This window comes from Streptomyces hundungensis, from assembly GCF_003627815.1.
GTDB lineage: Bacteria > Actinomycetota > Actinomycetes > Streptomycetales > Streptomycetaceae > Streptomyces > Streptomyces hundungensis_A.
The window spans coordinates 4914969-4972639 of record NZ_CP032698.1 but is presented as its reverse complement, the minus strand read 5'-3'; the positions used below and the strand labels follow the sequence as shown (position 1 = coordinate 4972639).

Annotated in this window: 42 protein-coding genes, 1 tRNA gene and 1 pseudogene (2 of these 44 cut by a window edge); 18 read left to right on the top strand and 26 right to left on the bottom strand. The window is 71.5% G+C overall.

Features of this window, described 5'->3' with window-relative positions; all coding sequences use genetic code 11:
- The 3 genes from pflB to DWB77_RS22120 form a co-directional block, all read right to left on the bottom strand.
- Nucleotides 1–655, bottom strand: partial view of a formate C-acetyltransferase gene (pflB, locus tag DWB77_RS22130; RefSeq protein WP_120722903.1) — the start only. 1616 nt of this gene lie to the left of the window's left edge; only the first 655 of its 2271 coding nucleotides appear in the window; its start codon is at nt 653–655; its stop codon lies off the left edge, out of view.
- A gap of 312 nt (nt 656–967) precedes the next feature.
- Nucleotides 968–2419 (bottom strand): MFS transporter, encoded by a 1452-nt coding sequence (locus tag DWB77_RS22125; protein ID WP_120722902.1) that lies wholly within the window; start codon nt 2417–2419, stop codon nt 968–970.
- A 250-nt stretch (nt 2420–2669) separates the two neighbouring features.
- Nucleotides 2670–3416, bottom strand: coding sequence for a DUF1838 family protein (locus DWB77_RS22120; RefSeq protein WP_120722901.1), 747 nt, complete (start codon nt 3414–3416; stop codon nt 2670–2672).
- 178 nt (nt 3417–3594) lie between these two features.
- Here DWB77_RS22120 and DWB77_RS22115 point away from each other — a divergent pair, with 178 nt between their 5' ends.
- From DWB77_RS22115 to DWB77_RS38980, 4 genes and pseudogenes are all read left to right on the top strand, one after another.
- Nucleotides 3595–4731, top strand: coding sequence for a low temperature requirement protein A (locus tag DWB77_RS22115; RefSeq protein WP_120722900.1), 1137 nt, complete (start codon nt 3595–3597; stop codon nt 4729–4731).
- A 534-nt stretch (nt 4732–5265) separates the two neighbouring features.
- A pseudogene (locus DWB77_RS22110) lies at nt 5266–6356 on the top strand (P1 family peptidase).
- A 112-nt stretch (nt 6357–6468) separates the two neighbouring features.
- Nucleotides 6469–7779, top strand: coding sequence for a L,D-transpeptidase (locus DWB77_RS22105; RefSeq protein ID WP_120722899.1), 1311 nt, complete (start codon nt 6469–6471; stop codon nt 7777–7779).
- Between the two features lie 152 nt (nt 7780–7931).
- Nucleotides 7932–8942, top strand: a complete 1011-nt coding sequence (locus DWB77_RS38980) for a DUF6227 family protein (RefSeq protein WP_246033604.1) — start codon at nt 7932–7934, stop codon at nt 8940–8942.
- A gap of 13 nt (nt 8943–8955) precedes the next feature.
- Here DWB77_RS38980 and DWB77_RS22095 read toward each other — a convergent pair whose 3' ends face one another.
- From DWB77_RS22095 to DWB77_RS22075, 5 genes are all read right to left on the bottom strand, one after another.
- Nucleotides 8956–9210, bottom strand: coding sequence for a hypothetical protein (locus tag DWB77_RS22095; RefSeq protein WP_120722898.1), 255 nt, complete (start codon nt 9208–9210; stop codon nt 8956–8958).
- Between the two features lie 187 nt (nt 9211–9397).
- Nucleotides 9398–11392, bottom strand: coding sequence for a PTS fructose transporter subunit IIABC (locus DWB77_RS22090; protein WP_120722897.1), 1995 nt, complete (start codon nt 11390–11392; stop codon nt 9398–9400).
- Nucleotides 11393–11435: 43 nt separating this feature from the next.
- Entirely contained in the window at nt 11436–12386 is a 951-nt protein-coding gene (gene pfkB / locus DWB77_RS22085; protein ID WP_120722896.1) for a 1-phosphofructokinase, read from the bottom strand.
- On the bottom strand, nt 12383–13144 hold the full coding sequence (locus DWB77_RS22080; RefSeq protein WP_120722895.1) for a DeoR/GlpR family DNA-binding transcription regulator: 762 nt from the start codon (nt 13142–13144) through the stop codon (nt 12383–12385). Before DWB77_RS22080 ends, pfkB begins: the two co-directional genes overlap by 4 nt.
- An 813-nt stretch (nt 13145–13957) precedes the next feature.
- Entirely contained in the window at nt 13958–15487 is a 1530-nt protein-coding gene (locus DWB77_RS22075) for an MFS transporter (protein ID WP_120722894.1), read from the bottom strand.
- A gap of 62 nt (nt 15488–15549) precedes the next feature.
- Between DWB77_RS22075 and DWB77_RS22070 the strand changes: the two genes are divergently transcribed.
- Nucleotides 15550–16533 (top strand): helix-turn-helix transcriptional regulator, encoded by a 984-nt coding sequence (locus DWB77_RS22070; RefSeq protein ID WP_120722893.1) that lies wholly within the window; start codon nt 15550–15552, stop codon nt 16531–16533.
- Nucleotides 16534–16657: 124 nt separating this feature from the next.
- On the opposite strand, the gene DWB77_RS22065 is transcribed toward DWB77_RS22070, so the two are convergent.
- Nucleotides 16658–17656 carry a sigma-70 family RNA polymerase sigma factor gene (locus tag DWB77_RS22065; protein WP_120722892.1) on the bottom strand — a complete coding sequence of 333 codons (999 nt, stop codon included), beginning with the start codon at nt 17654–17656 and terminating at the stop codon, nt 16658–16660.
- 146 nt (nt 17657–17802) lie between these two features.
- On the opposite strand from DWB77_RS22065, the gene DWB77_RS22060 reads away from it, so the two are divergent.
- Nucleotides 17803–18339, top strand: coding sequence for a GNAT family N-acetyltransferase (locus tag DWB77_RS22060; RefSeq protein ID WP_120722891.1), 537 nt, complete (start codon nt 17803–17805; stop codon nt 18337–18339).
- A 114-nt stretch (nt 18340–18453) separates the two neighbouring features.
- Here DWB77_RS22060 and DWB77_RS22055 read toward each other — a convergent pair whose 3' ends face one another.
- On the bottom strand, nt 18454–19239 hold the full coding sequence (locus DWB77_RS22055) for a dioxygenase family protein (protein WP_120722890.1): 786 nt from the start codon (nt 19237–19239) through the stop codon (nt 18454–18456).
- 133 nt (nt 19240–19372) lie between these two features.
- Between DWB77_RS22055 and DWB77_RS22050 the strand changes: the two genes are divergently transcribed.
- Nucleotides 19373–19864 (top strand): MarR family winged helix-turn-helix transcriptional regulator, encoded by a 492-nt coding sequence (locus tag DWB77_RS22050; RefSeq protein ID WP_120722889.1) that lies wholly within the window; start codon nt 19373–19375, stop codon nt 19862–19864.
- 45 nt (nt 19865–19909) lie between these two features.
- Here the strand turns inward: DWB77_RS22050 and DWB77_RS22045 are convergent, their stop codons facing one another.
- Complete coding sequence (locus tag DWB77_RS22045) at nt 19910–21454, bottom strand: MFS transporter (protein ID WP_120722888.1); 1545 nt, start codon at nt 21452–21454, stop codon at nt 19910–19912.
- 83 nt (nt 21455–21537) lie between these two features.
- Nucleotides 21538–22194 (bottom strand): TetR/AcrR family transcriptional regulator, encoded by a 657-nt coding sequence (locus tag DWB77_RS22040; protein ID WP_120722887.1) that lies wholly within the window; start codon nt 22192–22194, stop codon nt 21538–21540.
- Nucleotides 22195–22551: 357 nt separating this feature from the next.
- Here DWB77_RS22040 and DWB77_RS22035 point away from each other — a divergent pair, with 357 nt between their 5' ends.
- The gene (locus DWB77_RS22035) at nt 22552–23859 is read left to right on the top strand and encodes a M6 family metalloprotease domain-containing protein (protein ID WP_120728094.1); all 1308 of its coding nucleotides are present in this window, start codon (nt 22552–22554) and stop codon (nt 23857–23859) included.
- Nucleotides 23860–24028: 169 nt separating this feature from the next.
- On the opposite strand, the gene DWB77_RS22030 is transcribed toward DWB77_RS22035, so the two are convergent.
- Together DWB77_RS22030 and DWB77_RS22025 are read right to left on the bottom strand one after the other, a co-directional pair.
- Nucleotides 24029–25705 carry a class I adenylate-forming enzyme family protein gene (locus DWB77_RS22030; RefSeq protein ID WP_174248721.1) on the bottom strand — a complete coding sequence of 559 codons (1677 nt, stop codon included), beginning with the start codon at nt 25703–25705 and terminating at the stop codon, nt 24029–24031.
- A 355-nt stretch (nt 25706–26060) separates the two neighbouring features.
- Nucleotides 26061–27077, bottom strand: coding sequence for an LCP family protein (locus DWB77_RS22025; RefSeq protein WP_246033603.1), 1017 nt, complete (start codon nt 27075–27077; stop codon nt 26061–26063).
- Nucleotides 27078–27412: 335 nt separating this feature from the next.
- On the opposite strand from DWB77_RS22025, the gene DWB77_RS22020 reads away from it, so the two are divergent.
- Both DWB77_RS22020 and DWB77_RS22015 read left to right on the top strand, forming a co-directional pair.
- Nucleotides 27413–27488 (top strand) — tRNA-Arg (locus DWB77_RS22020).
- A gap of 168 nt (nt 27489–27656) precedes the next feature.
- Entirely contained in the window at nt 27657–28223 is a 567-nt protein-coding gene (locus tag DWB77_RS22015; RefSeq protein WP_120722885.1) for a Uma2 family endonuclease, read from the top strand.
- A 78-nt stretch (nt 28224–28301) separates the two neighbouring features.
- Here the strand turns inward: DWB77_RS22015 and DWB77_RS22010 are convergent, their stop codons facing one another.
- Together DWB77_RS22010 and DWB77_RS39315 are read right to left on the bottom strand one after the other, a co-directional pair.
- Nucleotides 28302–29978 carry an MFS transporter gene (locus tag DWB77_RS22010; RefSeq protein WP_428985136.1) on the bottom strand — a complete coding sequence of 559 codons (1677 nt, stop codon included), beginning with the start codon at nt 29976–29978 and terminating at the stop codon, nt 28302–28304.
- Nucleotides 29979–30531: 553 nt separating this feature from the next.
- Nucleotides 30532–33636, bottom strand: a complete 3105-nt coding sequence (locus DWB77_RS39315; RefSeq protein WP_281280018.1) for a serine hydrolase — start codon at nt 33634–33636, stop codon at nt 30532–30534.
- 196 nt (nt 33637–33832) lie between these two features.
- Between DWB77_RS39315 and DWB77_RS22000 the strand changes: the two genes are divergently transcribed.
- The 3 genes from DWB77_RS22000 to DWB77_RS21990 all read left to right on the top strand — a co-directional run bounded on the left by DWB77_RS22000 (nt 33833) and on the right by DWB77_RS21990 (nt 36111).
- Entirely contained in the window at nt 33833–34582 is a 750-nt protein-coding gene (locus tag DWB77_RS22000; protein ID WP_120722883.1) for a GOLPH3/VPS74 family protein, read from the top strand.
- Nucleotides 34583–34863: 281 nt separating this feature from the next.
- Nucleotides 34864–35733, top strand: a complete 870-nt coding sequence (locus DWB77_RS21995) for a helix-turn-helix domain-containing protein (RefSeq protein ID WP_120722882.1) — start codon at nt 34864–34866, stop codon at nt 35731–35733.
- 174 nt (nt 35734–35907) lie between these two features.
- Nucleotides 35908–36111: a DUF397 domain-containing protein gene (locus tag DWB77_RS21990; RefSeq protein ID WP_100574276.1), complete on the top strand. Its 204-nt coding sequence runs from the start codon at nt 35908–35910 to the stop codon at nt 36109–36111.
- A 106-nt stretch (nt 36112–36217) separates the two neighbouring features.
- Here the strand turns inward: DWB77_RS21990 and DWB77_RS21985 are convergent, their stop codons facing one another.
- Nucleotides 36218–37057, bottom strand: coding sequence for a hypothetical protein (locus DWB77_RS21985; RefSeq protein ID WP_120722881.1), 840 nt, complete (start codon nt 37055–37057; stop codon nt 36218–36220).
- A gap of 81 nt (nt 37058–37138) precedes the next feature.
- Between DWB77_RS21985 and DWB77_RS21980 the strand changes: the two genes are divergently transcribed.
- Both DWB77_RS21980 and DWB77_RS21975 read left to right on the top strand, forming a co-directional pair.
- Entirely contained in the window at nt 37139–37921 is a 783-nt protein-coding gene (locus DWB77_RS21980; RefSeq protein WP_120722880.1) for an SDR family oxidoreductase, read from the top strand.
- A gap of 398 nt (nt 37922–38319) precedes the next feature.
- Complete coding sequence (locus DWB77_RS21975; protein WP_120722879.1) at nt 38320–39894, top strand: sodium:solute symporter family protein; 1575 nt, start codon at nt 38320–38322, stop codon at nt 39892–39894.
- Between the two features lie 120 nt (nt 39895–40014).
- Here DWB77_RS21975 and DWB77_RS21970 read toward each other — a convergent pair whose 3' ends face one another.
- From DWB77_RS21970 to DWB77_RS21945, 6 genes are all read right to left on the bottom strand, one after another.
- Nucleotides 40015–40485, bottom strand: coding sequence for a hypothetical protein (locus DWB77_RS21970; protein WP_120722878.1), 471 nt, complete (start codon nt 40483–40485; stop codon nt 40015–40017).
- An 82-nt stretch (nt 40486–40567) separates the two neighbouring features.
- A complete protein-coding gene (locus tag DWB77_RS21965; RefSeq protein WP_120722877.1) occupies nt 40568–41692 on the bottom strand; it encodes an ADP-ribosylglycohydrolase family protein in 1125 nt (374 codons plus the stop codon).
- 142 nt (nt 41693–41834) lie between these two features.
- The gene (locus tag DWB77_RS38970; RefSeq protein ID WP_162952282.1) at nt 41835–41993 is read right to left on the bottom strand and encodes a hypothetical protein; all 159 of its coding nucleotides are present in this window, start codon (nt 41991–41993) and stop codon (nt 41835–41837) included.
- A gap of 98 nt (nt 41994–42091) precedes the next feature.
- Nucleotides 42092–44458 carry an N-6 DNA methylase gene (locus tag DWB77_RS21955; RefSeq protein ID WP_120722875.1) on the bottom strand — a complete coding sequence of 789 codons (2367 nt, stop codon included), beginning with the start codon at nt 44456–44458 and terminating at the stop codon, nt 42092–42094.
- A gap of 299 nt (nt 44459–44757) precedes the next feature.
- On the bottom strand, nt 44758–47226 hold the full coding sequence (locus tag DWB77_RS21950; RefSeq protein ID WP_342777988.1) for a tetratricopeptide repeat protein: 2469 nt from the start codon (nt 47224–47226) through the stop codon (nt 44758–44760).
- A 33-nt stretch (nt 47227–47259) separates the two neighbouring features.
- On the bottom strand, nt 47260–47871 hold the full coding sequence (locus tag DWB77_RS21945) for a TetR/AcrR family transcriptional regulator (RefSeq protein WP_246033602.1): 612 nt from the start codon (nt 47869–47871) through the stop codon (nt 47260–47262).
- A gap of 130 nt (nt 47872–48001) precedes the next feature.
- On the opposite strand from DWB77_RS21945, the gene DWB77_RS21940 reads away from it, so the two are divergent.
- Nucleotides 48002–48529: a cupin domain-containing protein gene (locus DWB77_RS21940; protein WP_120722872.1), complete on the top strand. Its 528-nt coding sequence runs from the start codon at nt 48002–48004 to the stop codon at nt 48527–48529.
- Here DWB77_RS21940 and DWB77_RS21935 read toward each other — a convergent pair.
- Nucleotides 48526–51165, bottom strand: coding sequence for a bifunctional FO biosynthesis protein CofGH (locus DWB77_RS21935; protein ID WP_120722871.1), 2640 nt, complete (start codon nt 51163–51165; stop codon nt 48526–48528). The genes DWB77_RS21940 and DWB77_RS21935 overlap by 4 nt on opposite strands.
- A 194-nt stretch (nt 51166–51359) precedes the next feature.
- Here DWB77_RS21935 and DWB77_RS21930 point away from each other — a divergent pair, with 194 nt between their 5' ends.
- Complete coding sequence (locus DWB77_RS21930) at nt 51360–53048, top strand: CocE/NonD family hydrolase (RefSeq protein WP_120722870.1); 1689 nt, start codon at nt 51360–51362, stop codon at nt 53046–53048.
- Nucleotides 53049–53135: 87 nt separating this feature from the next.
- Here DWB77_RS21930 and DWB77_RS21925 read toward each other — a convergent pair whose 3' ends face one another.
- The gene (locus tag DWB77_RS21925; RefSeq protein ID WP_120722869.1) at nt 53136–53966 is read right to left on the bottom strand and encodes a TIGR03619 family F420-dependent LLM class oxidoreductase; all 831 of its coding nucleotides are present in this window, start codon (nt 53964–53966) and stop codon (nt 53136–53138) included.
- A gap of 572 nt (nt 53967–54538) precedes the next feature.
- Here DWB77_RS21925 and DWB77_RS21920 point away from each other — a divergent pair.
- The gene (locus DWB77_RS21920; protein WP_120722868.1) at nt 54539–56068 is read left to right on the top strand and encodes a CehA/McbA family metallohydrolase; all 1530 of its coding nucleotides are present in this window, start codon (nt 54539–54541) and stop codon (nt 56066–56068) included.
- A 429-nt stretch (nt 56069–56497) separates the two neighbouring features.
- Here DWB77_RS21920 and DWB77_RS21915 read toward each other — a convergent pair whose 3' ends face one another.
- Nucleotides 56498–57671 carry the 3' portion of an aldehyde dehydrogenase family protein gene (locus DWB77_RS21915; protein ID WP_120722867.1) on the bottom strand. Its footprint extends 302 nt past the window's final position, so 1174 of the gene's 1476 nt are visible here — the last part of the coding sequence; its start codon lies off the right edge, out of view; the stop codon is at nt 56498–56500.

The window sequence follows — 57671 nt, the reverse complement described above, 5'->3', positions numbered from 1 at the left end:
CGTTCTCGGTGGCCCAGTCCTCGCCGAGGCGCGCCTTGTCGGCTTCCTTGGCGGCGATGAGACGGTCGACGCCGTAGAGGGCGACGCGGCGGTAGTCGCCGATGATGCGGCCGCGTCCATAGGCGTCGGGGAGGCCGGTGATGATGCCGGAGGAGCGGCAGGCGCGTATTTCGGGGGTGTACGCGTCGAAGACGCCCTCGTTGTGGGTCTTGCGGAGGTGGGTGTAGACCTCGCGGATGTCGGGGTCGGCCTCGTAGCCGTAGGCGTTGAGGGCGTTTTCGACCATGCGCCAGCCGCCGTTGGGCATGATGGAGCGCTTCAGCGGGGCATCGGTCTGGAGGCCGACGATGAGGTCGGCGTGGTCGGCCGGGGTGCCGTCGATGTAGCCCGGCTTGAAGGCGTCGATGCGAGAGGGGGTCTTCACGTCCACGTCGTGGATGCCCTGGGCGATCTCCTGGGGGAACATCGACAGGAGCTTGTTCCAGACGGCGGTGGTGCGCGGGGTGGGGCCGCTGAGGAAGTCGGCGTCGCCTTCGTAGGGGGTGTAGTTCTGCTGGACGAAGTCGCGGACGTCGATGGCGTCGCGCCACAGTCCGCCCTTGAAGCCGTCCCAGGCTCCGCTGTTCTTGGTTGCTTCTGCGGGGGTCGCGGTCATGTCCGGGCACCCTTCCGAATCGCCGTTGACGTGGTATTCCGCCGTTGAGCGGTAGCTCTTCGACTGCTTCCATTCCACTGCGCCTGATCGATCAATTGCGGCGGCAGAGGTCACCAGATCCGGGCCGAAGGCCCCCCTCTTCCGCTCCCTCATTCCTTGACAGCCCCCCTGACCTGCACGTTCCTTCGGGACTTAGGTCCATGATTTCCTTGTGAACACATTCACAAGAATTTCCCCCAGCGCACTCAGAAAACGTGGAGGGGCCCGCACGCACCGTGCGGGCCCCTCCACCGTCGACCGGAAACCTGCGGTCTAGCTGGGCGCCTCCGCGCCCTTGCGGGCGTAGAACCACCAGGCGACCGCGATGCAGCTGACGTAGAAGGCCACGAAGCCCCACATCGCGCTGGTCACGGCGAAGTTCGCGAACATCGCCGGGATGAAGAAGAAGCCGTACGCGGCGATCGCGGAGGTGAAACCGGTGACGGCGCCCGCCTCCATCTCGGCCTGCTTGAGGGCCCTGGCGTACTCGGGGGTGCCCTCGGTCAGACCCTTCAGGTGCTGGTTGCGGAAGATCACCGGGATCTGCCGGAAGGTCGAGCCGTTGCCGACGCCGGAGAAGAAGAACGCGGCGAGGAAGCAGCCGAAGAATCCGTAGAACGAGCCCGAATCCCCGCCCGCGGGAAGGAAGTTGATGACGCCGATGATCGCCAGGGCCATGCCGACGAACGAGATGATGGTGACCTTGGCGCCGCCGAGCTTGTCGGCGATCCAGCCGCCCGCCCAGCGGGCCAGCGCGCCGAGTGCCGGGCCCATCCAGGCGTAGGTGGCCACCGAGTAGGCGGGGAAGGTCGTCTTGATGAGCAGGGGCAGGGCGGCGGCGAAGCCGATGAAGGAGCCGAACGTGCCGACGTACAGCCAGGTCATCAGCCAGTTGTGCTTGCGCTGGAAGATGACCTTCTGGCGGCTGAAGGGGGTGGAGGCGACCTTCAGGTCGTTCTGGCCGAACCAGGCGATCAGCGCGAGCACGATCAGGACGGGGACCCACAGGAAGGCGGCGTTCTGGAGGTAGACCGGGGTGCCGTCCTTCTTGTGCTGGGCACTGCCGATGGCAATGGTCGAAAAGGTGATGACGATCGGTGTCAGCAGCTGGACGACGGACACACCCAGGTTGCCGAGGCCGCCGTTGATGCCGGTGGCGTTGCCCTTCTCCTTCTTGGGGAAGAAGAAGCCGATGTTGGCGAGCGAGGAGGCGAAGTTGGCGCCGCCGATGCCGCACAGCGCCGCGATGATCACCATGACGCCGTACGGGGTGGCGGTGTCCTGGATGGCGATGCCGAGCCAGATCAGCGGAACGATCAGGACCACCGTCGACAGGGCGGTGAAGCGGCGCTGGCCGATCATCGGGCCGAGGAAGGTGTAGAGGATACGGGCGGTTCCGCCGGTCAGGCCCGGGATGGCGGTGAGCCAGAACAGCTGGGAGGTGGAGAAGGAGAAGCCGACGTCCTTGAGGTTGGTCGCGGTGACGGACCACACCTGCCACACCACGAAGGCGACGAGCAGGGCGGGGACGGCGATCCACAGGTTCCGGGTGGCGACCTTCCGGCCGACCGAGCGCCAGAAGACCTCGTTCTCCGGCTCCCAGGCGGTGATGGTGCGGCCGGGCCGATAGCTCTCCGGGTCGTAGCGGACTTCGGCGTCGACGGGGACTTCTGCCTCGGCGGGGCCGGCGTTTGGCCGGGTGGACGGCTGGAGCGCGGAACTCATGGTGCTTCCCAGGGGGTTGAGACGAGTCCTGACATATCCACCCTGCGTCTCGCGCCGCACGGAAGTGAGAGGCGAACGCCACGACCCCGGGCGGCCCTAGGTCCCCGCCCGCTCCTGCCGTACGGCCCCTGGGAGCCCGGCCGCCATCAGCACCCCTGGGAGCCGACCGCCATCGGGCCCTGGGATCCCGGCCGTCGTCGGCTGCTGGGAGCCCCGCCCGCCGGTTACCGGGAGCCAGGGCCGCCACCGTCTACTGCGGCGGGTGCAGTTTGCGGAAGTAGGTCCAGCTGGTCTCGTTCGGCTCGCTCCACTTCTCGGGGGCCCGGGCGAACTCGGGGTGGTGCGCGGCGATGTAAGCGCGGGTGCGTTCGGGGACCTCGGCGTACGCGCCGAGCTTGCGGCCCCGGCAGTGGTAGGTGAGCCCGCCGGGCCGCTCGCCCCGGGCCATCCAGGGCAGCCACGGGGACATCCGCGTCCAGGACATGGTGGCGGGGACGCTGGGCGCCGGGCCTTCCAGGTCGGCGCGGTCGGCGAAGAACTGGAAGAGCTCCAGGGCCTTGTAGGTGTCGCCCGCCGAGTGCAGCGGGTACTGGGCCACGGGCAGCGGAGAGGGGTAGGCCAGAGGGATCTCCAGGCTGAAGCAGACCTGTCCGCCGAGCTCGGTCGTCGGGACCGGGAAGGGGCGCCAGCGCTGGTTGGCCGGGTCGTTCCAGATGTGCGTCACCGCGAGGCCCTGCCAGGTGTCGAGGATCTCGCGGCTGACCGGGTCTAGATAGAACGCGGCCTCGCGGGTGAGGAGTTGGAAGGCGTCCGGGCCCGCGTCGACGTCCTGGACCAGGCGGGCGACGTTGACCCCCTCGAAGCCGAAGAGGAGTTGGTACGGCTCGTCGGGCGCCCAGGAGAAGACGCTTCCGGACCACCAGTAGGTGACCTCCTCGCCGTCGAGGGAGGCGCGGGTGCGGGCGAGTGAGCGCAGGCTCTCGGCGGGTGTCGTCATGCGCTCCACTGTGCGCGCCCGGGGCGCCGCGCGCCCCCGTCCCGGGGAAATCCGCCCCTTCTTTCCGGCGCCCCCTGTGCGGGGTCGTTACGGGCCCGGGCGTGGGCGGGGGTGGCAGGGTTGGCGGGGTTGGCGTGCCGGTACTCGCCGAACGGGCAGCGTCTGATGTGCTGGGCCCATGCCCCGCATGATCGCGCGCAGCCGCCACGAGGACCATCGCGCCTCGACCCCGCTGGAACTGTTCTTCGACCTCTGTTTCGTCGTCGCCGTCGCCCAGGCGGGCGCCCGCCTCGTCCACGCCCTGGCCGAGGGGCATGTGGGGGCGGGCCTCGCGGGGTACGCCGTGGTGTTCTTCGCGATCTGGTGGGCGTGGATGAACTTCACCTGGTTCGCCTCCGCGTACGACACCGACGACCCGCTGTACCGGGTGGTGACGCTCGTCCAGATCACCGGGGTCCTGGTCCTCGCGGCGGGCGTGCCGCGCGCGTTCGACGACGGGGACTTCACGATCGCCGTCATCGGCTACATCGTGATGCGGCTCGCGCTGACCAGCCAGTGGTTGCGGGCCGCCGCGAGCAGCCGGGACGCGGCCGAGCGCCGGGTGTGTCTGCGGTACGCGGCCGGGCTCGTGGTGTGCCAACTCGGCTGGATCGCCATGCTATTCGTACCGGAGTCCAGCCACGTCTGGCTGTTCCCGCTGCTGGCGCTGGCCGAGCTGAGCGTGCCGCTGCTCGCGGAGCGCGACCACACCACCAGTTGGCATCCGCGCCACATCGCCGAGCGGTACGGCCTGTTCACGCTGATCGTGCTCGGTGAGACGGTGTCGGCGGCCACCATCGCCGTACAGGAGGCCCTCGACGAGCACGACGAGCTCGGCGATCTGCTGCCGCTCGCGGCGGGCGGTCTGCTGATCGTGTTCGCCGCGTGGTGGATCTACTTCGCGGTACCCATCCACGACCATCTGCGGTCCAACCGGCAAGCGTTCGCCTGGGGGTACGGCCATTACGTGGTGCTCGCGTCGGCGGCGGCGATCGGGGCGGGGCTCGAGGTCGCGATCGAGCAGGCCGTCGGCAAGGCCCACGTCTCCGCGGTCGCGGCGGCTGCGGCGGTGACGGTGCCGGCGGCGCTGTTCCTGCTGACGGTGTGGCTGTTGCACGCGCGGCACTTCAAGCGGGGGCCTGTGCAGCAACTGACCTTGCCGGTCTCGGCGGGGTTGATTCTGCTGTGTACGTTTGCGGGGCGGGTGGGGGTGCCGTTGGCCGGGGTGGTGGCGGGGCTGACGGTAGCCGTCGCCCTGGCCCTGTCCCGCGCGTAGCCCTTACCGGGTTGCCCATCCCGGGGCCCTGGGGCGCCTACCCAACCACCCGTACAGCGGGATCGGTGGGCTCCGCCCCGTTCGCCCACCCACCCACCCGTGACGGGGGTTGGATGGTTCCGGGCCTCCTGGGGCTCCGCCCCAGACCCCGTTCGCGCCTAAAGGGCGCTCGTCCTCAATCGCCGGACAGGCTGAAGGTGCCCCCGCACCGAGCACTTAAGGGGCGCGGGGAACTGCGCGACCAGCCACGCACGGTCCGCGGTCGACAGCAGGTTTTGGGGGCGCGGGGAACTGCGCGACCAGCCACGCACGGCCCGCAGCCGAAAACGGGTTTCAGGGGCGCGAGGAACTGCGCGAGACGCGGGCACGGTCCGCAGATTCGAGAGGGGTTAGGGGCGCGGGGAACTGCGCGACCAGCCACGCACGGTCCGCGGGCGAAAGGGGGGTTGGGGGCGCGGGGAACTGCGCAATTAGGGGGTCGGGGCTGGCCGGCATTGGGACCGTGCCCGCACCGGAGGTGGTACGCATTCGGCCATGGACAACACCCTCACCGACATCCCCGGCCTCCGCGTGGGCCACGCCACCACCCCCGGCCGACACGCCCTGAGCGGCACCACCGTCGTGCTCGCCCCGCCCGGCGGCGCGGTCGCCGCCGTCGAGGTGCGCGGGGGTGGCCCCGGCACCCGGGAGACCGACGCCCTCGACCCCAAGAACGTCGTCGAGCGGATCGACGCCATCGTCCTGACCGGCGGCAGCGCGTACGGGCTCGACGCCGCATCCGGGGTGATGGCCTGGCTGGAGGAGCAGGGGCGCGGCGTACGGGTGGGGCCCGAGCCGTATCAGGTGGTCCCGGTCGTACCCGCGGCCTGCCTGTTCGATCTGGGCCGCGGCGGCGACTGGCGGGCCAGGCCGGACGCCGCGGTGGGCCGGGCGGCCGTCGAGGCGGCCGGGACCGAGTTCGCCGAGGGCAACGCGGGGGCCGGGACGGGCGCCGTCGTCGGCGGCGTCAAGGGCGGGGTGGGCACGGCGAGCGTCCGCCTCGCGTCGGGGGTGACCGTGGCGGCGCTGGTCGTCGTCAACGCCGTCGGCTCAGCGATCGACCCGAGCAACGGGGTGCTGTACGGCGAGTACGGCCAGTATGACCAGTACGGCCAGTACGGGGAGCACAGCCCGTACGGAGGGCGCGGCGAGGGCTTCGCCGCGCCCCAACCCCCGTCTCCCGCCGTGCACTTGGCCGCCCAGGAACGCCTCGCCCGGGTCCGTGAGCGTATGGGGTTGCCGCCGCTCAACACGACGCTCGCCGTCGTCGCCACCGACGCCCGGCTCACCCGATCCCAGGCGCAGAAGCTCGCCGGCACCTCGCACGACGGGCTGGCCCGGGCGATCCGGCCCGCCCATCTGATGCACGACGGGGACACGATCTTCGCCCTGGCCACCGGCTCCCACACCCCTGCCGACTCCGACTCCTTCCCCTCCTCCCCCATGCCCCCGAGGAGTTGAACCACATCCTGGCCGCCGGGGCGGACGTCGTCGCGCGGGCGATCGTCAAGGGCGTGCGGGCCGCCGAAAGCATCGACGGGGTCGGGGGGACATTCCCCTCTTATAGGGATCTGTACGGGAGTTGAGGGCGCATCAGGACGGCATGTGATCGCCATCACAAACAGAACCCGCAACCAGGTACCCCCTCCGGGTTCTCTATGCCCGTACTGGATTTGACTCGCAGTACATCGTGCAGACATGGAGCAGCCCGTGACACCGCCGGCGTCGGACAACGCAGCGCAGCCTCAGCAGTTCAGCAGCACCCCGCGCCCCGCGCGTCCGTTGGCCCGTCGTCGCGTCCGCGTGGTCGCGGGGGTGGCCGGGCTCCTGGTCGGCGCGCTCGCGCTGACCGCGTGCGGCGGCGACGCCAAGGCCAACGACGACGGCAAGGACGGCAAGGACAGCGCGAACTCGGACGCTTCGGCCGCCAAGGACGCCTCCACGCTGAAGATCACCATCTCGGCGAAGGACGGCTCCACCAACGCCTCCATCAACGACGTCAACGTCAAGGCGGAGGGCGGCAAGCTGTCCGACGTGACGATGACCGAGGCCCAGGGCGGCAAGGCCGTACCCGGCGCGCTCGCCGCCGACGGACTCTCCTGGAAGCCGACCGGCAAGGTCGAGCGCGGCACCCAGTACAAGATCACCGCGAACGGCAAGGACGACAAGGGCCGGGCCGCGACGGAGAACGCGCAGTTCACGACCGTCTCTGCCAAGGACAGCTTCATCGGCACCTACACGCCCGACAACGGCGCCACGGTCGGCGTGGGCATGCCGGTGTCCTTCACCTTCAACAAGGCGATCACCAACAAGAAGGACGTCCTGTCCCACATCACGGTGACCAGCAGCAGCGGTCAGCAGGTCGTGGGGCACTGGTTCAACTCCACCCGGCTGGACTTCCGGCCCGAGCAGTACTGGAAGGCCGGCTCCAAGGTCACGATGAAGATCGACCTGGACAAGGTGGAGGGCGCCAAGGGCATCTACGGCGTGCAGTCGAAGGAGGTCACCTTCACCATCGGCCGCAACCAGGTCTCCACCGTCGACGTCAACACGCAGAAGATGACCGTCCAGCAGGACGGCAAGACCATCAAGACGATCCCCGTCTCGACCGGCAGCGCCGAACACCCCACCTACAACGGGCAGATGGTGATCTCGGAGAAGTTCACGCAGACCCGTATGAACGGTGACAGCGTGGGCTTCGGCGGCGAGTACGACATCAAGGACGTGCCGCACGCGATGCGTCTTTCCACCTCGGGCACCTTCATGCACGGCAACTACTGGTACAAGGGTGACCCGTTCGGCAACGACGGCACCAGCCACGGCTGCGTCGGCATGAAGGACGTCCAGGGCGCCGGTGGCGACACTCCGGCCAAGTGGATGTTCGACCACAGCCTCATCGGTGACGTCGTCGTCGTGAAGAACTCGCCGGACAAGCCCATCGCCCCCGACAACGGGCTCAACGGCTGGAACATGCCGTGGTCCCAGTGGACGGCGGCCGCCTCCTCCTGACAACTCCCCTTCCCGCCAAGGGACTTGACCGGCCGGTAACCCAAAGGTGGGTGCCGGCCGGAAAAGTTTCGGCCATGCCCGCTGCGCTATCCGCCCTCAGGGGCTACGTTGAGCACCTTCTACGTGACCAACAGCGACGGCCAGGAGAAGCCTTGGTGCTCCATGTGCCCCACCCGCTCGACGGCGAGCGCGGCCCCGGCGACGAATCGGCCCAGGATCAGCTGGCCGCCCTGCTGGGGCGGGCCCTGAACTCCTTCGACCTGCCGGACGAATTCGTCGAGCGTCTCGACCTGGCGATGGCCCACACCACCTCGCTCCACTCCTCGCTGCACACCTCGGCGGCGGGACCCGGCGGCCACCGGCTGAGCCGCGAGACGTACCGGCACTGCTACCTCCTCCTGGACGGCACCACCGTCACGCTGTGGGAGCTGGCCCACCACGACGGCCGCCAGTACGCGCACGAGGTGTACGCCGCCGAGGAAGACGTCCGCCTGGCCGCGGTCCGGCTGCGCCGCAGGGTGCTGCCGTACGACCCGGCCCACGACGCCGAAGACGAACTGGAGTCGCTGGAGCGGGAGTTGGACTCCTCCTGGATCGGCACCTACACCCCTATCCCGCACCCGGAGCAGAGCGCGCTCGGGTCCGCGGACGCACTCGGGTCCGCGGACGCGCTCGGGTCGGCGGACGCGCTCAGGCCTACGGATGCGCAGGGGCCGGCGGACGCGCGGGACCTCGCGGGCCTGCCGGGTCCGGAGGAGTGCTGGGAGGCGGGGCTCGGGCCCGACGCCGTCGTCGCGCCGGACCGCACCACCATCCCGGCCGGCCACACCCGTCCGTACGCCCCCGCCGACTCGGCGGACCACGCGCGCCGGCTGCTGCGCCGCGCCGAGAACCCGGACCGGCCCGGCCCGGACACCGCGCTGCGGCTGCGGGCGGCGGACACGCACCGGATCACCCAGGCCTTCGGCCGCCACTGCCGCACGGCGGGCCGCGAGGCGGCGTTCACGCTGTACGAGCACGCGTTCCTGCTGCTCGACGGCAGCGGGCTGAGCCTGTGGGAGGTCGAGCACACGGCGACCCCGGACGGCCGTCACATGTGCGAGGTGTACGCGACCGAGCATGCCGCGCGGACCGCCATGGAGCGCCGCGCACACGTGAGTTGAGGCCGGCGGACGGTCAGGAGCTGCGCGGATCGAGCTGGCGCATCAGGCCCGCGAAGGCGTCCTGTTCGGCCTCGGTGAGGGCCACCGCTTCCCGGGCGGGCGGACCGCTCTGGCGGCCCACCGCCCGCAGGGGACGCGTCGAGTGCCATGCCGCCCGGTCGGCGCGCTCCCGGCGCATGATGCGGACCAGTCCGACGACCCAGGCGACACTCGCCGCAGCGAGGACGGAAAGGCCTATCTGCTGAATGATCGTGATGTTCTGAGCCACGCGCCCAGTAGACAACACCGGCCGGGACTTGCGGCAGGGGCTGAAGGGACTTTGGTCCTCAAGTGGTACATGTCACGTCATGACGGCCGAAGACGCCCGGCTCCCCCAGGGGGCCGGGCGTCGTGGGTCCGACGGGGCCGGGCGTCGTGGGTCCGACGGGGCCGGGCGTCGTGCGTGCCGCGGATGCTCAGGCGGCGACCGCCACCTTCGGTTCGGCCGGGTCGCCCGGTGCGCCCTCCCGTTCGGGTCCGGCCCCGCGCAGGCCCTTGAGCAGCACCACCAGGCCGGCGCTGACCGCCGTCCCGGCCGCGATGGCCAGCAGATACAGGAAGGCGTGCCCGATCAGCGGGACCACGAAGACGCCGCCGTGCGGGGCCCGCAGCGTGCAGCCGAAGGCCATCGACAGGGCGCCGGTGACGGCGCCGCCCGCCATCGCGGAGGGGATGACCCGCAGCGGGTCGGCCGCGGCGAAGGGGATGGCGCCCTCGGTGACGAAGGACGCGCCCAGCACCCACGCCGCCTTGCCGTTCTCGCGTTCGGCGGGCGTGAACAGACGGCCCCGTACGGTCGTGGCGAGGGCCATCGCGAGCGGCGGCACCATGCCCGCGGCCATCACGGCCGCCATCACCTTGAAGCTGCCGTCGGCGCTGGTCGCGTTGTCGGAGAGGCCGCCCACCGCGAAGGCGTAGGCGACCTTGTTGAGCGGGCCGCCCAGGTCGAAGCACATCATCAGGCCGAGGATCACGCCGAGGGTGATCGCGTTCGCACCGCCGAGTCCGCCGAGCCAACTGGTCAGCGCGGACTGGAGTTTGGCGATCGGCTCGCCTATCACCAGGAACATCAGGAAGCCGACGATCGCCGAGGAGACCAGCGGGATCACCACCACCGGCATGATGCCGCGCAGCGGCGCCGGGATGCGCACCTTCTGGATCGCCATGACCACCGCGCCCGCGATCAGTCCGGCCGCGAGACCACCGAGGAAGCCCGCCTTGATGTCGAGGGCGATCGCGCCGCCCACGAAGCCGGGCACCAGACCCGGCCGGTCGGCCATTCCGTAGGCGATGTACCCGGCCAGGACCGGGACGAGGAACGCGAAAGCGATCTGGCCGACCTGGAACAGGAGCGCCGCCCAGCTCATCGAGTCCGTCCACAGGAAGTGGTTCATGACGGAGGGCGCTTCGCTGACCTTGTAGCCGCCGACGGCGAAGCCCAGCGCGATGAGCAGACCACCGGCCGCGACGAAGGGAACCATGTAACTGACGCCCGACATCAGCCACTTGCGCAGCTTGGTGCCGTATCCCTCGCCGGCTTCGCCGCCCGCCTCCACCGGGGACGGCCTGGCGCCGGCTTCGGTGATCTCGCCGCGTGCCGCCTTGTCGCGGACCTCGGCGATCAGCTCGGCCGGCCGGTTGACGCCCGCCTTGACGCCGACGTCCACGGTGGGCTTTCCCGCGAAGCGCTCCTTGTCCCGTACGGGAACGTCATGCGCGAAGATCACGCCGTCGGCGGCGGCGATGACGGCCGCGTCGAGGCGGGTGAACCCGGCCGAGCCCTGCGTCTCCACGGCGATCTCGACGCCCTCGGCCTGCCCGGCACGTGTGAGGGACTCGGCCGCCATGTAGGTGTGGGCGATCCCGGTCGGACAGGACGTCACCGCCACGATCCGCAACGGCCGGTCCGGTGTGGGGTCGGGGTGGGGGTCAGGGGCGGGGTCAGGGTCAGGGGCGGGAGCGTTCTGATCGCCCCGGATCAGGGCCGCGGCCTCGTCCGCCGTAGTGGCGGCGCGCAGGGCCGAGGTGAAGGACTCGTCCATCAGACGGCGGGCCAGGGCGGAGAGGATCGACAGGTGGGCGTCGTCGGCGCCCGCGGGGGCCGCGATGAGGAAGATCAGGTCGGCCGGGCCGTCGGGGGCGCCGAAGTCGATGCCGGTGGCGCTGCGCCCGAAGGCGAGGGTCGGCTCGGTGACATGGGCGCTGCGGCAATGCGGGATGCCGATGCCGCCGTCGAGGCCGGTCGGCATCTGGGCCTCGCGGGCGGCGACGTCGGCGAGGAAGCCGTCGAGGTCGCTGACGCGGCCGAGCGCGACCATGCGCTGGGCGAGCACCCGGGCGGCGGCTTCCTTGGAGTCGGCGGCCAGGTCGAGGGCGAGGTCGACCAGTTCCGCGCTGATCATCTGGCTCATCGCGGGCTCCTTCGCGGGCGGTGAGGGGCGGGCGGGGCGGGAATCATGACGCCGGTTCCGTCAGGGGGCGGTCCAGCGGGACGGCGTCGGTGACGGTGACCGCCGCCGGATCGAGGTCGGCGGGGGTCGGCATCACGCTGCCGGGGAGCTGGACGGCGGCGGCGCCGTGGGCGACGGCGGCGGCCAGCGCGCCGGGGCCCTCGCCGCCCGCCGCGAGGAACCCGGCGAGCGAGGCGTCGCCGGCTCCCACGTTGCTGCGTACGAGGGCGACGGGCGCGGAGGCGAAGTAGGTGCCGGATGCGCCGACCAGGAGCTGGCCGTCGGCGCCGAGGCTGGCGAGGACGGTGCCGGCCCCCAACTCCCGTACTTCTTCAGCTGCCTTGACGGCGTCGCCGATGGTGGCGAGGGGGCGGCCGACGGCCTGGGCGAGCTCCTCGGCGTTGGGTTTGACCACGTCGGGGCGTTCGCGCAGGGCGGCGATGAGGGAGGGCCCGGAGGTGTCGAGGGCGACCTTGGCTCCGGCGGCGTGGGCGCGGGCGACGAGGTCGGCGTACCACTGGGGGGTCAGACCGCGCGGGAGGCTGCCGCAGCAGGCGATCCAGTCGGCCCGCCCCGAGTGCTCGGTGACCGTGTCGAGCAGCAACTCGCTTTCGGCGGCGCTCAGTTGGGGGCCCGGCGCGTTGATCTTCGTCAAGGTGCCGTCGGGTTCGGCGACCGCGATGTTGGAGCGGGTGGGCCCGGCGACGGGCACGGGGGCGACGTCGATGCCCTGCCCGGCGAGGAGTTCGGCGACCAGCGCGCCGGGGGCGCCGCCGAGCGGCATGACGGCGACGGTGTGGTGTCCGGCGGCGGCGACGGCGCGGGAGACGTTGACGCCCTTGCCGCCGGGGTCGACGCGCTCGCCGGTGGCGCGCAGCACCTCGCCCCGGGCGAGGTCAGGGACCTCATAGGTGCGGTCCAGGCTGGGGTTGGGGGTGACGGTGAGGATGTTCATACGGTGATCACGTCCGTACCGGCGGCCTCGATGGCGGCGACGCTGTCGGGGGCGAGCCCCCGGTCGGTGATGAGGAGGTCGATGTCGGCGAGGTCTCCGAAGCGGGCGAAGTGTTCCTGGCCGTGTTTGGCGGAGTCGGCGAGCAGCACCACGCGTCGGGCGGCGCCGATCACGGCCCGCTTGACGGCGGCCTCGGCGAGGTCGGGGGTGGTGAGGCCGTGGTCGGCGCCGAAGCCGTTGGTGCCGAGGAAGGCGACGTCGGCGCGGATCTCGCCGTAGGCGCGCAGGGCCCAGGCGTCGACGGCGGCCCGGGTGCGGTGCCGGACCCGGCCGCCGACGAGGTGGAGGTCGATGGCGGGGTGGTCGGCGAGCCGGGCGGCGACGGGCAGGGCGTGGGTGACCAGGGTCAGGCCGCTTTCGAGGGGGAGCCCGGCGGCGAGGCGCGCGATGGTCGACCCGGCGTCGAGGATGACGCTGCCCTCGGCGGGCAGTTCGGCGAGGGCGGCGCGGGCGATACGGTCCTTCTCGTCGGCGGCGGTGGACTCGCGCTCGGCGAGGTCGGGTTCGAAGTCGAGCCGGCCGGCGGGGATGGCTCCGCCGTGCACGCGGCGCACCAGGCCGGCGCGGTCGAGGGCCTTCAGGTCGCGTCGTACGGTCTCGGCGGTCACCTGGAAGGTGTCGGCGAGGGACAGCACGTCGACGCGGCCGCTCTCCCGGGCGATGCGGAGGATTTCCTGTTGGCGCTCCGGTGCATACATGTCTGGTTACGTCCGTTTCGCTTGCCCGAACCTGTGGTTGCCTCGCCAGATTACGGCCGCGCCGGAGCCATGTAAACCAATTCGGGCACCCCCCAGACACAAACGGACCTAGGTCCCCCGGGCCCCGGGCCCCTTTGCCCACCCACCCGCCCGTGCAGGGGGTTGAAGGGTCCCGGCCCCCTGGGGCTCCGCCCCAGACCCCGAGGCCCCTCGCCCACCCGCCCGCCCGTAAGCGCAGGGTTGGATAGCCCGGGCCCCTGGGGCTCCGCCCCAGACCCCGCATCGCGCCTGAACGGCGCTCGTCCTCAATCGCCGGACGGGCTGAGGTTGCCCAGGCAGGCCCGCACCGAGCACTTAAGGGGCGCGAGGAACTGCGCGCCCAGCCACCCACAGCCCGCAGCCGAAAACGGGTTTTCAGGGGCGCGGGGAACGGCGCGATTAGCGACCACGATCCGCACGTGACCGAGGGTTTTGGGGGCGCGAGGAACTGCGCGACCAGCCACGCACGGTCCGCAGGGTCGAGCGGGTTCAGGGGCGCGGGGAACTGCGCAAACAGGCAACCGCCCGCACAGACCGACGGCCCCGCACCTCGAAAGGTACGGAGCCATCAGACGAACCCGGGCCGCGCCCGAACCAAGCCGGGGCTGAGCCCAAGCAGAGCCGGGGCCCAGCAGGGCCGGGGCTGAGCCCAAGCAGAGCCGGGGCCCAGCAGGGCCGGGGCTGAGCCCAAGCAGAGCCGGGGCCCAGCAGGGTCGCATCCCAGCCGGGTCGGGGTTGAGGTCAAGCAGGGCCGGCCCGGCAGGGTTGGAAAGGTTAGGCGACCGGCTGGCGTTCCCTGGGGAGGTTGCGCGGCTCGGGCTGCTCCGCCTCGGCCCGGACGACCCCCGCCGCCCGCCCGGGCAACGCGAACATCACCAGGAAGATCACCCCGAGCACCCCCGCCACGTACCAGAGCGAGTGCTGGAACCCCTCCACGAACGCCTGCCCCAGCCGCGACGGCGCAACGTCGTCGCCGATCGAGCCGAAGAAGACGACCGACACCAGGCCGAGCCCGAGCGCGTTGCCCATCTGCTGCACCGTGTTGATGAGCCCGGACGCGGAACCCGAGTGCTCCTTGGGGACCTCGGAGAGCACCGCGTCGGTGAGCGGCGCGACGATGAGGCCCATGCCGAGGCCCATCACGACGAGCGGCAGCGCCATCTGCCAGGGCGCGATGTCCAGGCCGTAGCGGCCGGCTTCCCAGATGTAGATCAGCAGCCCGGCCGCCATCGTCAGAGCGCCGCTCTGGAGGACCTTGCGTCCGAAGCGCGGGACGAGCTTCTGCACGGACAGGCCCGCCGCCACCGAGACCGCGATGGAGAACGGCACCCCGGTGAGGCCCGCGCGCAGGGCGCTCCAGCCGAGGCCCAGCTGCATGTAGAGCGTCCACACGAGGAAGAAGATGCCGAGGCCGACACCGAAGGTGGCCTGCACGGCGATGCCCGCGGCGAAGCTCTTGACCTTGAACAGCGACAGTTCGATCAGCGGGGAGCCGTCCCGGGCCGCCTTCATCCGCTCGTACGCGATGAGCCCTCCGAAGACCAGGACGCTGCCGGCCATCGAGAGGTAGCCCCACAGCGGCCAGCCGAGCTCACGGCCACGGGTCAGCGGGTAGAGCAGCATGAGCAGGCCGAGCGTCACCAGGACCACGCCGACGAGGTCGAGCTTGAGGGCCTTGGGCGCCTTGGACTCGGTGATGAACTTGGTGCCGAGGATCAGGCCCACGATCCCGACCGGCAGGTTGATCAGGAAGATCGGGCGCCATTCCAGGCCGAACAGGTTCCACTCGGTGAGCAGCGCGCCGAGCAGGGGTCCCGAGACCGCGCCGAGTCCGACGACCGCGCCGAACAGGCCGAAGACCTTGCCGCGTTCGTGGGCGGGGAAGGTGGCGTGCACGATGGACAGGACCTGCGGCACCATCATGGCGGCCATCGCGCCTTGCAGGATGCGGGAGGCGACCAGCATCTCGGGGTTGGCGGCGAATCCGCACAGCGCGGAGGCCAGGGTGAAGCCGGCGATGCCGATGAGGAAGAGCTTCTTGCGGCCGTGGATGTCGCCGAGGCGGCCGCCGGTGATCAGACCCGCGGCGAACGCGAGCGCGTAGCCGGCGGTTATCCACTGGATCGAGGAGAAGCTCGCCCCGGTGTCCTGCTGGATCGACGGGATGGCGATGTTGACGATCGTGACATCGACCAGGTCCATGAAGGCCGCGGTCATGACGATGGCGAGGGCGAACCACCGGCGGCGGTCTGCTGCGGCCGGCGCCGCGGACTCTGGGGTGCTGCTGGTCGTGGTGGAGGTCATGGGAAGAAAGTAGACCCCCTATAGGTCAGCCTGTGTCCTCATTGCACGGGCATCCTGGAGGCATGACCGACACCCCGGCACGGCTGCTGCACCTGCTCTCCCTGCTCCAGACCCCGCGCGAGTGGCCAGGCGGCGAGCTCGCCGGGCGCCTCGGGGTCTCCCGGCGTACGGTGCGGCGCGACATCGACCGGCTGCGCGAACTCGGCTATCCCGTCCAGGCGGCGCGGGGCGCGGAGGGCGGCTACCGCCTCGTGGCGGGCAAGGCGATGCCGCCGCTGGTCCTGGACGACGAGGAGGCGGTGGCGATCGCGGTGGGGCTGCGGGCGGGCGCGGGCCATGCCGTGGACGGCGTGGACGAGGCGTCGGTGCGGGCCCTGGCCAAACTGGAACAGGTGCTGCCCTCCCGGCTGCGCCACCGCGTCGCGAGCCTCCAGGCGGCGACGATGCCGCTGGCCGGACCCTGGCGCGGGGACGGCGCGACGGTCGACCCGCACACCTTGACCACGCTCGCCTCGGCCGTCACCGGCGAGGAGCGGCTGCGGTTCGGCTATGTCTCCGGCGACGGCACGGCCACCAAGCGCCTGGTCGAGCCGTACCGGCTGGTGTCGACGGGACGCCGGTGGTACCTGGTGGCGTACGACGTGGAGCGCGGCGACTGGCGTACGTTCCGGGTCGACCGGGTCGCCGATCCGCTGGCGACCGGGGCGCGCTTCGCGCCGAGGGAGCTGCCCGAGGCCAACGCCGCAGAGTTCGTGCGCACCTCGATGAACCGGCTCCAGCCCGTCCTGGACATCGACGTCACCTTCGAGGCGCCGGCCGACTTCGTGACCGCCCGCCTGCCCGGCTCGCTCGGTGCACCCGAGCCGCTGGGGGCGGGGCGCTGCCGGTTGCGCGCCTCGTGCACCGACTCCCTGGAGTGGGTGGCGCTGCGGCTGGCCCTGGTGGACTGCGAGTTCACCGTCCACGAGCCGCCGTCGATGACCGCCTATCTGCACGAGCTGGGCGAGCGGCTGACCCGGGCGACCGCGCGCCGGCGGGATGAGTGAGGGTGAGGGAGCCCGGAGGGAGAGAAAAAGAGAGGGGCCCCGACACCAGGGGGGGAAGGTGCCGGGGCCGGGAGCCCCAGCACCAGGGGGGGGAGGGTGCCGGAGCTCGTCTTGGGGGCGGGGCCTAGGCCGCCGCGTCGAAGCCCGTGTCGCGGGCCATCTTCTTCAGTTCGAGCAAGGCGTGCTTCTCGATCTGACGGATCCGCTCGCGGGTCAGACCGTGTTCCTTGCCCACCTCTGTCAGCGTACGCTCCCTGCCGTCGTCAATGCCGTAACGCATCTTGATGATCGAGGCGGTTCGCTGGTCGAGCTTGCCGATCAGGTCGTCGAGCTCCTCGCTGCGCAGCAGTGTGAGCACGGACTGTTCGGGTGAGACGGCGGAGGTGTCTTCGAGCAGGTCGCCGAATTGGGTCTCGCCCTGGTCGTCGACCGGCATGTTCAAGGAGACCGGGTCACGCGCCCAGTCCAGCACGTCACCGACGCGCTCGGGCGTGGAGCCCAGCTCGGCGGCGATCTCCGTGTGCTCGGGATCGCGGCCGTTCTCCCGGTTGAATTCGCGCTGGACCCGGCGGATGCGGCCGAGCTCCTCCACCAGGTGGACGGGCAGGCGGATGGTGCGGGACTGGTCGGCGATGGAGCGGGTGATGGCCTGGCGGATCCACCAGGTGGCGTACGTGGAGAACTTGAAGCCCTTGGCGTAGTCGAACTTCTCGACGGCGCGCACCAGGCCGGCGTTGCCCTCCTGGATGAGGTCGAGCAGGGGCAGGCCGGCCCTCGGGTAACGGCGGGCGACGGCTACGACCAGGCGGAGGTTGGAGCGGATGAAGAGGTCCTTGGCGCGCTCGCCCGCGGCGTACAGCGCTTCGAGCTCCTCGGGCGTGGCGCCCCCTGCTTCGCTCTCCACCTCTCCGTCGAGGATCTGGCGTGCGTATACACCGGCTTCGATGGTCTGCGAGAGCTCGACCTCCTTGGCGGCGTCGAGCAGCGGCGTACGCGCGATTTCGTCGAGGTACATACCGACCAGGTCGCGGTCGGCGATCTCACCGCTGATTGCGCGGACCCTGCTTCCAGAGTCCGAGCCGCCAGAGGCGGACTGTCGGCGGGCGACGGCGCGGGTTGCCATGCGTGCTCCCTTACTGAGTGGTCGCGACACCCTCCCGGGTGCCCTGCATCCGATGGAAACAACGGCTGGAATCCGGACAGAATTCCCGACCCGCCCATCGATTTCGTGATCATGCAGTACCCTGTCGCGCCTCGAAGGGGGGACAGGTGTCGCAAAAACGTACAGAGGTCCAGGTCAGAGCGGGTGTGGAGGCGGATCTGGGGGCGCTCACGCATCTTTACAACCACTTCATCCGTGAGACAGCCATCACATTCGACACGGACCCCTTCACCACCGAACAGCGCCGTCCGTGGCTGCACTCCCACCCTGAAGACGGCCCGCACCGTCTTCTGGTTGCTCACGATGCCCGTTTTGTCGGCGAGGATCGTGTGTTGGGCTATGCGACCAGCAGCCCGTTCCGCGCCAAGCCCGCGTACGCGACGTCCGTCGAGGTGAGCGTGTACTGCGCGCCGGAGGCGACCGGGCGGGGCGTCGGCACGCTCCTGTACGACGCCCTCTTCAAGGCTATGGCGGGCCAGGACGTGCACCGCGCCTACGCGGGGATCGCCCTGCCGAACGAGGCCTCGCGGCGGCTGCACGAACGCTTCGGCTTCACCCACATAGGCACCTACCGCGAGGTGGGCCGCAAGTTCGGCCGCTACTGGGACGTGGCCTGGTACGAGAAGGAGCTGGGCGCTTCCTAGGCGCCCCGCGTCCAGACCGGGGCCCAACTCGCGCACGCAACAAGCCCGGTGCCGCCCGCGCCCGCTCACGCCTCCTTGCCGCCCACTCCCCTCTCGCGCCTCCCGCGCGCCGGTTCAGCCGTACTGCACGGACCGCTTGGCGAGCCCCATCCAGAACCCGTCGATGACACTGCGCGCCCCGCCGAGCTCGCCCTCGCTCGCGCCCATCGTCACGAAGAGCGGGGCGAAGTGCTCGGTGCGGGGGTGGGCGAGCCGGCCCGCCGGGGCCTTGTGCGCGAAGTCGAGCAGGGCATCGACATCGGCGGCGTCCAGTGCCCGCGCCCCCCAGTCGTCGAACTCGGCCGACCAGCTGGGGACTTGACCGCCGGTGTGGCGCAGGGCGGCCAGGTTGTGGGTGAAGAACCCGCTGCCGACGATGAGTACGCCCTCGTCGCGCAGCGGGGCCAGGGTGCGACCGATGCCGTACAGGCGGCGCGGGTCCAGGGTGGGCAGGGAGATCTGGAGGACGGGGATGTCGGCGGCGGGGAACATCTCCACCAGCGGGACATAGGCGCCGTGGTCGAGCCCGCGGTCCGCGATGTCCTGCACCGGCATCCCGGGTCCGCGCAGCAACTTGCGTACGGAGTCGGCGAGTTCGGGCGCGCCGGGGGCCGCGTAGCGCACCTGGTAGTAGTGGTCGGGGAAGCCCCAGAAGTCGTACACCAGCGGCACGGTCTCGGTGGCGCCGAGCGCGAGCGGGGCCTCCTCCCAGTGCGCGGAGACCATCAGGATGGCGGTGGGGCGGGGCAGTTCCGCGGACCAGGCCGCCAGCTCGGCGGGCCAGAGCGGATCGTCGGCGAGCGGCGGGGCGCCGTGGGAGAGGTACAGGGCGGGCATGCGCTCGGGGCGGACGACGGTCATGGCGGACTCTCCGGCTCACTCACGGCTGCCGGCCGGTCTCGCGGCCCGGCAGAACTGCTTGAAGTCTCAAGCGTCTCGCTCCAGCCTAACCCTGCATAGTTCAACTTTCAAGAAGCCTCCGTACAGTAGATGTATGACCTCGGCACCTAACTGGCTCAGCGACGAGGAGCAGCGCACCTGGCGCGCCTACCTCCACGCCACCCGGCTCCTCGAAGACCACCTCGACCGACAGCTCCAGCGCGACGCCGGGATGCCGCACGTCTACTACGGGCTGCTCGTCCAGCTCTCCCAGGCGCCCCGGCGCCGGATGCGGATGACCGAGCTGGCCAAGAACTCCAAGATCACCCGCTCCCGGCTCTCGCACGCCGTGGCGCGCCTGGAGAACAACGGGTGGATCAGGCGCGAGGACTGCCCCTCCGACAAGCGGGGCCAGCTGGCGATCCTCACGGACGCCGGGTACGAGGTCCTGGAGCGGACCGCGCCCGGGCACGTGGCCGCCGTGCGGCAGGCGATGTTCGACCGGCTGACCCCGGCCCAGGTGGACCAGCTCGGCGAGATCATGCGCGTGATGGCGCAGGGGCTCCAGCCCACCGACGCCAAAGCGGACCTGCCCTGGCTCCGCTGAGAACAGCGGGGCCAGGGCAGGTGCGTCCGGGGTGCTACCGGGGGGTCAGTGCGCGACCACCGGGATGCGCACCTCGTCCTGGACGTCGTCGCCGCTGCCCGACTGGGCGACCGGACCGCCGCCGGGGCGGCCGGTGTTGATGAGGGTGACGGCGATGGCCGAGGCGGCCACCAGGATGCCGACGGCCCACCAGATGGCGGCGGAGAAGCCGTGCACCATGGCCTGGAGCTTGAGGAGCTCGGGGTTGGTGGCGCCCAGCGCCAGGTGACCGGTGGCGTACGCCGTGGTCGCCGAGGCGGCGATGGTGTTGAGCAGGGCCGTGCCGATGGCGCCGCCGACCTGCTGCGAGGTGTTGACCATCGCGGAGGCGACACCCGCGTCACGCGGTTCGACGCCGATGGTGGCGAGCGACATGGCGGGCATGAAGGCGGTGCCCATGCCGAGGCCGAGCAGGATCTGCGCGGGCAGGATGACACCGGCGTACGAGGTGTCGATGTCGAGCTGGGTGAGCAGCAGCATGCCGACGGCGGCGGTCAGGAAGCCCGGGCCCATCAGCAGGCGCGGCGCGACCCGGGTCATCAGGCGGGCACCGATCTGGGTGGAGCCGGTGATCATGCCCGCGATCATGGGCAGGAAGGCGAAGCCCGTCTTGACCGGCGAGAAGCCCTTGACCACCTGGAGGTAGTAGGTGAGGAAGAGGAACAGGCCGAACATCGCGATGATCGCGAGGCCGAGCGAGAGGTAGACACCGCCGCGGTTGCGGTTGGTGATGACGCGCAGGGGGAGCAGCGGGTTCCGCACCTTGGCCTCGACGGTGACGAAGGCGGTGAGCAGCACGGCGGAGGCGATGAACATCGTGATGGTCAGCGCGTCCGACCAGCCGGCCGACTCGGCGCGGGTGAAGCCGTAGACCAGCGCGACCAGACCGGTGGTGGACAGGACCACGCCGGGCACGTCGAGCGGCGAGCGGTTGCGGGTGCCCGCGGGCTCGCGGATGACGAGATAGGCGCCGAGCGCGGCGACGATCGCGAACGGGATGTTCACGAAGAAGGTCCAGCGCCAGTTCAGGTACTCGGTGAGGAAACCGCCCAGGATCAGGCCCACCGCGCCACCGCCACCGGCGATCGCACCGTAGATGCCGAAGGCCTTGGCGCGCTCCTTGGCGTCGGTGAACATCACCGCGAGCAGCGAGAGGGCGGCCGGCGCGAGCAGCGCGCCGAAGGCACCCTGGAGCGCCCGGGAGCCGAGCAGCATCGCCTCGCCGGTGGCGGCGCCACCGAGCGCGGAGGCCGCGGCGAAGCCGAGCAGACCGACGACGAAGGTGCGCTTGCGGCCCCACAGGTCGGCGATGCGTCCGCCGAACAGGAGCAGTCCGCCGAAGGCGAGCGCGTACGCCGTGATGACCCACTGCTTGTTGGCGTCACTGATGTGCAGCGCGTGCTGGGCGGACGGCAGCGCGATGTTCACGATGGTCGCGTCGAGCACGACCATCAACTGGGCCAGGGCTATGAAGGCGAGCGCCTTCCACCGACTGGGATCGGGGGCGAGGGAGAACTGGTCCGTCTTGTCCAGACCGACTGTTTTTGACATGGAGGTAGCCACCTTGGGACGCGGATTACCGAGAAAATGTTGTAACTACGGTGAATGAACGGGGAGTTGAGGGCGGAAGACGATCAGCTCTTCCGGAGGTCGTCGAGGGTCGCCGCACTGCCCGGCAGCTCGGACCGCGCCGGGGCCTGAAGCCCGTCGAGGAAGAGCTGGAGATGACGGTGGACGAACTGGTCGATGTTCGGGCAGGGCGTGCCCGGCAGCGGCCTGGTCAGTTGGGAGAGGGCGACCATGAGGTCGCCGACGGCGACGTCGGCGCGGAGCCGGCCGGCCTCGCGGGCCCGCCGCATGAGCCCCTCGACGTCGCGTTCGAGGCGCTCACGGGCCGCGTTCAGTTCGGCCTGGTCCTGGTCGAAGGTGTCGGAAAGCATCGGACAGAGGGCGCCGATCCGTTCGTCGGCGGCCGCGTGCACGAAGCGGCGTAGCGCGTCGAAGGGGTCGGCCTCCTCGGCGGCGGCCGCTTCGGCCTGGGCCGAGACGCGGTCCATGACGGAGAGCACCACGCTGGTGATGAGCTCGCGGCGGTCGGCGAAGTGGCGGTAGATCGTGGCGTTGCCGACACCGGCACGGCGGGCGATCTCGTCGAGCGGGCGCTCGGCCCCGTACTCCACGAACATCTCGCGCGCGGCGGCGATGATCCGCTCCCGGTTGCGCAGGGCGTCGGCCCGCGGGCGCGGGGCGCGACGCGGCTCGGCGGCTACGGGGGCGGTGGCGGTCTGCACGGCTCTACTCCTTTTCTGGAACCCAAGCGTGAACGCGAGCGTGGAACGCAAGCGGGGCACGCAAGCGGGGAAACCTTCCCCGTTTCACGGGGACGAAGGTTCAAACGGGGAAACCTTCCCCGGTTATTTCCCGTACGCGATGTGACCTGCGCCACATGGGCGGCGGGCGGGATTGGAGTGCGGGATTCCCGCGCGCATCCCGGAGTGGCGCCCGCACGCCGAGGTACACCCAATATCCGGAAAAACCCGCATTCGGGCCACCCGGCGAGCGCGGCCGACACGCCGGACTCAGGGTGATCAGACGAGCGCAGTCCGGAACCGGCCGACTGTCGCGTCCCCGAAGGCGAGCGCGTGCGCATGCAGGACGTCAGCCAGTCCCGCCCGGCCCGGGCGCCAGGACGCCGGATATGCGGTCGGCGCCGGAACACCTTCCTCGGCGCCACTCTCGCCTCGCTCGCCCTGGCAGCGCTGACCACCGGTTCCACCACCCTGTCGATCGCCACCCGCGCCTCCGCGGGCCCGGCGGCCGTCCCCGGCGACTCCTCGCTCGCCGCCTGCCGCATCCCCGCCGGGCTCGGCGTGCAGATGTCGGAGGGCCTGCCCACCCCGCCCGGGTACGCGCACTCCACGGGCATCGTCCGGGCCCTCACCCTCATGATCGACTTCCCGGACGCGGTCGGTTCGGGGACCGCGCTCAGCCGGTACAAGGAGTTCTTCCCCCAGACCAGCGACTGGTTCCGCAACGCCTCCTACGGCCGGCTCGACTACCGCCCCGAGGCGCCCATCCCGCAGTGGCTCAGGATGCCGAAGGCGTTCTCGGCGTACGGGATCGAACGCGGCTCCCCCTATGAGCCGGGCTACCACCGCCTGGTGCAGGACATGGTCGCGGCGGCGGGGAGCCGGGTGAACTTCTCGAAGTACGACCTGGTGAACGTGCTGGTCACCCCGAACGCGGGCCCGTCAGCGCTGGACACGGTCCTGTCCGTGACGTTCTCGGGCAACGAGGAGGCGCCGTACGCGGACGGGGTGCCGCTGTCCAACACCTCGTTCGTCTACAGCCGCCAGGACGACGGCTCCGGCTCGTACGGGGAGACCGGCTACCGGGTGCTGCCGCACGAGAACGGCCATGTCTTCGGGCTGCCGGACCTGTACACCGCGCAGGGCGGCGGCGCGGTCGGGCACTGGGACATCATGTCCGAGGACTGGGGTGCCAACAACGACATGCTGGGCTGGCACAAGTGGAAGCTGGGCTGGCTCGACAACAGCCAGGTGGCGTGTGTGACCGGCACCGGGACGGGCCAGTACGTGCTGAGCCCGCTGGCCACGGAGGGCGGCCCGAAGCTGCTCTTCGTGCCGGTGACGAAGGACAGCGGGTACGCGGTGGAGGTCCGCACCCAGGCCGGCAACGACGGGGCGGTCTGCAAGCCCGGGGTGCTGATCTACCACGTGGAGGCGAACGTGGACACCGGCCGGGGCCCGGTCAACGTCTCCGACAGCACCCCCAACACAGGAGGCTGCACCCGCCGCCCCAACGTCAACGCCGAACTCTCGGACGCCCCCTACACCACAGGAGAAACCTTCGTGGACCGGGCGAGTGGGGTGCGGGTGGCGGTGACGGGGGTGGATGGGATGGGGAACTATCACGTCCGGGTGGAGAGACCCTGAGGGCAGAGCCGTGGCGGGCGTAGCCCGGGGTTCGGGGCGAAGCTTTCGGGGGGTGCAGGGGGCGTAGCCCCCGCCCGGGGTCCGGGGCGGAGCCCCGGGGTTTGAGGTCACGCCGCCGCGCCACCCCACGCCCCCGGAGGGTCTCGGGAAGGGGCGGGGTGGGGAAGAATCAGCCGGCCCAGCCCAGTTCCCCGCGCAGCTCTCCCTTCACCACCTTCCCCGCCGCGTTCCGCGGCAACTCCCCCCGCCGCACCACCACCCGCGCCGGCACCTTGAACCCCGCCAGCACCGACCCGACGTGGGCCCGGAGCTCCTCCGGGGACACGGTGGCGTCCGCGCGTACCTGCACCACCGCCGCGACCTCCTCCCCCAGTACCGGATGGGGCACCCCCAGCACCGCCGCGTCGAGGACCGCGGGGTGGTCGTGGAGGACGCCCTCGACCTCCACGCAGTACACGTTCTCGCCGCCCCGGATCACCATGTCCTTGATCCGGTCGACGATCGTGACCCGCCCCGAGTCCCGCACCGCGAGGTCCCCCGTCCTGAACCACCCCTCGCGGAAGGCGAGTTGGGTGGCGTCCGGGTCGTTCCAGTAGCCCCGTACCAAGGACTGCCCGCGCAGCCAGAGCTCGCCGATCTCGCCGTCCGCGAGCCCCGACCCGTCGGGCCCGGCGATCCGCACCTCGGTCACCGGCGTGGGGCGACCCGCGCTGTGCGGCCAACTCCGGTACTCCGCACCGAAGTTGGCCAGCACCCCGCCGCTCGTCTCGGTCAGCCCGTACCCGTTGCGCGGCTCGATGCGCGAGCCGTACCGCGCGGTGAGCCCGGCGACGAGGCCGGGCGGGGCCGCCGCGCCCCCGGTGTTGAGCGCCGTCAGGCTCTCCAGAGCGCCAGCGTCACCCTCGGACCCGTAACCCGCTGGCCCGAACTCCTGCGCAGCGGCCAGCAGTTGGAGGGCCGTCGCGGGCACCCCGGCGTAGTGCGTGACCCGGTGCTCACGGATCAGTTCGAGGGCGCGCCCCGCGTCCCACTTGCGCATCAGGACGAGCGTGCCGCCCGCCGACATCGCCGCGTACACCGAGGTGAACGCGGCGACATGGAAGAACGGGAAGGTCATGAGGGTGACGGGTACGGGACCCTGGCCCGGGACGACGCCACGCCCGAGCATGGACATGGCCGCCTGGAAGCGGGGGTTCAACACCGCCCCGACCTGGGCGAGTTGGGTTGCGACAGCCCCCTTGGGGCGGCCCGTGGTGCCGGAGGTGTAGATGATGGTGGCGTCCGCTTCCGGCGAGACGTCGACGTCGGGCGGCCCGGCCGCCGGGTCGGGCGAGGTGAGCTCGTCGACGTCGGCGTACCGCTCGAAGCCGTCGGGCAGCGGCCCCGCGTGGTGGAAGACCATGCCGCGCACACCCCGCGCACCGGCCCAGCCGGCCACCCGCTCAAGGCGCTCGCCGTCGACGAGCAGCACCCGCGGGGTGCAGTCGTCGAGGGCGTACGCGAATTCCTCCGCGGTCCACCAGGCGTTCGGCGGCACCGCGACCAGACCCGCCAACTGGGCTGCCCAGAACGCGACTTGCCACTCGGGGTGGTTGCGCATGCCGATGACGGCGCGGTCGCCCGGGCGCAACCCGTACACATCGGTGAGGCGGCGGGCCAGGGCGCAGGTGGCGGCGAAGAACTCGGCGTAGGAGTAAGTGCCGGACTCGGCGATCAAGAACGGCCGTTCCCCGAACGCCCACACCGTCTCGACGAACTCGCGCAGGGTGCGCGGCCCGGTGGCGTACTGGAGGGTGCCGGTCTCGCCGCGCACCACGGCGAAGGGGGCGCCGGGCGCGGTGAGCAGCGCTTCGGCCGCCCGGACCGCTTCGGCGTACGGATCCGCTTCGGCCGCCCGGACCGCTTCGGCGTACGGGTCCGCTTCAACATGCGAGACCCCCGAGTGAGCCGGGGAGCCGGGCCCGGGCGGGGCGCAGGGCTCGGAAGGGGAGCCGGGCCCGGACGGGGAGCCCGGCCGCGACAGGGGGGCGCCGGGCCGGGGCGACTCGCTCGACCCCGCCGCATCGTCCGCCGCACCGTCTCGCGCCTGTGTCGTCGCCACGGGAAGCCCTCCTAAGCGCCTGCTCAGTCCCAGTGGTTCACGACGCTATGCCGCTGCCCCGCCCCGGTCAAGGTCGGTGTAGAACACAACCGCCTTGGGGTCAGCCGGGCTGCACGATCTGGCCGATTCCGTTCGGTCCGGACGCCGTACCGGTCAGGGCGTCCTCCGGAACCGGGCGATCGCCCTTCAGGGCGGCCCACACCTTGGCGACCTTGACGGCGTCCGGCACCAGGCGGTCCTCGTCCCCCTGCTCCAGTTGGGCCGGCAGGGTGACCATCTGGACGTCCCGCGCCCCGAGCCCCTTCATCGAGTACGCGAGGGAGGCGAGGCTATCGACGCGGGCCAGGGAGGAGTCGGTGGTGAGGGACTTCGTCGCGGCGTCGGCGACCGTGAAGAGCCTGCCCGGGTCGGCGAGCAGGTTCTGGCCGGCCAGCTTGCCGAGCAGCACCGTCAGGAACTGGTGCTGGAGCTGGATCCGGCCGAGATCGCTGCCGTTGCCGACGCCGTGCCGGGTGCGCACGAGGTCGAGGGACTGCTGGCCGCTCAAGTGGTGCTTGCCGGGCGGCAGATGGAGCCCGCTGTCCTTGTCGTCGATGGCCTTGGCGAGGGTGATGTCGGTGCCGCCGACCGCGTCCATCAGCTCCGCGAAGCCGTTGAAGCCGACCTCGACGTAGTGGTTGACGCGCAGCCCGCCGCTCAGCGCTTCGACCGCGGCCACCGTGCAGGGGGCGCCGCCCGTCTCGTACACGGAGTTGAACATGACGCCTTCGCGCGCCGGCAGCTTCTGGCCGGAAGCGGTGGTGCAGGCCGGACGGTTGACGATGGTGTCGCGCGGGATGCTGACGAACGCCGCCTTCCTGCGGCCGCCGTACACGTGCAGCAGCAGGGTGGTGTCGGAGCGGCCGATGTCGACGCCGCCGCCCGCCCGGGTGGCGTTCTTACCGGCCCGCGAATCGGAGCCGACGACCAGGATGTTGAGGTCGGAGGTGGCGGAGGCCTCCGGCGTGAGCAGCGAGCCGAGCTCGACGCTGTTGATGTTGTGGTTGAGCCGGTGCCAGGTGTACGCGGCGGCGCCCCCCACGGCGAGCAGCAGGACGACGGCGAGAGACCCGAGCACGAGCCGCAACCGCCGCGAACGCGGACGCCTGGGACGCGGGCGGCCCAGCCGCGGGCGGGGGGTGCGGCCCCTCCGGGGTATGCGCCCCCAACGGGGTCCGTACGTCATCCCTCGACTCCGTCCGTCGGCGACCCAGAACTTCGCATGCGTACGAACGACCAGAACCCCGCATGCGGACAAACAGGGCGTTACCGCACACTACAGAAGGCGGGCCCCTCCCGCAGTCCGGACCGCCACCCGTCGCCCGTCCCGGAGGGGCCCGCTCCGACCCCCGGCCCCACCAGCGGGCCCACACCCGCATCCGCTACCCTGTCCAGGTCTGCCATCGGCAGCGCGCCTCCGTAGCTCAGGGGATAGAGCACCGCTCTCCTAAAGCGGGTGTCGCAGGTTCGAATCCTGCCGGGGGCACCACGCGTTACCGCTCTGGCTCGGGTGTATCCCGCAGGGCGGTCCTGTTCGGCCTCGGACTCCTCGTCCGGGGCCGTTTGCGTGCGCGGACGGACCGCCCGGCCCGGCGGCAGACCGTACGCTGAACCCAGGCGGGATCGGGCCCGCAGCACAGTGTCCGGGAGGTCCTTCATGACGGCCGAGATGGTGGCCCCGGCGTGGATGCACGAGCAGATCACGGCGGAGGAGTACGAGTCCTGGTCCGCGGAGCAGTGCGCCGGCATCGAGATCGTGGACGGGATGGTCGTCGTGAGTCCGAGCGCGTCCAAGCGGCACAACCGACTGGCCAGGCTGCTGGCCAACGCCCTGGACGCCGCCGCGGGCCCCCAGTGGAACGCCGACACCGACTTCGACGTCCGGCTCCAGGACGTCCCACTCACCAACCGCCGCCCGGACGTCGTCGTGTACCGCGCGGACACGATCGACGTCACCCCCACCCGCCCTGAGCACGTGCTGCTGGTCGCGGAGGTGGTGTCGCCGGGCTCGGAGACCACCGACCGGATCGTGAAGGTCGACCAGTACGCCAAGGCGGGCATCGGCTTCTACTGGCGGATCGAGCAGGCCGCGACGGGCGTTCCTCTCGTGTACACCTACGTTCTCGACCCCGCGACGAAGACCTATCGGGAGGGAGAGGTCTTCACCGGCGCCCTCAAGGTGGCGGCCCCCTTCCCGGTGGAGATCGACCTCGACCAGCTCTGACGCACGGCTTCACCTACGCCCGGGTCGGGTCACGGGCCCCGGCGGACAGCCGGGTGGAGGGCCGCTCGCACCCGCGCCTCACGGATTGATGAGCGTCCCCTCCGGGCAGCCCGTGCCGCGGGGGATGCTGTAGGGGGCGGCCACGTAGTACGTGCCCGGTTTCGGGGCGACGAGTTCCGTCCACTCGTCGCCCGCGTCGGTCAGGGCGGACTTGCGCAGACAGCCGTTGAGGTTGGTGTACGTCTTGGGGTCGTGGCCCTTCAGCTTGGAGTCGCGGGTCTCCTGCGGCGGCGCGACGCCCTTGCCCTTCTCGTCGACCAGTTTCAGCCACGGCGAGTACGGGATGCGGATCAGGACCGTGCCCGGTGAGCGGACGTCGACCGTGACCTCGCCCTCACCCGCGTGCTTGACCGTGGCGGGCGGGTCCGCGAGCGGGGTGGGGTTCTCGACCGCGAAGAGCCGCCAGTGCTCGTTCGACCACAGCTGCTTGAGGTACGGCAGGCCCTGCTCGATCAGCTTGCCCTCCTGCACCGCGCCGTTGCGGTCGGCCGGGCCCAGCGGCAGCACCACGTACCGCACCGCCCAACGGTTGAGCCAGGCGTGGTAGTTGTCCGCGTTCAGGGTGTCGTCGTAGAACAGCGGGTTGCGCTGCATGTCCGCCTGCCGGTTCCAGCCGCGGGCCAGGTTCACGTACGGGGTGAACGCGGAGGCCTCGCGGTGGCTGGAGGCGGGGACCACCTCGACCCGGCCGGTCGAGGCGTCGAGCCCCTGCAACTGGTCCACCAGCGGCGCCAGATCGCGCGCCCAGGTCGCCGCGGGCGCGGTGTGCACGATGTCGTCCACCGACTTGAAGCCGATCCACCCGTTGAGCCCGGCGAACGCCAGCACCAGGACGTACCACTTGCGCGACTTGGGCACCGCGTACGGCAGCGCGGCCAGGAAGACGACGCCCGCGAACAGCATCGCGAGCCGGGTGATGTTGGAGCCGATCTGCGAGTGGATCGCGAAGCACAGCAGCACCCCGACCCCGTACACCAGCGCGGCCGTACGGACCGTCCGCCAGTCCTTCGGCACCAGGAACAGGATCAGCACCGCGAAGAGGAACGGCCCCGAGGTGGTGGCGAGCGACATCGGCTGGGTGCCCGAGAACGGGAACAGCCACGCCGAAAGGGCCACCACCACGACCGGCGGCAGACCGATCGCGTACGCGCCCGGGCGGCGCTTGTTCAGGAACAGCGCGGCCGCGACGATGCCGAGGAACAGTCCGGCGACCGGGCTGCTCGCCGTGGCGAGCGCGGCGCACGGCGCGGCCACGGCCGCCTTCGGCCAGCGGTTCTCCCGCTTGTTGTGCGGCCAGCAGAACACCGCGGCCACCGCGCCCAGCGCGAACATCATGCCGAGCCCGAACGTCACCCGGCCCGACATGGCGTTGCACAGGAAGGCGAAGAGGGCGGCGAAGGAGCACGCCAGCGGATTGCGGACCGCCTTCACCCGCACCAGGATCAGCGCGGTCAGGCCGGCCGAGACGGTCCCGGCGATCATCATCGTCGTACGGACGCCGAGCACCGACATCAGATACGGCGACACCACGCTGTACGAGACCGGGTGCATCCCGCCGTACCAGGCCAGGTTGTACGCGGACTCCGGGTGACGGCCGACGAACTCGGTCCAGGCGTCCTGGGCCGCGAGGTCGCCACCGCTGTTGGCGAAGAGGAAGAACCAGAGGATGTGGACGACGGCCGCGACCGCCGTCACGAACGCGACGGGGTGGCGCTTCGGCCAGGAGCCCGGACCCAGCCGTATTCGCCAAAGCCGGCCCCCGCCCGGCGCCCCGGCTCTGGAAGCGCCGGTACCGCTTGCACCGGTACCGGTACCGGTACCGGTCGCGGGACCGGGTTCGGTCACGGGACCCGCGTCCGTCATGGGACCCGCCTCCGTCGCGGGGCCCGCCTCCGTCGCGGGGCCCGGCTCGGGGGTCGTGCGCGTCGTGCTGGTACTCGGGGTGCTGTCGGCGCGGGTGGGCGTCGGGTCAGCGGTGGTCACTGCGGCTCTCCCGCCTCACGCTGTCTCACCTGGCACGCGCGGCCCCGTACGTCTGCGCCGGGTCCGCGCGGGGGCCGTCCGGTCGGCCCGTACTGCTGTGTCCGGGGGCCCTTGGTCGGGGCCGCGGAAAGGAGCTGGCGCTCCTTCGTCCCGTCCCGAGATTCTCCCCGAAGAAAGAGGACGCCGTCCCCGCGTCCCCAGTTGCCCGAAGCTAGCACGGGGGGCGCCCCGCAGGTCGGGGCGCCCTCGATGCTCTCGGGGGGCGTCAGCCCAGTCGGGTGAGCTTGTCGCCCGTGCCCGGTTCGGCGAGCGCCTTCTTCAGCTCGACCGGCGCGGTCAGCCTGCCGTTGCCGGAGCCGATGGACAGCTCGCCCACCACCTCGCCCGCCTTCGCGGAGTGCGGGACGGGCTTGGCGCCCGCGCCCAGCGTGACGTCGACCTTCAGACCCGGCCAGCCGACCGCCTTGAGGTCCTTGGCGGCGACGACCGGCGTCCTGCCGCCGAGCCCGTCGTCGACGTACCCGACGACATCACCCTTCTTGACGACCGTCGCCGAGGTGACGGCCTTCTGCACGGCCTGGATCAGCGTGTAGCTGTTGTTGATCGCGGACTTCAGCTTGTTGTCGAGCGTGGTGCCGGTGCGCTGGCCCATGACGATGCCGTAGATCCGCTGGTTCTTGCCGTCGACGACCGTGTCGGCCGCCCACAGCAGATTGCCGCCGGCCGGGGTCGAGGAGCCGGTCTTGATGCCGCTCACACCCGGCTTGAGCAGGATCGTGTTGTTGTTGTAGATCATCGTGTCGATGCCCGGGATCTTGATCTGGGGCGTGTTGACGATCCCGCGGAACACGTCATTCTGCATGACGGCCTGCGCCAGCTTGAGCTGGTCGGTCGGCGTGGAGACCGTGGTCTCCTTCAGACCGCTCGGGTCGGTGTACGTGGTGCTGGTCATGCCGAGCGACTTGGCGGCGTCGTTCATCTTCGCGATGAACGCGTCCTCGGAGCCGGCGTCCCAACGGGCCAGCAGGCGGGCCGCGTTGTTGCCGGACGGGATCATCAGCAGTTCGAGCATCTGCTTCTCGGTGAACTGCTGGTCCTTGCGGATCGGCGCCGTCGACTCGTCGGGCTTCTTCGCGTCGTCCTCGGCCTGCTGGTCGACCGTGATCTTCTCGCCCTCCTGCTTCCCGGTGATCGGGTGGCCCTTGAGGATCACGTACGCCGTCATCGTCTTGGCCACGCTCGCCAGCGGCGCGGGCTTCTGCTCGCCGTGCGTACCGAGGCTGCCCACGCCGTCCACGGAGACCGCCGACTGGCCCTCGGCGGGCCACGGCAGATCGAGTCCGCTGCCGTCGAAGGTGTACGTCGCCGACGAGGTGAGGGCGAGCTTCGGGTCGGGAAGCGGACGCATCAGCTGTACGACCGCAAACACGACCACGAGCAGCAGGACCAGCGGGGTCCAGATCTTGAAGCGCCGCACGGTGGAGCGGACCGCGGTCTGCGCCGGGGGCGGGGTGTTCGTCAGCTCGGCGAGCAGATCGAGCGGCGGCTTCGGCGGCAGCGGCTGCTGCCGGGTCCGCTCGGCGCGCTCGGGAACGGGCGGCGTGGGGCCGCCGACCGGGGCGGCCGGCGGCGGGGTCACCTTGGGCCCCTCGGGCCGTCTGACGGAAGTGTCGGGGCGGGCGGCGCCCCGCGCACCGGCGTCGTCGGACCGCAACGGCACGAACTGACTGGCCCGCTCCCCGGCGGACTCCCGCTGCGGCGCGGGCAGCTTGAGCATCGCGGTCGGCTGATCGACGGGCGCGGGCGCCTTGGCGGCGGGCGGGGGCGGAGTGACGGCCGGCTGCCCCTCGGCGGGCGCCTTCGCGGCGGGCGGGGGCGGAGTGACGGCCGATGGCCCCTCGGCGGCGGGCGACGCGGCGGCCCGGGTCTCGTCGGAGGTCGGGAGCGGAGTGACGGCCGACGGCCCCTCGGCGGGCGCCTTGGCGGCCCGGGTCTCGTCGGTGGTCGGGGGCTTGACCGCCTTGAACACGGCGGTGGGCTGGTCGACCCCCCGGCCCCGGTCCGGAGTTCGGGAAGGCGAGGACGCGGCCTGGTCGGCGGGGGTGGGGTTGGCGTCGGCGGGGGTCGGCTTGGCGTCGGCTGCCGAGGCGGGCTTGGCGGCTGCGCGGGTCGGCTGCGCGGCGGCTGCCGGGATGGGCTTGGCGCCTGCCGGGTTCGCCTTCCCGGCGTCTGCCAGGGAGGGCTGGGCGTCGGCCACAGTGACGTTCGCGTCGGCCCGGGTCGGCTCCACGGCGGCTGCCGAGGTCGGCTTGGCGTCGGCCGGGGTCGACTTCCCGGCGTCCGCCGAGGAGAGCTCAGCGTCAGCCCGGGTCGGCTTGGCGGCACCTGCCGAGGTCGGCTCAGCGTCAGCCCGGGTCGGCTTGGCGGCACCTGCCGAGGTCGGCTCAGCGTCAGCCCGGGTCGGCTTGGCGGCACCTGCCGAGGTGGGCTCGGCGCCTGCCGGGGTCGCTTCCCCGGCGTCCGCCGAGGAGAGCTTCGCGTCAGCCCGGGTCGGCTCCCCGGCACCTGCCGAGGTCGGCTCGGCCCCTGCCGGGGTCGACTCCCCGGCGCGTGCCGAGGTGGCGTTCGCGTCGGCCCGGGTCGACGCCCCGGCACCTGCCGCGACGGCATTCGCGTCGGCCCGGGTGGGCTTCGCGTCTGCCGGGGTCGCGTCACCGGACGACTTCGAGGGGGTGGCCGTTCGCTTCTCCACCGCGTCCGACCCCGCGTCAGCGGTCACCGCCTTCGCGCTCGAGGGCCCCGAATTTGCATATGCGGACGGGGAGTTGGGGGCAACGGGCGACTCGGCGCTGTCGGAACCGGTCGGCTTCAGGTCCGCCTCCGCGGAAGCGGACTCCGCGTCCACCGCGCCCGCATCCGGCCCGTCCGAGGCCGGCTTCGCACCCGACGCGTTGCCGCGCTCGGCAGCCTTCGTGGGGGCGCCCCCGTCGCCCTCAGGGGCGTCCTCCTGGTCGACCCACGCCGCGACCGCCGCGCGGAGCCGGGAGTCGCCGTCCTCCGAGCGGGGCACGCGGAACACCGCGGTCGCCTGGTCCACGGAACCCGCCGAGCCACCCGTCACCCCGGCACCCGAACCCGCCGCCGAGCGATCCGTACCGGCGGACCCGGACCCGGACCCGGACCCGGAACCCGAACCCGAACCCTCGCCGGAACCATTCGCCGCCCGTCGACCGTCCTCACCCTCACGGGAGGGTTCCTCACGGGAGGGGGACGGGGCGCGGGAGACCGCGAGGCGCGGGTCGCGTTCGCTCCTAGTCGTCTCCCCCGACGACTGCTGCTGCTCCGACTTGTCGGGGGACTCGCCCGCCACCGATGCCTCCTCCAGACGCCAGGCGGCGTCATCCGAAACTGTCCGAACCGTGTACCAGTGTCCCGTGTGCCGGGTAGGACCCCCTGGCTAGACGAGAACGACATACCTGTCGGTTCCCGTACGAACCACCCAGGCGCTCTCGACAGATGAATGTGAGAGGGGTCACCCTGTCATTCATCCACGCGGGGAGGCATGGATGGGCAGGAGCCGCAGAACTATTCCGGAAGAGCTGTTGCTGCTCGCTCTGGACCCGGCCACGGGTACCACAGCGCAGCCGCAGTCGCTCGACCTCGGCCTCGCCGGAGCCCAGCTAGTGGAGCTGGCTCTGGCAGGACGGATAGCCCCAGACGGGGATCGTATCGCCGTGGTGATGGCACGGCCGACAGGAGATCCGACACTGGACTCCGCACTGGAACTGCTGCGCAGGCGCGGCAGCCCGGTACGGGCCGTCCACTGGATCGGCGGGCCCCGCCTCGGGCTCCGCCAGATTTACCTCGCGCACCTGGAGCGGTGCGGCATGGTTCATGCCGTGGCGGGCCAGATGTGCGGGGTGCTGCCGACGACTCGCTACCAAGCGACGGAGACAGCGATCAGCCGGGACATCAGGGCCCGGCTGGACAGTGCGATCCGCACCGGCGTACCGCCGGACCCGCGGACCGCGGCGCTTGCCGCGCTGGCCCACGCAGTCGGGCTCGGCAAGCACCTGTACCCGGGGAACGAGGGGCGGTCATCGCGCTCCCGTCTCAGGGACCTGATCAGGCACGACCCCATGGGCGGTCTCGTCGCGCACGCCGTGATGGACGTCCAGAACGGTGTGGCCGCTCAGCCGCGCCGCAACGGCCAGGGCAGTACCGCCTCGGACAACGGAAGCCGCCATGCCGCGGCGGCCGGCGTTCCGATGCAGTCCCATCACGGGGCGCTGGCCAGGGCCGTCGTACACCACTGACGGGTTCACGCCTGGCAGAAGCGATTCGCCCGGCATCACCCAACGCACGGCCGCGACACCGCACCACACCGCAACGCATCACACCGCAACGCACCGCACGCCGCACCGACGTCCCCATGACCCGGTCCGGGAGCCGCACCCAGGACGCGCGGGGCTGTCACGACAGCCCCGCGCGTCCGCGTTGTCGCTGTGTGTGGCCGTTTTCCAGCGCGCGCCCGGATGTTGGTGGCAGTCTGCTGAGCAGACGAACAGAAGAGCCGTGAGCCGGAGGTGCGTTACCCGTGGCGTCCAATGTCAATCCCACCGTAAGGCGGCGCCGACTGGGCCAGGAGCTGCGCAGACTCCGCGAGCTGAAGGGCATGACGGCCGAAGAGGTCGCCGAGCGCCTGCTGGTGTCCCAGTCGAAGATCAGCCGCCTGGAGAACGGCCGCCGTTCCATCAGCCAGCGCGATGTACGCGACCTGTGCGGGGTGTACGAGGTCGAGGACCACCGCATCGTCGATTCGCTGATGCAGATGGCCAAGGACTCCCGCCAGCAGGGCTGGTGGCACGCCTTCGGCGACATCCCGTACAGCGTCTACATCGGTCTGGAGACGGACGCGGCCAGCCTGCGCGTCTACGATCCCCAGGTCGTTCCCGGGCTGCTCCAGACCCCGCAGTACGCGGAGGCCCTCATCGCGGGGGCGCTCCCGGAGACCGCCCCGACCGACGTCGAGAAACGGGTGAACGTCCGGCTGCGACGGCAGGAGCGGGTCCGGGCGCTGGAGAACCCGCTGCGCCTGTGGGTGGTCATCGACGAGGCGGCGCTGCGTCGCAGGGTCGGCGACAAGCAGCTGATGATCGACCAGCTGGAGTTCCTCATCACCCAGTCCCAGCTCCCCCATGTCACCGTGCAGGTACTGCCGTTCAGCATGGGCGCGCATCCGGGAATCAACGGCCAGTACGCGATTTTGGAATTCCCGGACGCCTCGGACTCCAGCGTCGTCTACATCGAGGGCGTCACCAGCGATCTGTATCTGGAAAAGGCGAATGATGTCCAGAAATACAGCGTGATGTACGAGCATTTGCGGGCGCAGGCGCTGAATGTGGACCAGACCCGGGAATTCATTACCGCGATCGCGAAGGACTACGCCCGTGGAACCGTCGGCTGATCGCTGAGGCGCGGCACCGTACACCCCGCGCCTCCTTCGACGGAAGACCCGGCCGGAATATGCCATCCGGTCGAGTGAATGGCACCCGCGCACCCGGGAACCTGCGAGTAGCGTCGATCACGCCAACGAAGAACGTTGGCCGAGAACGACCAACTGGCAGGAACGGAAACGAACATGGCCATTCTTCAGGGCGCCACGGACACCTGGACCAAGTCCTCGTACTCCACCGGAAACGGCGCATGTGTCGAAGTCAAGTCGCCCGAGACGCACGCCATCGCCGTGCGGGACTCGAAAGTCACCGCCGGCCCCTCGATCTCCTTCGCCCCCGGCGCGTGGAACGCGTTCGTGGCCGAGGTGACCCGGGATTCCCTCAGCTGACCACCGCAAGCAGCCCTCGTGATACCCGCGTTACCGACAAGAGCCCTCTCGACTGGTCCGCCGTCCCGGCCGAGGGGGCTCGGCCATGTCCGCGTCGCCCGGTCCGTTACCGGAGTTCGTCCACGTAGCGGTCGGTGCCGGGCACGGTCGGGATGAACGGGGCGACCAACTCGACCCGCCCCAGGCCGGTTTCACGCACCATCGCGTCGAGTCCGGTGAAGTGGTCCGCCCAGACCTCCCTCGGGTCGCGTTCCAGGAACCACAGGAGCGTGAGCCGGGTGCCGACGCCCTCGACCTGTTTCACATACGTCATGCGGTCGCCCGGCAGCGGTGTCGGCGCGAAGACCGTCACCATCGCGGCGGGCCCACCGGCCAGCCGCTCGGGCAGATGGCGCGAGCGCAGCCACTCCAGCAACTCGGCTCGGCCGTCCGGGGTTTCGGCGTCGACGACCTCCAGGACGAGTCCCGCGTACGGGTGGTCGAGCGCGTGATAGTCGCGCGGGCCCGCGGCGCCGTCCCGGTAGACGGTCGCCTCGTGGTCCTGGAACGCGGTGAAGACATGGGTGCGTTCCTGATGGACGCGGCCGTCTCGGCCCAGCCTCCTGTTGATGCCGACGGTCCACTTCATGTGCTCGTCGTAGCGGCCGTCGGTGATCCAGTACGTCGAGAGGTAGCAGCCCGCGCCGACCGGCTGGGCGATCGCGGACTTCTCCGGGTAGCGCAGGTCCTGGAGTTCGCGGGTGGCCACCCAGCGGCGCCCCGCGTACATCCAGGGCATCGCCATCGCGCCGGCGTAGTAGTGGTCGTCCTCGTACCAGCGGTTGTACGCGTACTCATGGCCCGGGTGCGGCTCCACCATGGTGATCAGCGCATGGCCCGGGCGCACCCCGTAGGGGCCCACCGACGCCAGCTCCGCGTACGTCTCGGGCCGTGTGTCCTCCGTCATGCCGCATCCCTTCCCTCCACCACCGGACGGACTTACTCTGACGCCCCGTCAGAAGATGTGCCAGAGCCGGGAGGCGACCGGATGTTGCTGAGTGGGAAGACCGTCATCGTCTCCGGGGTGGGGGCCGGGCTCGGGCACCAGGTCGCGGCGGCCGTCGTGCGCGACGGGGGCAACGCGGTGCTCGGCGCACGCACCGAGGCCGCCCTCGCGAAGAGCGCGGCCGCCATCGACCCGGACGGCGCCCACACCGCTCACCTGTCGACCGACATCACCGACGAGACCCGCTGCGAGGCGCTGGCGGCGCTCGCCGTGGAGCGGTTCGGGGGCATCGACGCCGTGGTCCACGTCGCGGCCTGGGACAGCTACTTCGGCGGGCTCCAGGACGCGGACTTCGCCACCTGGCAGCAGGTCATCGACGTCAACCTCCTTGGCACGCTGCGGATGACGCGGGCCTGTCTGCCCGCGCTCAAGGCGCATGGCGGCTCGGTCGTCGTCATCGGTACGCAGTCGGCGGTGGCGGCGCCGTCACAGGTGTGGCAGGCGGCGTACGCGGCGTCCAAGGGTGCGCTGACCTCGGCGATGTACTCGCTGGCGCGCGAGCTCGGCCCGGACCGGATCCGGGTCAACACGGTGCTGCCGGGCTGGATGTGGGGGCCGCCGGTGCAGGCGTACGTCCAGTTCACCGCGCACACCGAGGGCGTACCCGAGGAGGAGGTGCTCGGCCGGCTCACCGAACGGATGGCCCTGCCGGAGCTGGCCACGGACGGCGACGTGGCGGACGCCGTGGTCTTCCTGGCCTCGGACCGGGCCCGCGCGATCACCGGCCAGTCGCTCCTGGTGAACGCCGGTGAGCTGATGCGGTGAGGCGCGCCGCCAACAGGCGCTGATTCAGGGGCGGTTGAGCCTGTCCCTCCCGGCCGCACGGGACCCGCATCCCGTGCGGCCGTTCTGCTTCGGTGCGCACCCGAGGGGCGCTGTGGTGGGCGGAGCCTGACGAAGTGCCCGCTCATCGTGTGGCTCGCGTCACGTGCGCGACAACACCCCACGAGGCAAAGGCGAAGCAAAATCGTTCGACTTTGTGATCCTCGTTCATATCCATGACCGCTCCATGCCTTGACCACCCCCTCCGACAAGGGGTTCAATCCCCCAAGTCCCCGCTCCCGCACGGGGCGCCGCTGAACCGGACGTACTGACGAAGGGCATCCGAGTTCATCGACGTTGCCTCAGTGACGTTCACAAGGCGGACCCCTGGGAGGGGGCACATGAACAGTCTCGACTGGGCCGTGCTCATCGGCTACTTCGGCGTGATGGTCGCGATCGGCATCTGGTCCCACAAGCGGGTCGACGATGTCTCCGACTTCTTCACCGCCGGCGGCAAGATGCCGTGGTGGCTGTCCGGCATCTCGCACCACATGTCCGGCTACAGCGCGGTGATGTTCACCGGCTATGCGGGCATCGCCTACAAGTACGGCGTCACGTCCTTCGTGACCTGGTCCTTTCCCATCGCGGTCGGCATCGGCATCGGGGCGAAGCTCTTCGCGCCCCGGCTCAACCGGCTGCGCTCCAAGCTGCTCGTCGCCTCCCCGCTGGAATACCTCAAGAACCGCTACAACGTCTCCACCCAACAGGCCCTCGCCTGGTCCGGGCTGCTGCTGAAGATCGTCGACGTGGGCGCCAAGTGGGCCGCCATCGCCACCCTGTTGTCCGTGTTCACCGGCATCACCCTCACCCAGGGCATCTTCATCACGGGCTGCATCACCGCCGTCTACTGCACGGTCGGCGGGCTGTGGGCGGACGCCCTGACCGAACTCGGCCAGTTCATCATCCAGTTGTTCGCCGGGCTCGCGATGCTGATCGCCGTCATGGGCAAACTGGACGGCTTCTCCACCCTGTGGACGGTCTGGGACAAGCTGCCCAGCGGCCACGCGGACGCCACCGCCGGCCCGTACACGGTGACCTTCCTGATGGCGTTCCTGTTCATCAAGACCTTCGAGTACAACGGCGGCATGTGGAACCAGGCCCAGCGCTACATGGCCACCGACTCGGCGCGCTCGGCGACCCGTTCGGCCTGGCTCTCGGCGATCCTGTGGGCCGTCTGGCCGACCGTGCTGTTCTTCCCGATGTGGTGCGCGCCGCTGCTCGTCCACGCCAAGAAGCCGGACGGGTCGGACAGTTACGCCCTGATGACCGAGACACTGCTGCCGCACGGCATGCTCGGCCTGGTCGTCGTCGGCTTCTTCTCGCACACCATGGCCATGTGTTCCTCGGACGCCAACGCCATCTCGGCCGTCTTCACCCGCGACATCATGCCGGTCCTGTCGAAGTCGGCCCGCGCCTGGACCTCGCGCGCGGGACTCGTCGCCGCACGCCTGTCGACGCTGGTCTTCCTCGGCCTGTCGATGACGGTCGCCACGCAGGTCAACTCGCCCGCGTTCAAGGACATCATCACCGTGGTGATCAAGTGGGTGGCCGGGCTCATGGGCCCGATCGCGATCCCGTTCATGCTGGGCATGCTCAAGACGTTCCGCAGGTCGGGCCCGACGGCGGCGCTCACCAGCTGGGCGGCCGGGCTGCTCGCGTTCTTCTTCGTCAACTACGACCTGGACGGCTCGCAGAAGACGGGTGTCGCCCTGCACTGGCAGGTGTCGGTACCGCTGGCGATCTCGCTCGTCCTCTACGTCGTGATCGGCCTGCTCAAGCCGGAGGACACCCCGGAACGGGACGCGCTGCTCGCGCGGATCAACTCCGATGACGACGGCCCGGGTTCGGCGCCCGCGACCGCGCCGCTGCCGGCCCAGGCGGGAGCCGGGGAGACCACGGTGGTGACGGCGGACTGAGCTCCGGCGGATACGGGTCCGAGGGGCGGACCGGGGGGCGCTCGGGGGTGGGTGCGGGACCGGGGGTCGCACTCGCGTGGGGCGGGTACGGGGTCGGTTGCGCCGACGGGGGGTCGGAGGTCAGCCGAGGCTCTCCGGCTCGTCCAGGTCGCGCACTGGGGCGGTGTCCTGGCCGTCGCCGCCGCCGTCGATGCCGTCGGCCGGGTAGGCGGCGTCGCGGTGCGGGCCCCAGCGCTCGTAGCGGCCCTGCCGGTTCTCGTTCCGGTTCTCGTGCCGGTTCTCGTCGTCGGTGGGCGGGCAGTGCTGGCCCTCGGCGTCCTCCTCCTCGTCCATCACCATCTCGTCGACGGCCTGTTGGGCGTCCCGGGCGTCGTAGGGCGGGAGTTCGTCCGCACGGGCCGAGGGATCGGTGAAGGCGGGCTCGCTCTCGCTCTGGACGTACTGGAAGTGTTCGGCGTCGTCGGCGGGGGCTGCGGCGGAGGGGCCCGCGCCGGTGCCGAGCAGCGCGAGGGCGACCAGCGGGGCCGTGAACCAGCGGGCCGAGGGGGCGCGGCGGGCGTGCGTGGTGCGGGCGGTGGGAGGCGGGGTCATGACGACGACCCTGGCGAAGACGCGCGCGTGCGCGCGAGGGACACGCGGCTTTTGCGGCGATCCTTCGCCCGCACGGGTGGTTTCAGCCCCTCGGATAGCGCAGCAGCCAGCCCGCCGTGTTGACGCTGGGTCCGTGCAGCGCGGGGCCCTGGGTCATCTCCATCGCGAAGTCGTCGGCGAGTTCGAGCAGCGTGGGGCGGCCTTCGAGCTGGGCGAGCCAGGCCGGCGGCAGCGCGGTCTCGCCGTGCATGGCACCCAGCAGGCTGCCGCACACGGTTCCGGTGGCGTCGGAGGGGCCGTCGTGGTTGACCGAGAGCAGCAGGCCGTGCCGGATGTCCTCGCCGACCAGCGCGCAGTACACGCCGATCGCGAGCGCCTGAGGCGCGCTGTGACCGGTGCCGAGCGTGGCGACCAGGGCGGGGCTGGGCATCCCCTGGCGTACGGCGCCCAGCGCGTGCTTGAGCGCCTCGGTGACCGGCTGGTGTCCGGGGCGCACCGCGAGCTGCGCCATCGCCCGCTGGACGGCGCCGTCCATGGACTCGCCCCGGGCGAGCCCGTGCACGATGACGGCGAGGGCGCCCGCCGACAGATAGGCCGCCGGGTCGCCGTGGGTCTGCGTCGCGCACTCCACGGCGAGCTGGAGCACCAACTGCGGCTCCCAGCCGACCAGGAGCCCGAACGGCGCGGAGCGGGTGAGGGCGGCCGGGTCGTCGGCGCCCGGGTTCTTGGGGTGTTCCAGGGTGCCCATGACGGTGTCGCCGAGCCCCACAAGGCAGGCCTTGGCGGGGTCGCGCCGGGCGTAGAGCCACTCCTCGCGGGCCAGCCAGCCGTTGTCCTCGCGGCGCTCGTCGGGCCCCCAGTCGCGCTGGGTGGCGGCCCAGCGCAGATGGGCCCGGTGCACATCGGTGGGCGGATGCCAGGCGCCGGTGTCGCGGCGCACCTGGGCGCGTATCAGCCCGTCGACGGTGAACAGGGTGAGCTGGGTGGCCGCGCTGACGGCGCCCGGCCTGCCGTACGCGGGCACGAGATCGCCCAGTGCGTCCGTGCCGTGCCGCTCGCGCATCTGCGCGAGCGTGAGCCCCGCGACCCCCGCCCCGAGCGCGTCCCCGATCGCCCCACCCAGCAGACAACCCCGCACCCGGCTACGGAAGTCCTGCTGTTCGGCCCGACCCCAGACGGGTGCGGTGGCTCCGGCTGCTGCGCTCATGCGGCAGCACGGTACCTGAACGGGTGCGCCCGTTTAAGAGGGCAAAGTGACCGATCGTGGACGAGTGGGGGCAGGGGGAGCGGGTCGGGTCCCAGCACGGCTCACCGCGAGACACCTCAGCCCGCGAGACATCTCAGCCCGCTCAGAGTTGACCGACCGCGGACAGGACGAGCAGGCAGAGTCCCATGGACGTGGCGAAGGCGGTGCCGCCGTACAGCACCGCGTCGGCGAAACCCACTCCGGTACCGGCCTTCAGGATTCCGGCGACGAGAGCCACCACGAGCGAGAACAGCACTGCCACGAGTAGCCACAGATACCGCGTTCCAGATCGCGGTTGGGACGACGGAGCACTCACAGGAGTCTTCCTTTGTGAAGGGACTGAAAGGTGGGCGGTAAGCGTCATTCCGGGACCAGGACACCGGTCAACAAATGTGCGGCGAGCGTGCTGCGATGACGCGTCGCCGCCCCGACGAGTGAGCGGTGCGCCGCGATCTGTGCGTCCAGGGCACCCAGCGTCGCGCTGACGCGCCGCTGGTGGGCGACGGGCGGCAGCGGTACGGGCAGAAGGGCCAGGGTGGCCGCGCTGAGGGAGGGGACGGCGGTGCCGCGGGCGTACTCCTTGAGCCAGTGCACCGTCTCCGGCAGACAGAGGTAGGCGTGCAGGTATCGGGGGAGGACCAGGGGTTCCCCCGCCGTCTCCCGGGTGCGCAGCCGCAGCAGGTTGGTACTGAACAGCCAGCCGTCCTGCGCCTCCTCGACCAGGGCAGGAGACGTCTGCGCGCCGGAACGCACGCAGAGGATGTCCCCGGGGCTGAGACGGAACTTCGTCAGTGCGCGAGCGACATCCGCGGCCACTTTCTCCATGGCACGGTCGTCGATCCGTCCCTCACGCAGGTGCTTGGGCATCACCACGCACAGATCTCCGGTCGGGGAGCGGACGTCGGCCGACAGTCGTGAGTAGGAGGGTCCCGCCGTGATGTCGACCAGCTCCCCCAGGGGAACCCGACACCAGTTTCGAGGCAACCCGTCGTAGGAGAGAGGGACGGACGAGGGCAACGGCCCGTACGAGAGCGCGTCGGCCACCTCGTCCACCGCCTTCGTTCGGTGGCGCGCCGCGTCAAGCGTCCGGCGTGTGGTCGATGCCTCGGTCGCCGCATCGGCCGGCGACGCCGTGGACATCCATCTGTCGACGTAGTCGGCGGGGCTGAGCGAGTAGCCGGCAGCCCGTACCGCGTCCAGCGGAGCAGCGACCGCCAGGTGGCCCGCGCCCTGCCGACCCAGACGGAACCCGGTACTCCGGCGCCACGTCTGGACGGTGTCCGTGACGGCCTCGACGTGCTCGTCGGAGAGCACCCGGGGTCCGCGAGCCGCCTTGTCCCCCAGGTCCCTGGCGTCCACGAAGAGGATCTCCTCACACACTGACGTGGAACGGCGCAGGAACCAGAGGGAGACGGATACCTGAGCCCCTGAGAAGAGTTGTGGCGGCAGCGCGACAATGCACTCGACGACCCCGTCCTCCACCAGCCGGCCCCGGATCTCCCGTTCCCGGACATCCGTGGAGGCGCCCGCGCTGACCGGCATGACCACGGCCGCCCGGCCCTCGTCCTTGAGTGAGACCAGAACGTGCTGGAGCCACGCGAGCGCAGGGCTGCCGGGGGGAGGCGCTCCATACGGCCAGTCGATACCCTCTCGGGGCCTCGACACGGCGCCCCGGGCGTTGAAGGGCGGGTTGGTGAGAATCAGGTCGGCCTCGTGCCCCTTCGGCCAACCGCGTTCGTTCCACGGAGCCGGGGTGCCGGCCCCCAGTTCGACCGGAACTGTGTGCAGCGAGAGATTCATTCCGGCGAGCATGAGCGTGCCCCGCTGCGGGCTCTCACCATGCAGCGTCAACGGCACCACGCCACCGAGACGTTCAGCGACTCCGTCGAGCATTTCACCCGCGCGCACATACGGGTCGTAGACCTGGTGCACGGTGCTCTCATCGTCCATGGCAGCGTCGCGCATCAGCCGCACCACGGGACGCGGGGTGAAGAACTCTCCGCTGGGAAGCCCGGCTCGGGTGCCGAACTCGTCCACCAATTGCCGGAACTCTTCGATCCCCAGCCCGTCGGTCAGGCGGATCACCTCGACGATGTCCCCGTATTCCCTGGGCTCCAACTTGACGATGGCTGTCTGCATGCCCGGCGCCACACCACGCAGACGCAGGGCTTCGTCGGCGGCCTCCCCGATCTCCTGCAACAGCGCTGCCGTGGCAGCCTTGGATCGAACCCGCGTGGTACGCGGGAGCGACGTCGAGCGCGGATCTCCGGTCATGCGGAGGAAGACCAGCGAGAGCAGCAGGGCAACGTAGTCCGTCATCGAGGCGCCGCCGCGCACGACATCCGCCATCGGCCCCAGCAGGCGGGCGAGTTGACGCGCCCGCTGTTCCTCATCGCCCAGCAGAGCGTCGCTGGACGCCTCACCGTTCGGCAGGGCCGCGCTCCGACGGACGCGGTCCGATGCGTCGATGTTCCGCCGCATACGGTCGGCGTAGGTGAACCCGGGCGGCTCGTCGGACGCACGCGCGCGGGACGGGATCCGACGCGAGTCGAGCCAGCCGAGGACCGCCCGCAGGCTGAACAGTTCCGACTCCCCCGCCCTGACCGGCTCGGGGTAGTCCTCGTAACGACGCTGCCAGTTGGTGACCGCCGGCCTCATCACCCCGGCCAGCGCGGCGAGTTCGGCCCTCGACAGCAGCCGATCGTCGCTGAAATCCCTACCGTCCATGAAACCCCCCGTAGACCGCCCTGGTTGCTTTCGACGAGGGAACGGTAGGCAGGAGGGAACGTCTAGGTCAAAGAGCGCACCGACGGTGCGCACTATGTGCCGCGAGCGACGCGAGCGCCCTTGCAGGGCGCTTTCACGAGGGCACGGCGCCTCTACCAGCCATTTTCATCGTTTCGCTCAGCCCTGGGCGCTCAACGGCACGCAAAGCACGAGGACTGGTTGTTAAGGGGGTACCGGTAGATGTCGCCATCTGTTCGGGTCGGGCCCTCGGTCAGGCCCGGTCGAATCACCCCGCCCCCTCACCCCGACCCCACCCCCTCCGGCGGGACCGGGCCGCGGGGGATGCCCTGGGCCGTGGCTGCTTCGGTGGCTCGGGTCAGGTCGGCCTGGGCCTCCTGGTCTCGGCCTGCCAGGCGGTGCAGGCGGGCGCGTTGTTGGTAGGCCCAGACGTAGCCGGGGACCAGGGTGATCGCTCGGTCCAGGTCGGACAGGGCCTCGGTGGTGCGGCCCAGTTCGGCCAGGGCCACCGCGCGGCTGCCCAGGGCCCAGGCGTAGCCGGGGTCGAGGGCGAGGGCCCGGCCGTATGCCGCGACGGCCTCCTCGTAGCGGCCCGCGAACCGGTAGACGTCGCCGCGTTCGCCAAGCACCCACGCCCAGGACGGCGAGAGCCCCTCGGCCCGGTCGAGGTCGGCCAGGGCGCCCACCGTGTCGCGGACCAGCCCCCGCACATGGGCCCGGCGCACCAGCGCCCAGCCGTAGTCGGGGTCGATCAGCAGCGCCCGGTCGAAGTCCTCCAACGCCCTTGCCGGATCGCCCAGTTGAGCGTGTGCCTGGCCGCGGCTGCCCAGGGTGAGGGCGTCGCCGGGGTCGAGCGCGAGGGCCCGGCCGAGCTCGGCGACGGCCTCCTCGTAGCGGCCCGCGCGCCGCAGGGTCTCGCCGCGTTCGCGGGGTGCGCGCGCCTGGCCCGGCTCCAGCTCTTCGAGCCGGGCGAGGTCGGCGAGGGCCGCCGCGTGGTCGCCGACGGCCCGGTGCACCACGGCCCGCCCGTGGTGGGCGTCCGCGCTGGAGGCGTCCAGGGTGAGTGCGCGCCGGTAGTCCGCGAGGGATTCGTCGAACGCGTCGGACCGGAAGTGGCCCCAGGCGCGGGCGATGTGCACGGCGACCCGGTCCTCGTCGGTGAGTTCGGGCCGGGCCAGCATCATCCCGAGGACGTCGACGCAGTGGCGCTGCTCGGCCTCTAGCGCGCTCAGGCAGACGGCGCCCCACTTGCGCAGCGCCTCCCGGTTGCCGTCCTCCCCGGCCTCGGCGATCACCCGCGCCCAGCGCCGCGCGGTGACCGTGCCCTGCCGGCAGGCCTCGATGCCGTCGCGCAGCACCTCGGCGAAGGCGCCCGCCGGGTCGGCGCACAGCCGGTGGTAGAGCTCCTCCAGGCGCGGCTCGCGCCAGGCCTCGTCGCGCCAGCGCCGGCCCGCCGCGCCCTCGGCGGCGGCCCGCTCCCGGGCGTACCAGGCGGCGAGCCGTTCGTGGCCGGCCCGCCAGCGCTGGGGTGACGCGGTGCGCTGGAGGCGGTGCATGGGGGCGCGGACGACGTCGTGGTACTTGATCCGGCCGCCCTGGTCCCGTACGAACGGCAGTGAGCGCAGCCAGTCGAAGAGGCCTGCCGCGTCCCCGGTCACGGCCGCGCGGAAGACGTCCTCGTCGAGCCGTCTGGGCAGGGCGCCTTCGAGCGCGGCGGACCTGCGGACCGGGTCGGGCTCCCACTTCAGGAAGCGCTCCACGGCGGTGGCGCTGGGGTCGCCGATGGCGTCCGGGGTGGCGGGCCGGCTGCCCGCGAGGGTGCTCACCAGGACGGGGAGCCGGCCGGAGAGCCGCAGGACGTCCCGCACCACGTCCTCCTCCAACACGCCCTGAGTGGCGAGGAGTTGGCGGGCCTCGTCCTCGGTGAAGGGTTCGAGAGGGAGGTCGGCGGCGTAGTCCGCGGCGGCCGGCCAGCGCAGCGGGTCGGGGCGGCCCTGGCCGGACAGGGTGAGGACGGTGTTGGCGGGGAGCCCGCCGTAGCGGTCGGTGGTGACCAGATCGCGCAGCCAGTCGTCGAGGAACGCGCCCGTGCGCTCGTACGTGTCGAAGAAGACGGCCAGCCACGGCACCTGGGCGGCCACCCGGCCCAGCTCCTCCACGAACACGGGCGTGAGCACCCGCAGCGGCTCCAGGACGAGCTGCACGTCCTCCGGACGCCCGAGCCGGGCACTGAGCGTCGCCCTCAACCGCTCGGCGCTCTGGGCGAGTTGGACCGGGTCGAGGGTCCCGACGAGCGGGCCGACGCCGGGCACCAGGCTCATCCCGGCGAGCCCCGCCTGCGCCGCGACCACCGACCCGGCCGAGGGGCCCGCCCCCGGCCCGGCTCCGAGTCCCGCCTCGGCCTCGTGGCGGCGCTGACGGTAGGTGGCGAGGATCTTGTCGAGCGCCTTGAGGGTCCGGCCCTGGCGGGCGAAGCCCGCGCTGATAGCGGCCATCGTCTCGGGAACGCCGTCCACGCTCTCGTCGGTGTAGGCGGTCAGCGCCCCGCGCTCCAGGGCGGCCTGCTCCAACTCCCGTACCAGAAAGGTCTTTCCGACGCCCGCGTTGCCGTACACCCGGAACACGAACCGGTGCCGCTCGTCGTCGACGGGAATGTCGAAGTTGCGCCGGTAGACGGCGAGTTCGTCGCGCCGCCCCACGAATCCGGCCCGCTTGCGACGCCGGATGAGCTCCTGCATCGAAGGCTGCACGCCCCCACCACTCCCCGTCGGTCGGGTTCGCCGTCATGCGAGCCCGAGATGCTCCCCGACCTCGACCATAGCGGGGAGCGCCAGGGCGCCTTGCGGCCGCAGGCCGTGGAGGTAGACCGCGAGATGGCGCGCGGCGAGCGCGGCCGCCGCCCCGGGCGGCAGGTGCGGCATCGGCCGGCACGCCATGGCGGCGGCCCCCACCAGGTCGAACGCCGTGACGTCGGCCCGCAGGACGCCCTCGGCCCGGCCCTCGGCGAGCACCTCCTCCAACGCGCCCAGGATGGCGCGCTGGAGCTCCTGCACGCGGGGGTCGCGCACCACGGGACCCCCGATGAGCGGCATCACCAGGCGGTCGCGCTGGGCGACGACCCGCCGGAACATCTCGTCCAGGACCCGCACGGTGCCGCCGCCGGCCGCACGGGCGCCCTCGACGGCCGCGAGGCCCGTCTCGAAACCCTCCAGGGCGACGTCGGTGATGAGCGCGTCCCGGTCGGGGAAGCGCCGGTAGAGCGTGCCGATGCCGACCTCCGCGCGGCGCGCGATGTCGTCGAGGGCGACGGCGGTGCCCTGTTCGCGGAACAGCTCCCGGGCCGCGGCCAGGATCTTCTCCCGGTTCCGCCGGGCGTCGGCGCGCAGTCCTGTCATGCGCCACATGCTAGGCGGCCCGATGGACCTCGGATTAACTGGAGATTTTCCTCCGCTTAAGGCGTACGGTGGCCCTGTCCGTCACCGGACCGTCAGCGACGGCCCGACCGCCGTACAGGAAGGCACCGCCATGTCCACGACCCCCGAGGACCGCTTCGTCGTGCTCGAACCCGGCGAGACCCGCCCCACCCGCGTCCCGCTGCCGCCGGGCTTCGGCGTGAAGGTCACCACCACCGACAGCGAGGGCCGTCTCGTCGTCCTGGAGAACCGGCTCGATGTCGACGTCCCACTCCACGTCCACGAGCTGATGGACGAGTTCGTCTACGTCCTGGAGGGCGAGATGGAGATCGACTACGAGGGCGTCACCCACCGGCTGACCGCCGGCATGTGCGCCCTGCTCCCGCACGGCGTCCCGCACGCCATGCGCAACGCCTTCCGGCCCCCGGTGCGCACCTTGCAGATCTCCACGCCCGGCGGCTGGGACCGCTTCCTGGAGGACCTCTTCGCGGCGGGCCCCGCCGTGCGCACCCCCGACGGCGCGATGGACCTGGCCGAGGTCAACGCCCTCGGGGAGCCGTACGGGATGCGCTACACACCCGGCACCATGGCGCTGGACCGGCCCGAGCCACCCACCACGGGCCGGTCCAGGGTGAGCTAGTCCCCCACCACCGGCAGCAGCTCCGGCAGATGGCCGTCCGAGGCGTGGGCGGCCGCCATCCGCTCGTCCGCCACCTCCCCGTACAGGGTGGTGCGCGCACGGGACGGGCGGCCCGCCGCCTCCGCGATGGCCACCAGGTCCTTGATGGAGCGATAGGAGCCGTAACTGGAGCCCGCCATACGGGAGATGGTCTCCTCCATCAAGGTGCCGCCCAGGTCGTTCGCGCCGGAACGCAGCATCTCCGCCGCGCCCTCCTGCCCCAGCTTCACCCAGCTCGTCTGGATGTTGGGGATGTGGGGGTGCAGCAGGAGGCGGGCCATCGCGGTCACCGCGCGGTTGTCGCGGGCGGTGGGGCCGGGGCGGGCGATGCCCGCCAGATACACCGGGGCGTTGGTGTGGATGAAGGGCAGCGTCACGAACTCGGTGAAGCCGGCCACGTTGTTGGCGAGAGCGTTCTGCTGGATGCGGGCCAGCGTGCGGAAGTGGCCGAGCCAGTGACGGGGCTGGTCGACGTGCCCGTACATCATCGTGGACGAGGAGCGGATGCCCAGCTCGTGGGCGGTGCGCACGACCTCGATCCAGGTGGCCGTCGGCAGCTTGCCCTTGGTGAGGATCCAGCGGACCTCGTCGTCCAGGATCTCCGCCGCCGTGCCCGGGATCGAGTCCAGGCCCGCCGCCTTCGCCTCCGTCAGCCACTCCCGGATCGACATGCCCGTGCGGGTGGCGCCGTTGACGACCTCCATCGGGGAGAAGGCGTGCACATGCATCCCCGGCACCCGCTCCTTGACGGCGCGGGCGATGTCGAAATAGGCGGTGCCGGGCATATCGGGGTGGATGCCGCCCTGCATGCAGACCTCGACCGCGCCCACCTCCCAGGCCTGCTCGGCCCGGTCGGCGACCTGGGAGAGCGAGAGGGTGTACGCGTCCGCGTCGGTGCGGCGCTGCGCGAAGGCGCAGAAACGACAGCCCGTGTAGCAGACGTTGGTGAAGTTGATGTTCCGCGTGACGATGTACGTCACGTCGTCGCCCACCATCGACCTGCGGACGTCGTCCGCGATGCGGCACAGCGCGTCGAGCGCCTCGCCGTCCGCGTGCAGCAGGGCCAGCGCCTCGGCGTCGGTCAGCTTCGTCGGGTCGTCGGCGGCCACCGCGAGCGCCTGGCGCACATCCGCGTCGAGGCGGGAGGGCACCATGCCCGGGGCCGCCGCCTCGCGCAGCGCACCCCAGTCGCCGTACACGGAGTCGAAGTCCTCGCGGCGGTCACCGGTGCGGCCCTCGGTGTCGATGGTGCGGTGCAGATCGGTGCGGCCGGTGGCGGTGAAGCCCTCGTCCGGCTCCTGCCAGGGCAGGCCGCGCACCTCGGCCTCCTCATGGGCCAGGCCCGTCTCCGGGTCGGCGAGCGCGCGCACGTGCGGCAGCAGCCGGGGGTCCAGCCACGGCTCGCCCCGCCGCACGAACTCCGGGTAAATACACAGCCGTTCACGCAAGGCGAAGCCTTCCGCCGCCGACTTGTGCACCAGCTCCTCGATGCGCGGCCAGGGCCGCTCGGGGTTGACGTGGTCGATGGTGACCGGCGAGACGCCGCCCCAGTCGTCGATGCCCGCGCCGATCAGCCGCCCGTACTCGCCCGCCACCAGGTTGGGCGGCGCCTGGAGACAGGCGGCCGGGCCCATGATGTGCCGGGCGACGGCGACCGTGGCGACCAGGTCGTCGAGTTCGGCGTCCGGCATGCCGCGCATCGCCGTGTCCGGCTTGGCGCGGAAGTTCTGGATGATCAGCTCCTGAATGCCGTGGTAGGCGCGGGCGACGCGGCGCAGCGCGAACAGCGAGTCGGCGCGCTCCTCGTACGTCTCGCCGATGCCGATGAGCAGCCCGCTGGTGAACGGCACCGAGGAGCGGCCCGCGTCCTCCAACACCCTCAGCCGCACGGCCGGTTCCTTGTCCGGGGAGCCGTGGTGGGGGCCGCCCGGCTCGGACCACAGCCGGGTCGCGGTCGTCTCCAGCATCATCCCCATGGAGGGCGCGACCGGCTTGAGGCGCTGGAAGTCGGTCCACGACAACACCCCGGGGTTGAGGTGCGGGAGCAGGCCCGTCTCCTCCAGGATGCGGATCGCCATGGCGCGTACATAGGCGATCGTGTCGTCGTAGCCGTGCGCGTCCAGCCACTCGCGGGCCTCGGGCCAGCGGTCCTCGGGCTTGTCGCCGAGGGTGATCAGGGCTTCCTTGCAGCCGAGTTCGGCTCCCCTGCGGGCGACGTCGAGCACCTCGTCGGGGGACATGAACATGCCGTGGCTGTCCCGGCGCAGCTTGCCGGGCACGGTGACGAAGGTGCAGTAGTGGCACTTGTCCCGGCACAGCCGGGTGAGCGGGATGAAGACGCTCTTGGAGTACGTGATGACGCCCGGCCGGCCCGCGGCCTCCAGGCCCGCGTCGCGGACCCGGGCGGCGGAGCGGGTCAGGTCGTCGAGGTCGTCGCCGCGGGCCTGGAGCAGGACGGCCGCCTCGGCGACGTCGAGCGCCACGCCGTCCCTGGCGCGTTTCAGCGCGCGCCGCATCGAGTTGGCGGTCGGTGCGGCACCGGGCTGCGGGACGGGGCCCGCTCCTTCGGCCTGCGGGGGCTGCGCGCTGGAAGTCATCCTTCGAGGATACGAGCGGGGGTACGCCGCGGGGCGCCGGGCTCACTCGCGCCCCTCCCGCCGCGCCCGGGGGAACGTTTCCGGCCGATCCCCGTAAACCGCTCACTACTCAGCGCGTCCGACTCGATACTGGGAGTCGCCCCGGGCCCGGGCGCCGACATCCACGCACGTCGACGAAGTAGGGGTGGAACCACGTGACTTCAGACGGAACGCGACCGAACACCGCGCCGAGCCTCTATCCGGAACTGGACGAAGGGGCGCTCGCAGGGGTCGTACAGGCGCTGCGCACCGGCGACACCTCGACGCTCGGCCCCGCGCGGGCGGCCGAGGTCGCCGAGACACGGCAGGTGGCCACCTTCCTGGACGGGGTGCGGGTGCCGGCCGGCGAAGGCGTGGAGCTCGACGCCGCGTTATGGCTGCACAACGGCGACGGGCCGCACCCGCTGATCGTCATGCCCTCGCCGTGGGCCAAGCAGGGCTGGCTCGTCTACACCATCCAGGCCATGCGCTTCGCCCGGCGCGGCTACCACGTACTGGCCTACACCGCGCGGGGCTTCGGCGAGTCCGGCGGCGAGGTCGAGGTGGCCGGCGAGAAGGACATCGCCGACGGCATCGCGGCGCTCGACCACCTCGTCTCGCGGGCCGGCGGTCCGGAGGCGGTCGGCCGCATCGGCTTCCTCGGCGACTCCTACGGCTCCGGCATCAGCCAGCTGGTCGCCGCCGAGGAGCGCCGGGTCGACGCCGTGGTCGCGCTCAGCACCTGGGGCGACCTGGGCGAGGCCTTCTACGAGAACAACACCCGCCATGTGGCCGCCGTGAAGACGCTCCTGAACGCCGCCTCGACCGCCCGTCTCAGTGAGCGCACGCAGCGGGCCTTCGACGACGTCCTGGCCAACGAGAACGTCGAGGAGACGCTGGTGTGGGCGGCCGAGCGCTCGCCCTACCACCGCGTCGACAAGCTCAACTCCCGTGCGGTACCGGTGTTCTTCGCGCAGGCTTGGCACGAGACGCTGTTCCCCGGCAACCAGACGCTGAAGACGTTCAACGCGCTCAGCGGCCCCAAGCGGCTGCTCTGGTCGATCGGCGACCACTCGGGCCCCGAGATGACCGGCATCCTCGGGCTGCCCAACCGCGTCTGGGAGGAAGCCCACAGCTGGTTCGACCAGCATCTGCTGGAGACCGACGGCGACGAGGCCCGGGCCGCCGCCTTCGACTCCGAGTCCGGCGCCCGGGACCAGGTCGTCAGCGAGGTCATGTGGGGCCGGGCCCTGGAGTCCCGGCCGACCTGGCACGCGGCGACCGGCACCCCCGAGCGCTTCTACCTCACCGGGCCGCCCGAGGACGGCAAGGACGGAGGCCTGCTCGACAAGCCCACCAACGGCTGGCACACCACGTTCACCACCGGCACCGACACCCCGGCCACCGTCGCCGACCAGATCCTGCTCACCGGCTACGCGGAACTCGCCGGGCTCCCCAAGGTGTACCGGACGGGCCGCATCGACCGGGCGGCGGCCGGGGTGTGGACGAGCGCGCCGCTGCCCTCCCGCCACCAGCTGCGCGGCGTGCCCCGGCTGCGGGTGACCCTGGCGCCGAGCGAGCCGGACGCCACGTTCGTCGCGTACCTCTTCGACGTCGACGCGCTCGGCTTCGCCCGCATCATCACCCACGCCCCGTACACCGTGCTGGGCGCCACCCCGCACACCCCGGCCGGCGCCGACATCGCGCTCCAGGTCACCGGGTACGACGTACGGGCCGGGCACCGCCTCATGCTGGTCCTGGACTCGGTGGACCCGTTCTACGGTGACGCCAACACCAACCCGGGCACCCTCACCATCACCTCGCCCGACGAGGAGCCCTCGTACCTGGAACTCCCCCTGAGCTGAGACACCCACCCCCGGGGGCAGCCACCACGGCCGCCCCCTCTCTCATGCCCCGCTCCCCCGGCGCGGGGTGCGCCCGCCCGGTGTCGCCTACAGATACGGGGCGTACTCGTCCAGCACCTTCAGCACGCCCGTCTCGTCTGCCGACGGCAGTTGCAGGACGACCTCCTCGATGCCGAGCTCCGCGTAGTGGGCGAGCTTGCCGGGGGCCGGCAGGACCGCGTACGGGACGACGCGGAGGTCGCTCGCCGCGCGCCCGGCGTCCTCCCACACCCGGCGCAGCACCGGCAGCGACTCACTCAGGCCGCGCCCGCCGATGGGCAACCAGCCGTCCGCGTACTCGGCGATGTGGGCGAACAGCTTGGGCCCGGCGGCGCCGCCGACGAGGATGCGGGGCGCGCCGTCGCGGTACGGCTTGGGGTGGGCGTGGGAGGCCCGCACCGACCCGAACTCGCCCTCGTACGCGGTCGGTTCGGCCGCCCACAGGGCGCGCATCAGGGCCACGCGGTCGCGGACCAGTTCACGCCGGGTGCCCCACTCCACCCCGTGGTCGGCGGCCTCCTCCTTGTTCCAGCCGAACCCGAGCCCGAGCGTGAAGCGGCCGCCGCTGAGGTGGTCCAGGGTCGCGATCTGCTTGGCGAGGTCGATGGGGTCGCGCTGGGCGACCAGGGTGATGCCGGTGCCGAGGTGCAGGTGCTCGGTGACCGCCGAGACCTGGCCGAGCGCCACGAACGGGTCGAGGGTGCGGCCGTACTCCGCCGGGAGCTCGCCGCCCGCCGGGTAGGGGGTGGTCCGCTCCACCGGGATGTGGGTGTGCTCGGGGAGATAGAGGCCGGCGAATCCGCGGGCCTCCAGTTCCCGGGCGAGTCGGACGGGGGTGATCGTCTGGTCGGTCAGGAAGACGGTGACGGCGATGCGCATCGGCATACCTTCCGGTCGGTCCGGGGTGGGATCACTTCCTATCCCCACCTCATCCCCACCGCAAGGCCGCACCCCGCCCCGCCTGGGGCTCCGCCCCAGACCCGGTTCGCGCCTAAAGCACGCTCGTCCTCAAACGCCGGACAGGCTGAGATGCGGGCCAGCACCGGTGCCGCTAAGGGGCGCGGGGAACTGCGCGACCAGCCACGCACGGCCCGCACCCGAAAGCAGGGCTCCCTGGGGCTCCGCCCCAGACCCCGATCGCGCCTGAACGGCGCTCGTCCTCAAACGCCGGACGGGCTGAGATGCGGGCCAGCGCCGAACAGTTAGGGGCGCGGGGAACTGCGCGAGCAGCGACCGCGGGCCGCAGACGACAGGGGGTTGGGGGGCGCGGGGAACTGCGCGGGCGCGGGCCGCAGGGGCGGGAGGGGGGCGGGGTCGGCCAGGACGCGGTGGCGGCCCGGCCGGATCCCGCACCGCCCAACAACCCACGGGACTCCCCCCGTTCACCCCCGGGTACGAGAGTGAGCAGGCAAACGAGAATGCCCACCCCTCCACCCATGGGGAGCCCGCTCATGACCGAGCACGGACCCGGACCCGGACCCATCGGCAGGCGAGGCCTCCTCGCGACGAGCGCCGCCACCGCCCTCACCTTGGCAACCGTAAGCTTCGCGAACGCCGCACCCGGCAGCGACCCCCAGCGCCCCGACGAGACCCGGGTGGTGCGCGGCACCCTACCCCCCGGCTCCCCCGACTTCGTCTACCTCCCCGTCGAAGTCCCGCACGGCGTACGCGAGTTGGCCGTCTCGTACGCGTACGAGAAAGCGAGCGTGCCGGCCGGCACCCAGAACAACGCCCTCGACATCGGCATCTTCGACGAGCGCGGCACGGCCCTCGGCGGGGCCGGCTTCCGGGGCTGGTCGGGCGGCGCCCGTACCGCGTTCTTCCTGCGCGCCGACGACGCGACCCCGGGCTATCTGCGCGGCCCCGTGCGCGCCGGGACCTGGCACATCGCGCTGGGCCCGTACACGGTCGCCCCGCAGGGCCTGCCGTACACGGTGACGATCACACTGAAGTACGGCGGCGGGACGGGCCCGACGCCGACCCCGGTCTACCCGCCGCCCCGGGCCAAGGGACGCGGCCGGGCCTGGTACCGCGGCGACTGCCACCTGCACTCCGTGCACTCCGACGGCGGCCGCACCCCGGCCGAGATCGCGGCGCTCGCGCGGGCGGCCGGCCTGGACTTCATCAACACCTCCGAGCACAACACCACCTCCGGCCACCGGGCCTGGGAGGGCCTGTGGGGCGACGACCTGCTGATCATGACGGGCGAGGAGATCACCACCCGCAACGGCCATGTGCTGGCGCTCGGCACCGAGCCCGGCCATTTCATCGACTGGCGCTACCGGGCCCGGGACAACCGTTTCGGCCACTTCGCCCGCGAGGTCCGCGCGGCGGGCGGCCTGGTGGTCCCCGCCCACCCGCACGCCACCTGCGTCGGCTGCAACTGGAAGTTCGGCTTCGGTGACGCGGACGCGGTGGAGGTGTGGAACGGCACGTATACCCCGGACGACGAGGTCTCCCTCGCCGAATGGGACAACTCCCTTGCGCTAGCCGCCCGTTCGGGCCGTCCGTGGCTTCCGGCGATGGGCAACAGCGACGCCCACCGCGACCCGGACCGCGTCGGCGGCCCACAGACGGCGGTGCTGGCCGACGATCTGACGAAGCGGGCGATCCAGGCGGGGCTGAGAGCGGGCCACTCCTATGTGGCGGAGTCGGCCGCGCTCTCGCTGTCCTTCACCGTCTCCGGGGGCCACGGGCAGCACGCGGGCATCGGCGAGCGGCTGCGGGCGGCGCCCGACGAGTCGGTCACGGCCCGCCTGGAGATGACCGGCGCGCCGCCCGGCTGCACCGCCGCCTTCGTCACCGACCAGGGCACCCTGTACACGACCCCGCTCGCTGCCTCCGGCACCGCGACCGCGACGTGGGAGACCACGCCGGCGTACGCGACGTACATCCGCGCCGAGGTCCGCCACGCCCCGACCACCCCGGGCCTGCCGGGCCCCCTGGCAGCCTTCACAAACCCCATATTCCTAACCCCCTGACCCAACCAACCGACCACGCCCCTGAAAACCCTCGGTCGCGTGCGGACCGTGGACGGCTGGTCGCGCAGTTCCCCGCGCCCCTAGGAGGCCGCCCTGCCCCGAACCGCATCACTGCCCATCCCTCCGACCCCCCGACGCAGACCTACCAGGGGCGCGAGGAACTGCGCGACCAGCCACCCGCGGCCCGCGGACGAAGACGGGTTTTGGGGGCGCGAGGAACTGCGCGAGACGCGACCACGACCCGCACACGACCGAGGGTTTTGGGGGCGCGGGGAACTGCGCGAGAAGCGACCACGGCCTGCGGACAAAGGCGGGGTTTTCAGGGGCGCGGGGAACTGCGCAAGGCGGCCCCCGCGGCGCGCGGCGGGGTTTCAGGGGCGCGGGGAACTGCGCGAGGCGGGCCCCGGCGCGAGGCGGGGGCGGCGGGGGTCAGCCGGGCCAGACGAGCGACTGGAGTTCGCTGTACGCGTGCAGCGCGTACGAGCCGACATCCCGCCCCACCCCACTCCGCTTGAACCCCCCGAACGGCGCCTCCATGTTCCGCCCGATCGTGTTCACCCCCACCCCACCCGCACGCAACCGCCGCGCCACCCGGAACGCGCGGGCCACGTCACCGGACCACACATAGTCGAGCAGGCCGTACTCGCTGTCGTTGGCCAGCGCGATGGCCTCCTCCTCGTCGTCGAACGGGATGACCACGACGACCGGCCCGAAGATCTCCTCGCGCGCCACCCGCATGTCGTTGGTGCACTCCGCGAGGAGGGTCGGGGCCACATAGAACCCCCGCTCCAGTGGGGGGCGTTGGCCGCCCGTGACCACCGTCGCCCCCTCCTTGCGGCCCAGCTCCACATACGACTCCACCCGGTCGCGGTGGGCCGCCGAGATCACCGGGCCGAGCACCGTGTCCGGGGCGGCGGGGTCGCCGACCTTCAGGAATCCGGCGTACTCCGCGAGTTTGTCGACCAGTTGGTCGTGGACGCCCCGCTGCACCAGGACCCGGGTCGGCGCGGTGCAGATCTGGCCGCTGTAGAAGGAGAACGTGGTCACGATGCCGCCGACCGCCGAGCCGAGGTCGGCGTCGTCGAAGACGATCGCGGCCCCTTTGCCGCCCAACTCCATCAACTGCCGTTTCATATGGCGTCCGCACACCTCGGCGATGCGCTGCCCCACGGCGGTGGAGCCGGTGAAGGAGACCATGTCGACGTCGGGTGCGTCGACGGCTGCCTCGCCGACCGCCGGGGCGGACCCGGTGACCACGTTCACCACCCCGCGCGGCACCCCCGCCTCCTCCAGCGCCTCGGCCATCTTGAACACCGACAGCGGGTCCTGCGGCGCGGGCTTCACCACGACCGTGTTGCCCATGGCCAGCGCGGGCGCGACCTTCCCCGCCGGGTTCGCCCAGGGATTGTTGTACGAGGTGACGCAGGTGACCACCCCGACCGGCTGGCGCACCGCGAGCGCGCCGAACACCCCGGCCCGCCCCATCGGGCCCGCCTCGTTGATCTGCGGCACGAGCGCCTGCTCCACCGGCTCCAGGGCGCCCTTGGCATACCGCCGGAACCGCGCCACCCCCACCGCGACCTGCATCCCGCGCGCGGTGGCG

Excerpts from the sequence above, each read along its gene's own strand:
- DWB77_RS22125 (WP_120722902.1), bottom strand. The coding sequence starts at position 2,419 with ATGAGTTCCGCGCTCCAGCCGTCCACCCGGCCAAACGCCGGCCCCGCC.
- DWB77_RS22120 (WP_120722901.1), bottom strand. The coding sequence starts at position 3,416 with ATGACGACACCCGCCGAGAGCCTGCGCTCACTCGCCCGCACCCGCGCC.
- DWB77_RS22115 (WP_120722900.1), top strand. The coding sequence starts at position 3,595 with ATGCCCCGCATGATCGCGCGCAGCCGCCACGAGGACCATCGCGCCTCG.
- DWB77_RS22105 (WP_120722899.1), top strand. The coding sequence starts at position 6,469 with ATGGAGCAGCCCGTGACACCGCCGGCGTCGGACAACGCAGCGCAGCCT.
- DWB77_RS22090 (WP_120722897.1), bottom strand. The coding sequence starts at position 11,392 with ATGAGCCAGATGATCAGCGCGGAACTGGTCGACCTCGCCCTCGACCTG.
- pfkB (WP_120722896.1), bottom strand. The coding sequence starts at position 12,386 with ATGAACATCCTCACCGTCACCCCCAACCCCAGCCTGGACCGCACCTAT.
- DWB77_RS22080 (WP_120722895.1), bottom strand. The coding sequence starts at position 13,144 with ATGTATGCACCGGAGCGCCAACAGGAAATCCTCCGCATCGCCCGGGAG.
- DWB77_RS22075 (WP_120722894.1), bottom strand. The coding sequence starts at position 15,487 with ATGACCTCCACCACGACCAGCAGCACCCCAGAGTCCGCGGCGCCGGCC.
- DWB77_RS22070 (WP_120722893.1), top strand. The coding sequence starts at position 15,550 with ATGACCGACACCCCGGCACGGCTGCTGCACCTGCTCTCCCTGCTCCAG.
- DWB77_RS22065 (WP_120722892.1), bottom strand. The coding sequence starts at position 17,656 with ATGGCAACCCGCGCCGTCGCCCGCCGACAGTCCGCCTCTGGCGGCTCG.
- DWB77_RS22055 (WP_120722890.1), bottom strand. The coding sequence starts at position 19,239 with ATGACCGTCGTCCGCCCCGAGCGCATGCCCGCCCTGTACCTCTCCCAC.
- DWB77_RS22050 (WP_120722889.1), top strand. The coding sequence starts at position 19,373 with ATGACCTCGGCACCTAACTGGCTCAGCGACGAGGAGCAGCGCACCTGG.
- DWB77_RS22045 (WP_120722888.1), bottom strand. The coding sequence starts at position 21,454 with ATGTCAAAAACAGTCGGTCTGGACAAGACGGACCAGTTCTCCCTCGCC.
- DWB77_RS22035 (WP_120728094.1), top strand. The coding sequence starts at position 22,552 with ATGCAGGACGTCAGCCAGTCCCGCCCGGCCCGGGCGCCAGGACGCCGG.
- DWB77_RS22015 (WP_120722885.1), top strand. The coding sequence starts at position 27,657 with ATGACGGCCGAGATGGTGGCCCCGGCGTGGATGCACGAGCAGATCACG.
- DWB77_RS22000 (WP_120722883.1), top strand. The coding sequence starts at position 33,833 with ATGGGCAGGAGCCGCAGAACTATTCCGGAAGAGCTGTTGCTGCTCGCT.
- DWB77_RS21990 (WP_100574276.1), top strand. The coding sequence starts at position 35,908 with ATGGCCATTCTTCAGGGCGCCACGGACACCTGGACCAAGTCCTCGTAC.
- DWB77_RS21985 (WP_120722881.1), bottom strand. The coding sequence starts at position 37,057 with ATGACGGAGGACACACGGCCCGAGACGTACGCGGAGCTGGCGTCGGTG.
- DWB77_RS21980 (WP_120722880.1), top strand. The coding sequence starts at position 37,139 with ATGTTGCTGAGTGGGAAGACCGTCATCGTCTCCGGGGTGGGGGCCGGG.
- DWB77_RS21975 (WP_120722879.1), top strand. The coding sequence starts at position 38,320 with ATGAACAGTCTCGACTGGGCCGTGCTCATCGGCTACTTCGGCGTGATG.
- DWB77_RS21970 (WP_120722878.1), bottom strand. The coding sequence starts at position 40,485 with ATGACCCCGCCTCCCACCGCCCGCACCACGCACGCCCGCCGCGCCCCC.
- DWB77_RS21965 (WP_120722877.1), bottom strand. The coding sequence starts at position 41,692 with ATGAGCGCAGCAGCCGGAGCCACCGCACCCGTCTGGGGTCGGGCCGAA.
- DWB77_RS21955 (WP_120722875.1), bottom strand. The coding sequence starts at position 44,458 with ATGGACGGTAGGGATTTCAGCGACGATCGGCTGCTGTCGAGGGCCGAA.
- DWB77_RS21945 (WP_246033602.1), bottom strand. The coding sequence starts at position 47,871 with ATGACAGGACTGCGCGCCGACGCCCGGCGGAACCGGGAGAAGATCCTG.
- DWB77_RS21940 (WP_120722872.1), top strand. The coding sequence starts at position 48,002 with ATGTCCACGACCCCCGAGGACCGCTTCGTCGTGCTCGAACCCGGCGAG.
- DWB77_RS21935 (WP_120722871.1), bottom strand. The coding sequence starts at position 51,165 with ATGACTTCCAGCGCGCAGCCCCCGCAGGCCGAAGGAGCGGGCCCCGTC.
- DWB77_RS21925 (WP_120722869.1), bottom strand. The coding sequence starts at position 53,966 with ATGCGCATCGCCGTCACCGTCTTCCTGACCGACCAGACGATCACCCCC.
- DWB77_RS21920 (WP_120722868.1), top strand. The coding sequence starts at position 54,539 with ATGACCGAGCACGGACCCGGACCCGGACCCATCGGCAGGCGAGGCCTC.